The 57,671-nt window shown below is 35.2% G+C and carries 54 protein-coding genes and 1 tRNA gene (2 of these 55 only partly in view); 25 read left to right on the top strand and 30 right to left on the bottom strand.

Going from position 1 to position 57,671, the window contains the following annotated elements; all coding sequences use genetic code 11:
• Window positions 1–811 carry the 5' portion of a phosphoribosylamine--glycine ligase gene (gene purD / locus P7V56_RS02565; protein ID WP_171221234.1) on the bottom strand. It extends 464 nt beyond the left edge of the window, so only the first 811 of its 1,275 coding nucleotides appear in the window; the start codon lies at window positions 809–811; its stop codon lies off the left edge, out of view.
• Between the two features lie 126 nt (window positions 812–937).
• Here purD and P7V56_RS02560 point away from each other — a divergent pair, with 126 nt between their 5' ends.
• Genes P7V56_RS02560 through P7V56_RS02550 form a run of 3 tightly spaced genes read left to right on the top strand, consistent with a single transcriptional unit; the run spans window position 938 to window position 4,525 of the window.
• Window positions 938–2,251 carry a phenylacetate--CoA ligase family protein gene (locus P7V56_RS02560; RefSeq protein ID WP_171221235.1) on the top strand — a complete coding sequence of 438 codons (1,314 nt, stop codon included), beginning with the start codon at window positions 938–940 and terminating at the stop codon, window positions 2,249–2,251.
• Between the two features lie 4 nt (window positions 2,252–2,255).
• On the top strand, window positions 2,256–3,341 hold the full coding sequence (gene wecB / locus P7V56_RS02555; protein WP_171221236.1) for a non-hydrolyzing UDP-N-acetylglucosamine 2-epimerase: 1,086 nt from the start codon (window positions 2,256–2,258) through the stop codon (window positions 3,339–3,341).
• Window positions 3,341–4,525, top strand: a complete 1,185-nt coding sequence (locus P7V56_RS02550) for a glycosyltransferase family 4 protein (protein ID WP_171221237.1) — start codon at window positions 3,341–3,343, stop codon at window positions 4,523–4,525. Before wecB ends, P7V56_RS02550 begins: the two co-directional genes overlap by 1 nt.
• On the opposite strand, the gene P7V56_RS02545 is transcribed toward P7V56_RS02550, so the two are convergent.
• From P7V56_RS02545 to P7V56_RS02515, 7 genes are all read right to left on the bottom strand, one after another.
• Window positions 4,522–5,889: an undecaprenyl-phosphate glucose phosphotransferase gene (locus tag P7V56_RS02545; protein ID WP_171221238.1), complete on the bottom strand. Its 1,368-nt coding sequence runs from the start codon at window positions 5,887–5,889 to the stop codon at window positions 4,522–4,524. The two genes, P7V56_RS02550 and P7V56_RS02545, sit on opposite strands and share 4 nt — an antisense overlap.
• A gap of 5 nt (window positions 5,890–5,894) precedes the next feature.
• Window positions 5,895–6,878 (bottom strand): UDP-glucuronic acid decarboxylase family protein, encoded by a 984-nt coding sequence (locus tag P7V56_RS02540; RefSeq protein ID WP_171221239.1) that lies wholly within the window; start codon window positions 6,876–6,878, stop codon window positions 5,895–5,897.
• Window positions 6,879–6,883: 5 nt separating this feature from the next.
• Entirely contained in the window at window positions 6,884–8,209 is a 1,326-nt protein-coding gene (locus tag P7V56_RS02535; RefSeq protein WP_171221240.1) for an O-antigen ligase family protein, read from the bottom strand.
• Between the two features lie 161 nt (window positions 8,210–8,370).
• Complete coding sequence (locus P7V56_RS02530) at window positions 8,371–9,354, bottom strand: NAD-dependent epimerase/dehydratase family protein (RefSeq protein WP_171221241.1); 984 nt, start codon at window positions 9,352–9,354, stop codon at window positions 8,371–8,373.
• Between the two features lie 62 nt (window positions 9,355–9,416).
• A complete protein-coding gene (locus P7V56_RS02525) occupies window positions 9,417–10,166 on the bottom strand; it encodes a WecB/TagA/CpsF family glycosyltransferase (RefSeq protein WP_171221242.1) in 750 nt (249 codons plus the stop codon).
• A gap of 20 nt (window positions 10,167–10,186) precedes the next feature.
• Window positions 10,187–11,146, bottom strand: a complete 960-nt coding sequence (locus P7V56_RS02520) for an NAD-dependent epimerase/dehydratase family protein (RefSeq protein ID WP_171221243.1) — start codon at window positions 11,144–11,146, stop codon at window positions 10,187–10,189.
• A gap of 16 nt (window positions 11,147–11,162) precedes the next feature.
• The gene (locus tag P7V56_RS02515; RefSeq protein WP_171221244.1) at window positions 11,163–11,894 is read right to left on the bottom strand and encodes an FkbM family methyltransferase; all 732 of its coding nucleotides are present in this window, start codon (window positions 11,892–11,894) and stop codon (window positions 11,163–11,165) included.
• A 328-nt stretch (window positions 11,895–12,222) separates the two neighbouring features.
• Between P7V56_RS02515 and P7V56_RS02510 the strand changes: the two genes are divergently transcribed.
• The 4 genes from P7V56_RS02510 to P7V56_RS02495 all read left to right on the top strand — a co-directional run bounded on the left by P7V56_RS02510 (window position 12,223) and on the right by P7V56_RS02495 (window position 16,895).
• Entirely contained in the window at window positions 12,223–13,551 is a 1,329-nt protein-coding gene (locus tag P7V56_RS02510; RefSeq protein WP_171221245.1) for a lipopolysaccharide biosynthesis protein, read from the top strand.
• Between the two features lie 20 nt (window positions 13,552–13,571).
• Complete coding sequence (locus P7V56_RS02505; RefSeq protein WP_171221246.1) at window positions 13,572–14,291, top strand: glycosyltransferase family 2 protein; 720 nt, start codon at window positions 13,572–13,574, stop codon at window positions 14,289–14,291.
• A gap of 558 nt (window positions 14,292–14,849) precedes the next feature.
• On the top strand, window positions 14,850–15,785 hold the full coding sequence (locus P7V56_RS02500; RefSeq protein ID WP_304986234.1) for an O-antigen ligase family protein: 936 nt from the start codon (window positions 14,850–14,852) through the stop codon (window positions 15,783–15,785).
• Window positions 15,786–15,812: 27 nt separating this feature from the next.
• A complete protein-coding gene (locus P7V56_RS02495; protein ID WP_171221248.1) occupies window positions 15,813–16,895 on the top strand; it encodes a glycosyltransferase in 1,083 nt (360 codons plus the stop codon).
• Here the strand turns inward: P7V56_RS02495 and P7V56_RS02490 are convergent, their stop codons facing one another.
• The gene (locus tag P7V56_RS02490; RefSeq protein ID WP_171221249.1) at window positions 16,896–17,420 is read right to left on the bottom strand and encodes a hypothetical protein; all 525 of its coding nucleotides are present in this window, start codon (window positions 17,418–17,420) and stop codon (window positions 16,896–16,898) included. It lies immediately after the preceding gene.
• 69 nt (window positions 17,421–17,489) lie between these two features.
• Window positions 17,490–17,675 (bottom strand): hypothetical protein, encoded by a 186-nt coding sequence (locus P7V56_RS02485; protein ID WP_171221250.1) that lies wholly within the window; start codon window positions 17,673–17,675, stop codon window positions 17,490–17,492.
• Between the two features lie 61 nt (window positions 17,676–17,736).
• Here P7V56_RS02485 and P7V56_RS02480 point away from each other — a divergent pair, with 61 nt between their 5' ends.
• Entirely contained in the window at window positions 17,737–18,843 is a 1,107-nt protein-coding gene (locus tag P7V56_RS02480) for an O-antigen ligase family protein (RefSeq protein ID WP_171221251.1), read from the top strand.
• On the opposite strand, the gene rfbD is transcribed toward P7V56_RS02480, so the two are convergent.
• The 9 genes from rfbD to P7V56_RS02435 form a co-directional block, all read right to left on the bottom strand.
• Window positions 18,835–19,689, bottom strand: a complete 855-nt coding sequence (gene rfbD / locus P7V56_RS02475) for a dTDP-4-dehydrorhamnose reductase (protein ID WP_171221252.1) — start codon at window positions 19,687–19,689, stop codon at window positions 18,835–18,837. The genes P7V56_RS02480 and rfbD overlap by 9 nt on opposite strands.
• A complete protein-coding gene (rfbC, locus tag P7V56_RS02470; protein ID WP_171221253.1) occupies window positions 19,683–20,234 on the bottom strand; it encodes a dTDP-4-dehydrorhamnose 3,5-epimerase in 552 nt (183 codons plus the stop codon). Before rfbC ends, rfbD begins: the two co-directional genes overlap by 7 nt.
• A complete protein-coding gene (gene rfbA, locus P7V56_RS02465; RefSeq protein ID WP_171221254.1) occupies window positions 20,235–21,092 on the bottom strand; it encodes a glucose-1-phosphate thymidylyltransferase RfbA in 858 nt (285 codons plus the stop codon).
• A gap of 6 nt (window positions 21,093–21,098) precedes the next feature.
• Entirely contained in the window at window positions 21,099–22,106 is a 1,008-nt protein-coding gene (locus P7V56_RS02460) for a hypothetical protein (protein ID WP_171221255.1), read from the bottom strand.
• Window positions 22,107–22,112: 6 nt separating this feature from the next.
• Window positions 22,113–23,804, bottom strand: coding sequence for a DUF6909 family protein (locus P7V56_RS02455; RefSeq protein WP_171221256.1), 1,692 nt, complete (start codon window positions 23,802–23,804; stop codon window positions 22,113–22,115).
• 42 nt (window positions 23,805–23,846) lie between these two features.
• Window positions 23,847–24,722, bottom strand: coding sequence for a carboxypeptidase-like regulatory domain-containing protein (locus P7V56_RS02450; RefSeq protein ID WP_171221257.1), 876 nt, complete (start codon window positions 24,720–24,722; stop codon window positions 23,847–23,849).
• A 113-nt stretch (window positions 24,723–24,835) separates the two neighbouring features.
• On the bottom strand, window positions 24,836–26,332 hold the full coding sequence (locus P7V56_RS02445; RefSeq protein ID WP_171221258.1) for a GH3 family acyl-acid amido synthetase: 1,497 nt from the start codon (window positions 26,330–26,332) through the stop codon (window positions 24,836–24,838).
• A 2-nt stretch (window positions 26,333–26,334) separates the two neighbouring features.
• The gene (locus P7V56_RS02440; RefSeq protein WP_171221259.1) at window positions 26,335–26,700 is read right to left on the bottom strand and encodes an SdpI family protein; all 366 of its coding nucleotides are present in this window, start codon (window positions 26,698–26,700) and stop codon (window positions 26,335–26,337) included.
• A 1-nt stretch (window position 26,701) separates the two neighbouring features.
• Window positions 26,702–27,571 (bottom strand): M23 family metallopeptidase, encoded by an 870-nt coding sequence (locus P7V56_RS02435; protein WP_171221260.1) that lies wholly within the window; start codon window positions 27,569–27,571, stop codon window positions 26,702–26,704.
• A gap of 140 nt (window positions 27,572–27,711) precedes the next feature.
• Between P7V56_RS02435 and P7V56_RS02430 the strand changes: the two genes are divergently transcribed.
• Complete coding sequence (locus P7V56_RS02430; RefSeq protein ID WP_171221261.1) at window positions 27,712–27,915, top strand: Sec-independent protein translocase subunit TatA/TatB; 204 nt, start codon at window positions 27,712–27,714, stop codon at window positions 27,913–27,915.
• A gap of 74 nt (window positions 27,916–27,989) precedes the next feature.
• On the opposite strand, the gene P7V56_RS02425 is transcribed toward P7V56_RS02430, so the two are convergent.
• The 5 genes from P7V56_RS02425 to P7V56_RS02405 all read right to left on the bottom strand — a co-directional run bounded on the left by P7V56_RS02425 (window position 27,990) and on the right by P7V56_RS02405 (window position 33,781).
• Window positions 27,990–30,113: a Tex family protein gene (locus tag P7V56_RS02425; protein ID WP_171221262.1), complete on the bottom strand. Its 2,124-nt coding sequence runs from the start codon at window positions 30,111–30,113 to the stop codon at window positions 27,990–27,992.
• Window positions 30,114–30,431: 318 nt separating this feature from the next.
• On the bottom strand, window positions 30,432–31,247 hold the full coding sequence (locus tag P7V56_RS02420) for an NAD(P)H-hydrate dehydratase (protein ID WP_171221263.1): 816 nt from the start codon (window positions 31,245–31,247) through the stop codon (window positions 30,432–30,434).
• A 1-nt stretch (window position 31,248) separates the two neighbouring features.
• Window positions 31,249–32,151, bottom strand: a complete 903-nt coding sequence (locus P7V56_RS02415; RefSeq protein ID WP_171221264.1) for a cation diffusion facilitator family transporter — start codon at window positions 32,149–32,151, stop codon at window positions 31,249–31,251.
• A gap of 330 nt (window positions 32,152–32,481) precedes the next feature.
• A complete protein-coding gene (gene rpiB, locus P7V56_RS02410) occupies window positions 32,482–32,913 on the bottom strand; it encodes a ribose 5-phosphate isomerase B (protein WP_171221265.1) in 432 nt (143 codons plus the stop codon).
• A gap of 634 nt (window positions 32,914–33,547) precedes the next feature.
• Complete coding sequence (locus P7V56_RS02405) at window positions 33,548–33,781, bottom strand: DUF2007 domain-containing protein (protein ID WP_171221266.1); 234 nt, start codon at window positions 33,779–33,781, stop codon at window positions 33,548–33,550.
• Window positions 33,782–33,982: 201 nt separating this feature from the next.
• Between P7V56_RS02405 and rnr the strand changes: the two genes are divergently transcribed.
• The 4 genes from rnr to P7V56_RS02385 are packed head-to-tail and all read left to right on the top strand — an operon-like array spanning window position 33,983 to window position 38,062.
• Window positions 33,983–36,163, top strand: a complete 2,181-nt coding sequence (gene rnr / locus P7V56_RS02400) for a ribonuclease R (RefSeq protein WP_171221267.1) — start codon at window positions 33,983–33,985, stop codon at window positions 36,161–36,163.
• A 1-nt stretch (window position 36,164) separates the two neighbouring features.
• Window positions 36,165–36,830: a head GIN domain-containing protein gene (locus tag P7V56_RS02395; protein WP_171221268.1), complete on the top strand. Its 666-nt coding sequence runs from the start codon at window positions 36,165–36,167 to the stop codon at window positions 36,828–36,830.
• Between the two features lie 56 nt (window positions 36,831–36,886).
• Entirely contained in the window at window positions 36,887–37,579 is a 693-nt protein-coding gene (locus P7V56_RS02390; protein WP_171221269.1) for a LysE family translocator, read from the top strand.
• Window positions 37,580–37,612: 33 nt separating this feature from the next.
• On the top strand, window positions 37,613–38,062 hold the full coding sequence (locus P7V56_RS02385) for a peptidase associated/transthyretin-like domain-containing protein (RefSeq protein WP_171221270.1): 450 nt from the start codon (window positions 37,613–37,615) through the stop codon (window positions 38,060–38,062).
• A 290-nt stretch (window positions 38,063–38,352) separates the two neighbouring features.
• Here P7V56_RS02385 and P7V56_RS02380 read toward each other — a convergent pair.
• A tRNA-Cys gene (locus P7V56_RS02380) sits at window positions 38,353–38,423 on the bottom strand.
• Window positions 38,424–38,521: 98 nt separating this feature from the next.
• Window positions 38,522–38,881, bottom strand: a complete 360-nt coding sequence (gene folB / locus P7V56_RS02375) for a dihydroneopterin aldolase (RefSeq protein WP_171221271.1) — start codon at window positions 38,879–38,881, stop codon at window positions 38,522–38,524.
• 150 nt (window positions 38,882–39,031) lie between these two features.
• On the opposite strand from folB, the gene P7V56_RS02370 reads away from it, so the two are divergent.
• The 4 genes from P7V56_RS02370 (at window position 39,032) to P7V56_RS02355 (ending at window position 41,934) form a co-directional block, all read left to right on the top strand.
• Window positions 39,032–40,717, top strand: coding sequence for a glutamine--tRNA ligase/YqeY domain fusion protein (locus P7V56_RS02370; protein WP_171221272.1), 1,686 nt, complete (start codon window positions 39,032–39,034; stop codon window positions 40,715–40,717).
• Between the two features lie 280 nt (window positions 40,718–40,997).
• The gene (locus P7V56_RS02365; protein ID WP_171221273.1) at window positions 40,998–41,327 is read left to right on the top strand and encodes a YtxH domain-containing protein; all 330 of its coding nucleotides are present in this window, start codon (window positions 40,998–41,000) and stop codon (window positions 41,325–41,327) included.
• Window positions 41,327–41,677 carry a competence protein gene (locus P7V56_RS02360; RefSeq protein ID WP_171221274.1) on the top strand — a complete coding sequence of 117 codons (351 nt, stop codon included), beginning with the start codon at window positions 41,327–41,329 and terminating at the stop codon, window positions 41,675–41,677. Before P7V56_RS02365 ends, P7V56_RS02360 begins: the two co-directional genes overlap by 1 nt.
• A 2-nt stretch (window positions 41,678–41,679) precedes the next feature.
• Window positions 41,680–41,934 carry a DUF6327 family protein gene (locus P7V56_RS02355; protein ID WP_171221275.1) on the top strand — a complete coding sequence of 85 codons (255 nt, stop codon included), beginning with the start codon at window positions 41,680–41,682 and terminating at the stop codon, window positions 41,932–41,934.
• Between the two features lie 29 nt (window positions 41,935–41,963).
• Here P7V56_RS02355 and P7V56_RS02350 read toward each other — a convergent pair whose 3' ends face one another.
• Window positions 41,964–42,950, bottom strand: coding sequence for an SPFH domain-containing protein (locus P7V56_RS02350; protein ID WP_171221276.1), 987 nt, complete (start codon window positions 42,948–42,950; stop codon window positions 41,964–41,966).
• Between the two features lie 78 nt (window positions 42,951–43,028).
• On the opposite strand from P7V56_RS02350, the gene P7V56_RS02345 reads away from it, so the two are divergent.
• A complete protein-coding gene (locus tag P7V56_RS02345; protein WP_171221277.1) occupies window positions 43,029–43,673 on the top strand; it encodes a PorT family protein in 645 nt (214 codons plus the stop codon).
• Between the two features lie 35 nt (window positions 43,674–43,708).
• On the opposite strand, the gene gltX is transcribed toward P7V56_RS02345, so the two are convergent.
• Complete coding sequence (gltX, locus tag P7V56_RS02340; RefSeq protein WP_171221278.1) at window positions 43,709–45,214, bottom strand: glutamate--tRNA ligase; 1,506 nt, start codon at window positions 45,212–45,214, stop codon at window positions 43,709–43,711.
• A 132-nt stretch (window positions 45,215–45,346) separates the two neighbouring features.
• On the opposite strand from gltX, the gene P7V56_RS02335 reads away from it, so the two are divergent.
• From P7V56_RS02335 to P7V56_RS02315, 5 genes are all read left to right on the top strand, one after another.
• A complete protein-coding gene (locus P7V56_RS02335) occupies window positions 45,347–48,721 on the top strand; it encodes a DUF4175 family protein (protein ID WP_171221279.1) in 3,375 nt (1,124 codons plus the stop codon).
• The gene (gene ybeY / locus P7V56_RS02330; protein ID WP_171221280.1) at window positions 48,714–49,136 is read left to right on the top strand and encodes an rRNA maturation RNase YbeY; all 423 of its coding nucleotides are present in this window, start codon (window positions 48,714–48,716) and stop codon (window positions 49,134–49,136) included. The genes P7V56_RS02335 and ybeY overlap by 8 nt, the downstream gene beginning before the upstream one ends.
• A 3-nt stretch (window positions 49,137–49,139) precedes the next feature.
• Window positions 49,140–51,011: a tRNA uridine-5-carboxymethylaminomethyl(34) synthesis enzyme MnmG gene (gene mnmG / locus P7V56_RS02325; protein WP_171221281.1), complete on the top strand. Its 1,872-nt coding sequence runs from the start codon at window positions 49,140–49,142 to the stop codon at window positions 51,009–51,011.
• Between the two features lie 101 nt (window positions 51,012–51,112).
• Entirely contained in the window at window positions 51,113–51,958 is an 846-nt protein-coding gene (locus tag P7V56_RS02320; protein ID WP_171221282.1) for a class I SAM-dependent methyltransferase, read from the top strand.
• 253 nt (window positions 51,959–52,211) lie between these two features.
• On the top strand, window positions 52,212–52,787 hold the full coding sequence (locus tag P7V56_RS02315; RefSeq protein WP_171221283.1) for an OmpH/Skp family outer membrane protein: 576 nt from the start codon (window positions 52,212–52,214) through the stop codon (window positions 52,785–52,787).
• A 68-nt stretch (window positions 52,788–52,855) separates the two neighbouring features.
• Here P7V56_RS02315 and P7V56_RS02310 read toward each other — a convergent pair whose 3' ends face one another.
• Entirely contained in the window at window positions 52,856–53,239 is a 384-nt protein-coding gene (locus tag P7V56_RS02310) for a DoxX family protein (RefSeq protein WP_171221284.1), read from the bottom strand.
• Window positions 53,240–53,243: 4 nt separating this feature from the next.
• Entirely contained in the window at window positions 53,244–54,392 is a 1,149-nt protein-coding gene (locus P7V56_RS02305) for a DNA polymerase III subunit (protein ID WP_171221285.1), read from the bottom strand.
• Between the two features lie 233 nt (window positions 54,393–54,625).
• Between P7V56_RS02305 and P7V56_RS02300 the strand changes: the two genes are divergently transcribed.
• Window positions 54,626–55,813, top strand: coding sequence for a phosphoglycerate kinase (locus tag P7V56_RS02300; protein WP_171221286.1), 1,188 nt, complete (start codon window positions 54,626–54,628; stop codon window positions 55,811–55,813).
• Window positions 55,814–55,898: 85 nt separating this feature from the next.
• A protein-coding gene (locus P7V56_RS02295) for a LysM peptidoglycan-binding domain-containing protein (RefSeq protein WP_171221287.1) crosses the window boundary here: on the top strand, window positions 55,899–57,671 show its 5' portion. Its footprint extends 477 nt past the window's final position; only the first 1,773 of its 2,250 coding nucleotides appear in the window; it begins with the start codon at window positions 55,899–55,901; the stop codon falls past the right edge of the window.

Below are 57,671 nucleotides of genomic sequence, written 5' to 3'. Positions count from 1 at the left end.
TGTATTCTATGCCGTCTTTTTGCAAACCTTCAACAGTTGGTTTTACTATGCGGGTTTCTATTTTCTCTAATAAAATTTCGTCGGCAAATGGTACCGGAGAAACGGCTCCCATTCCACCGGTATTCAATCCGGTATCGCCTTCTCCGATTCTTTTATAATCTTTGGCTGTTGGTAACACTTTGTAATTTTTACCGTCAGTCAACACAAAACAACTTAACTCAATACCGTCCAGAAATTCTTCGATAACTACTTTTGAACTGGCGGTTCCGAATTTGGCGTGTACCAACATGTTTCGCAACTCGGTTTTAGCTTCTTCTAAATCATTCAGAATTAAAACGCCTTTTCCGGCAGCCAATCCATCTGCTTTCAGAACGTATGGCGGTTGTAATGTTTCTAAAAATTCACAGCCGTTTTCAACTGTTTCCGAAGTAAAACTGTCGTAAGCCGCGGTTGGTATTTTGTGTTTGATTAGAAATTCTTTGGCAAATTCTTTACTGCCTTCCAATTGGGCGCCCACTTTTGAAGGACCAATAACCGGAATATGATTAAGCGCTGAATCATTCTTGAAGAAATCATAAATGCCATGCACTAAAGGATCTTCCGGACCAACTACTACCATGTCAATATTTTCATTGATTGCAAAAGTTTTGATACTCTCAAAATCTGTCGGACTCATAGAAACATTAGCAGCAATCGCTGCGGTACCGGCATTCCCGGGTGCTACAAATAGCTTTTGACATTTTGAACTTTTCAAAATTTTGTAGGCTAAAGCGTGTTCTCTTCCGCCCGATCCGAGTAATAGGATAGTCATAGTGTTGTATTGTTAGTAGTTGCTGCGCAAAAGTAGTTTGTTTTTGATGGAATTTAAAGTCATTCTTTTAAAAAATTTAGGCACTTAACACTTTGCTTTTCTTATTTTTGAGGAAAATTGATTTTTGTGTTTCCACTATTCCATTTTTCGCTTTGGTTGAAAGGCTTTCCCTTAAAGAAAGCTGCAAATGAATTTGAAAAAATTCAAGCGATATCAGAAGACAACTATCAGAATTATGTTGAAGCAAAAAGAAATGAAATTGTGGCTTTTCATCTCCAATACAATGCTACTTACAAAGCATTAGTTGGAAATAAAAACCCCGACAATTGGGAAGAACTTCCGATAATGACCAAAAAGGATTTTCAAAAGCCATTAGTGGAAAGACTCTCGGAAGGCTATACACCAAAGAATATATATGTCAATAAAACTTCGGGGTCGAGCGGTGATCCTTTTATTTTTGCCAAAGATAAATTTTCGCACGCGCTGACTTGGGTCAATATTTTTGACCGATTCGGATGGTATAATATTAATTTTAATAGTTCTTTACAGGCTCGTTTTTATGGAATTCCATTAGATTTTGTTGGCAATACCAAAGAACGAATCAAAGATTTATTAAGCCATCGGTATCGGTTTCCCATTTTTGATTTATCAGACAAAGTTTTGGAAAGTGTACTGGTAAAATTCGAACAAAAACGATTCGATTATATCAATGGCTATACCAGCTCCATCGTGTTGTTCGCCAAATTTTTACAGCAAAAAAACATTATCTTAAAAACAGTTTGCCCAACGTTGAAATGTTGTGTAGTCACTTCGGAAATGTTATTTGAAGACGATAAAGAACTGCTTGAAAAACAGTTTGGCGTTCCGGTAGTCAATGAATACGGCGCTTCCGAATTGGATTTGATTGCCTTTCAAAATCCTCAAGGTGAATGGCAAGTGAATTCGGAAACCTTATTTGTGGAAATTTTAGACGAGGAAAACAAGGTTTTGCCGTATGGAAAAGAAGGTCGCGTCGTGATTACTTCTCTCTACAACAAAGCCCATCCATTTATTCGCTATGACATTGGCGATGTTGGGATTTTAGATGAAAAAAGCACTTTCAAGAAACCCATACTTAAAAAATTAATCGGAAGAACCAACGATATAGCTATCCTGCCCAGCGGAAAAAAATCACCCGGATTAACCTTTTATTACGTCACCAAAAGTATTATCGAAGACGATGGAAATGTGAAAGAATTTGTCATAAAACAAACCAAAATCGATACTTTTGATATTGAATATGTGAGTCAGCACGAATTGACATTGGGCCAAATTCAAAACATTGAAAAAGCCATTACAACCTATTTAGAAACCGGTTTGACTTTCACATTCACCCGAAAAGAAAAGTTAGAAAGAAGCAAAAGCGGCAAATTGAAGCAATTTGTTTCGTTAGTAAAATAGTCCTATGAAAATCACTATAATAGCGGGTGCCAGACCCAATTTTATCAAAATCGCACCCATCATCAAGGCGATTGAAAAAAAGCAAGCCGAAGGCGCAAACGTTTCTTATAGGTTGGTACATACCGGTCAGCATTATGACAAAAACCTCAGCGATACTTTCTTTGAAGAGTTAAACATTCCGCAACCTCATGCCAATTTAGAAGTCAAAAGTGGTTCACAAGCCGAGCAAACCGCAGCCATTATGATCGCCTTTGAAAAAGAATTAATCCAACATCCTTGTGATTTGGTTTTGGTGGTAGGCGATGTCAATTCGACTATGGCTTGTACGATTGTGGCCAAAAAATTAAATGTAAAAGTAGCGCATGTTGAAGCCGGAATTCGCTCGGGAGATATGACCATGCCTGAGGAAATCAACCGAATTGTTACCGACAGTATCACCGATTATTTCTTTACCACTTCAACAACAGCTTCCGAAAATTTGCTCAAATATGGTGCGGATGAAAAAAATATTCACTTTGTGGGCAATGTGATGATTGACACTTTATACCAAAATTTAGACCGGATTTCAGCTCCGGCTTTTTGGAGCGAATTTGGATTGGAAACCGGAAATTATATCATTCTGACCTTACATCGTCCGGCCAATGTGGATGAAGAAAAATCATTGGTAACATTGCTTCAGGGTATTGATAAAATGGTTGGAGACAAAAAGATAATTTTTCCTATTCATCCGCGAACCAAGGCTATTTTAGGCGAAACTAATTTGGCGTTAAAAAACATACTTTTCGTGGAACCGCAAGGCTATTTGAATTTTATGTTTTTAATTAAAAACAGCTTTGCCGTGATTACGGATTCTGGCGGTATTTCGGAGGAAACTACCGTTTTAAACATTCCGTGTTTTACGATGCGAAATAATACCGAAAGACCTGAAACGCAAACTATTGGAACGAATACTTTGGTTGGAACCTCCATTGAAAATCTGGAGAAAGTGTTTGCGCAATTTCTACAAAATGGTCGCAGAAAATCGGGAATTCCCGAACTTTGGGACGGAAAAGCTTCTGAGCGCATCATTGAGATACTTTTAAAAAAATAATGGAAGAAGTTCTCATCATATCCAATTATTATCCGCCGGAAAAAGGTGCTGCTGCCAATAGAATTGAGCAGTTGGCTTTGAAGTTGCACCAACACAATTACAATGTTAGTGTTGTTTGTCCGCTAGGAAATTACCCTAAAGGCGAATTGTTTCCTGAATACAAAGGTAAATTCTCAGTAACCGAAAACCGAGACAATATTACCGTAAAACGTTTGTGGATTTATCCGAGTGTGAGCAAAAACATTTTAGTTAGAATTGTCTCTATTTTGTCTTTTTCTTTGAGCCTTTTCTTCTATTTATTGTTCAAAAAAACACCCCAAAAAGTAGTGGTGCAATCGCCGCCGTTATTGCTTTCTTTTATCTCCGTTTTGGTGCTTTCGCTTAAAAATAAAAAAATAATTCTCAATGTGTCCGATTTGTGGCCATTAGCAGCAATAGAATTAGAGGCTTTGAAAGAAGGTTCGTTTTCGCATAAAATTTCTTTGTTTTTTGAGCGGTATATCTATCGCAAGGCGAACTTGGTTTTAGGACAATCTAATGAAATTGTTATGCATGTAAAAACCATCACGCCACAAAAAGAGTGTTATTTGTATAGAAATTATCCTGACCATCAAGTGGCTGAAATGGAATTAAAAACCATCGAAAACCAGCCTGTAAAAATCTTTTATGCCGGACTTTTGGGTGTTGCCCAAGGCGTCTTGGAACTCTGCGATAAAATCGATTTAAGCCATTTAAATATCGAATTGCATCTGTTTGGGGACGGTGCAGAGAAAAATCAAATAGAAGCTTTGATTTTAGCCCAAAAAGAGCCGAAAATCTTCTTTCATGGCATGATGGAGCGAAAAGCTTTGCATGATACTTTAAAAACCTTTGACATTGCTATTGTGCCGCTAAAAACGCGAATTTACGGTTCAGTTCCGTCTAAAATTTTTGAATATGGCGCATTGGGTTTTCCTATCCTATATTTTGGTGGTGGTGAAGGAGAAACCATTGTTTCGGAAAACAAATTGGGTTGGGTGGCCAAAGTGGAAGACTTTGCTGATTTGAATGAAAAGCTCAGCGAAATTTCAGAGCTTACCAGATCGGATTTAGCGGTGATGAAACAGCGTGTTTTTGACACAGCTCAAAAAGCATTTGATTTAGATAATCAGGTTAAAGATTTGATTGCCAAAAAAGTTTTTTAATAGGCTTTGTCTTCTCCTTTAAAAATATTGATGACGGTTTGAAAGATGATTTTTAAATCCATAATCATCGACCAATTTTCAATGTAAAAAACATCGAGTTTGATTCGGTTTACCATGTCTTCTTCGGTTTCTATTTCTCCTCTGAATCCTTTGACTTGTGCCAAACCGGTGATGCCGGGTTTTACATAATGACGCACCATGTATTTTTTGATTTTGCTGGCATACGCTTTATTTTGAGACCATAAATGCGGTCTTGGTCCCACAACCGACATATCACCTAACAACACATTGAAAAATTGTGGTAATTCATCAATACTGGTTTTTCTCATGAATTTACCCATTTTGGTAACCCTAGGATCGTTTTTAGAGGCCTCTTTTTCGGTAAAACCATTAACTTGCATGGAACGAAATTTGTAACAGAAGAATTCTTTTTCATCCAATCCGGGTCTGCCTTGTTTAAAAAACACCGGTCCTTTGGATTCAAGCTTTATCAATATAGCCAATAATGGAATGAGCCAGGAGAGCAAAAAAACAATGACAATAAGGGAAAACAAAACATCAAAAGCCCTTTTTATTCCTTTGATAAACGGATTGTGCAATAGGGTCTTTTCTAGGGAAAGTACCGGGAATAGTTCGTAGTAATTGATTTTTAGGCTTTTGGAAAAAATCTCTTTAGTGTCAGGAATAAATTTGATGACTTTTCGGTTATCATCGGCAAACTCAACCAGTTCCTTTAATTTTTCATTAGAGATTTCATTCAATGAACAATAAATCTCATCTATTTTGTTCTCTAAAACATAATTTTTGAGTTCCTCTATTTTTCCTAAAATCTCCGGATTTTGTTTTTTATCCGAAAAATAGCCATAGAAACGATACCCATAATCTTTTCTGTTTTCAAATACTTCTTTTAAACGGATTGCTTCCGGTGTGTATCCAATGATAATGGCGTTGCGATAATTACTTCCGGTGGTTATCCTATATTTTTTGAGATAAATGAAAAGAAAATTTTTAAAGGCAACTATAATGATAAAACTAAATAGTATAAAATAAGTGATCGCTTTTATGCTGAAAACCGCTGTTTTAGCAAACGGGAAAAAAGCGATTACAATCAGCAAAAAAATGCTGAATTGCTTGATGAGTTTTGACAATATTTCTACGGGAGTCGTAAACCGAAAAACTTCATAATACCCAACAATAGCCGCTATCAACAACCAAGTAATAGTTTGATAAATGATATAATAAGCCGCTGATATGTTTAAATCTCTAAAGAAATATAAGCTTAAAAACGTGAGCGTCACTATATCAAAAAATACACTAATTGGCCTGATGTATTTTGAATATCTTCCTGTTTGCTGTGCCACCATAAATACTAATGGATATATCCTTTAAAATCCTTATGCTCTTCTTTTAAAAGCTCTTCGTTGGAAAGCGATTTAAAGTATTCATAAGTTAATTTCATCCCTTCTTCACGCGATACTTTGGCTTCCCATCCCAAAATTTCCTTTGCTTTAGTGGTATCCGGTTGTCGCTGTAACGGATCGTTTACCGGTAACGGATGGTAAACTACTTTTTGATTGGTTCCTGTGAGTTTAATTATTTCGTCAGCAAAATCCTTGATGGTAATTTCGTCAGGGTTTCCGATATTAACCGGATAAACATAATCGGAATGCAATAATCTGAAAATACCTTCTACCTGATCAGTTACATAACAAAAAGAACGGGTTTGACTACCATCTCCAAAAATAGTCAAATCTTCGCCTCTCAAAGCCTGACCGATAAAAGCAGGAATAACGCGACCGTCATTTAGGCGCATTCTTGGTCCATAAGTATTGAAAATCCTAACTATCCTGGTTTCTACACCGTGAAAAGTATGGTAAGCCATAGTTATAGATTCCTGAAAACGTTTGGCTTCATCGTAAACACCTCTTGGCCCTATAGTATTCACATTGCCGAAGTATTCTTCTGTTTGCGGATGCACCAATGGATCGCCATAAACTTCTGATGTTGACGCAATAAGAATCCTGGCTTTTTTTACTCTGGCCAATCCTAAAAGATTGTGGGTTCCCAATGAGCCGACCTTTAAGGTCTGTATCGGGATTTTTAAATAATCTATCGGGCTGGCCGGTGAGGCAAAATGAAGTATGTAGTCTATCTTTCCCGGAACATGAACAAACTTGGTTACATCGTGGTGGTAAAACTCAAAGTTTTTTTCTTTAAATAAATGCTCAATATTTTTTAAATCTCCGGTAATCAGGTTGTCCATTCCTATCACAAAATAGCCTTCTGCTAAAAATCTGTCACATAGATGAGAACCCAAGAAACCGGCTGCTCCGGTAATTAATATTCTTTTCATAAATTTTATTCTGTTTTGGAACTCTGAAAAGCAATTCCTGAATTAAAAAGACAATACATCATTGTGAAATAAACCACTCCTCTTTGTCTCCATAAAAATGATTCGGTCAAAAATAAACTTATCATTAGAAATGCAAAAGCAAAATGAGTAAAATCTTTTGACTGAATTGCTTTTTTTAATGTTAGGGTAATGATGATGATTAAAAGTAGGAACCCAAAAACACCCAATTCGGCAAAATTTTGGATGTATTGATTGTGAAAATTCTTTTTTTGATAGCCTTCCAAAGAGGCATTTCCTTGATACACGTTATAGGTTAATCCTTTCGCTTCAATCTTAGGATAGGAAGCATTGAGTCCGTATCCTTTCCAAAAAATGGCATCATCACGAAGCATTTCCAAAAATATTCTGAACTGATATACCCTGAATGCCGTACCGGGAAAAAAGTCGTTTTCGTTAAAAACCTTTTTAGTCCAAGCCTGTTTGATACTGACATTGAAAAAGGTGCTGTTCTTTTCTTTTGAAATGACATCGTTAACCGTACTGTTAGTCATTATAGTTTCGTATTCTCGGCGCAACTGTTCTTTTATTTCTCCTATGAATCCCAAAGAAACCAACAATACCAACATTACGATTAAATTCTTCAGTCTCATTTGCTTTGAAACTTTGGCATAGAATAAAAAATAAATAATGATTAATCCGAAGAAAGTAATAATGATATTGCCGGAGGAAAGCAAAAGTACCATCAGCAGTAAAATGGTTAACGCAAGATAATCAAGAATTTTTTTAGTGTCTTTGGCTAAAAACCAGAAAAAAGACATTGCCATATAAACTGATACGTGAATGGCATTCACATCTTTAGTCACTAATTCATGATAGAAAAAAACAGCAACATTATCGGTTAAAAAATACCTTACTGTTCCCCTTGACAAATAATACAGCGCGAAAACCAAAATTCCATAACTGTAATATTTGAGCACCAAGGTTTTTCTCGCTTTAGAAATCCCGCCAAAAAGCCAAAAACATACCGGAATAACAAGTAAAGAGAGTTCTTTGGATAAGGCCGGTAATGATAAACTTTTATCTATGCTCCAAAAGAAAGAAAGTACCATTAAAAAATACAATAGAATAGGAAATAAAAGATAATTCCTAAAGCTGATTTGCTCCTTTTTCAGATACAACAGTGTATACAAGCCTAAAGCAGAAACAGCAATTGTACTGACTATGTAAGGAAAAGGAATGCTCAGCAATACCAAAAGCACAAAAAAGGCCTGCTTTTCTCCTTCAAAATCCTGTTTTATTCTTTCGGAAAAATTGATTAAAAATTTGTTCATGCCCTAGTTTCTCTTTTGTGATCTATTTTCAGAAAACATACGCCGTTTTAGTAACAAGGCAATTTAGGGTTTTTATTTTGCAAATTAAATTTTTAGGTAAAAATCTTTGCTTTTGAAGCTGACCTAAAGGTTTTTATTCTTTTAAACAAAAAACCTCAAAACTAATTAGTTTTGAGGTTTACTACTTCTTTTTCTTTGACCTGAGCGTCTATCCACTTGTAGGTCTTTTTCATTCCTTCAAGTAAAGGCATTGACGGAGCCCAGTTTAATTTTTCCAGCAACAACTTATTGTCGGAATTTCTTCCTCTTACCCCTGTTGGTCCTTTGATATTATTTATGGAAAGATTTTTACCTGAAATAGCAATTGCCATATTAGCAAAATCATTGATTGATATCATTTCTTCAGAACCAATATTAACCGGACCTGTAAAGTTTGAATTCATTAATCGGATTACTGCCTCGACACATTCCTCAATGTAAAGGAATGAGCGGGTTTGTTTTCCGTCACCCCAAACTTCAATGGAAGTTCCGTCTTCGGCTTCTGCTGCTTTTCTACACATCGCCGCCGGTGCTTTTTCTTTTCCGCCGGTCCAAGTGCCTTGAGGGCCAAAAATATTATGGAATCTGGCTATTCTAACTTCCATTCCGTAATTTCTGTGGTAGGACAAATAAAGTCTTTCACTGAACAGCTTTTCCCAACCATACTCACTGTCCGGAGCGGCAGGATAAGCAGAATCTTCGGAACATTTAGGGTTATCCGGATCCATTTGGTTGTATTCAGGATACATACAGGCTGAAGAAGAATAGAATATTTTTTTCACACCTTCTTTATGGGCTGCACCTAAAACATTTAGATTGCACAATGCTGAATTGCTCATTACCTCGGCATCGTGGTCTCCGGTAAAAATATATCCGGCTCCACCCATATCGGCTGCCAATTGATATACTTCATCCATTCCTTTAACCGCTTTCTCTGCCACTAAAGGATTCCTTAAGTCGCCCAAAATAAACTCGTCTGAATTAGCATTTCCAAATTCGTTTTCTTTTAAATCAACGCCTCTCACCCAATGCCCATCGGCTTTCAATCTGTTTACCAGATGACCTCCGATAAAACCACCGGCGCCACATACCAATATTTTTTTCATTTTAACGAACTTTGTATTTTTCCTTTATAAAATGCAATTTTATTTTTTTCTAAGGTGCGAATTTATGAATTATTTTCAATAGGAGCTACCTTATTGGATTTATTAACTAAAATCATTCTTAAAAGTTTGAAGCCACTTAGGTATCTTGGTACAAAGACTTTAGGGTTGGAAATACAACGAATTAACCAGCCCATATAAATATAATCAACCCATGTAGGCATGTTGACTTGTCTTCCTGTTTTGAATGCCAAAGCGGCACCGGTACATAAAATGGCCGGTTTGTATGTTAAATTGTTTTTTAAAAAGAGTCCTAATTTTTCCTGCGTTCCACCTCCAATATTGATAAAAATCCATTGGGGTTTTTGTTTTTCAATTAATTCCAACAGCACTTTGTCTTTCACATTTCCTTTATAAAAAGGAGCCGTATAAACATCCTCTTCACGGATATTCAAACCTTTTTCATTTAAAAAATTTCTGTTAATCTTACTGTCGAGCTCAGAAGGATTGACCAAAAAAAACCTGTCTTCTTTAAAAGAATCGATATTGCTAATAAAATAATTGATGAATTCAAGTCCGGATATTTTATTGATACTCGGCTTAGAAAAAATATTCCAAATTAAAATCATATAACCGCTATCGGGAATGACTAGGTCAGATTCTAACAGCGCATCGTAATACTCTTTGTCCTCTGAGATGGTAACCAATGCGGGTGCTGCCGGCACTGTGAGAAGCCCGCCTTTGTTTTTCAATTGCTCGAATACCTCGTTTACTTTACCTTTGAAAAACTGTATCCCTAAAATTTGAATTGTCATCTATCAAAATTTATTGCTAATTAATTTTCCTTCAGCCAAGATGCGGTTATTTTAACTCCCTCTTGCAAAGTATAGGGTAATTCACCGCAAACTTTTTCCAAACTTTTGGTATCATATACCATGTGAGTTATTAAATTATTCAATCTGAAAGTTGTTAAGGGTGGATTTTGCCATCCTGCTTTTTGAAGTAAATCACCAAGTTTTGAAACCATTCTCAAGACAACCATAGGTATCTCTGTCGTTGATTTTATTCCGAATTCTCTTGAAACCATATCTGACCATTCCTTTAAATCAAGTGGAGGATAATCCGTAAGGTAATAAGTCGATTCTAAGTTTTCTCTTGGTTCAAATAAAATTTTTTCCAGTTGAAATACTGTGTTTAAAACAAAACCAAAAGATTTTTTGGGATAATGATTCTTCGGTAAAAAAAACATTTTTTTTCTGACAGTATCAAAGAATGTTCGATATGGTATTTCAAAGTAAGGTCCCCAAATGGAAGTTGGACGAACCATAACATAATCATGTTTTGCGGATGCTTTGACCTTTTTTTCTCCTATCATTTTACTTTCCCCATATAAATTGGGTGGACAATAATCATCAAAGTCTTTAGGAATATAATCAATTCTACAAACCATCCTACTGGAGGCATAAATGGTTCTTTTTATTTTTGGAAATTCATTAATAATTTCAATCATATTTTGAACACCATCCGTATTGGCGGCATAGCCTTTAATGGATTTTTTTTCGTTCAAATCAGTTCTTGCGGCCAAATGAACTACATAATCAGGATCAAAATCACTAAAACAAGAAAAAAGTTGCTCCTTGTTTAAAATATCTCCTTGAACCCAATTTTTGACATACTTTTCATTTTTGGGTGTTTTTATGTCAAAATTGATTACCTCATGGTTTTTTGAACAAAAATATTCAACTAAGTTAGTGCCTATAAAACCTGATCCTCCTGTAATTATAATTCTTGCCATTCTAATTAAATCTTTCTTAAACCCTTTTGTAAAGCAAATCGATTTCAATATACTTGTTCTTGGAACCTAAATTGAAATCGAGCATGTCAGAAAGCTCAAACCCTTTACTGTTAAGATAGCTGTTAACCTCAGTAAATGAAGGTTGGTTAACGTATAACTGTTCCAAATTGGCTTCAAGTAAGATATAATCAATATGCTGAAGTGTATTTTCCCCACCTTTCAAAACTTCTAGTTCATACCCTTGTACATCCAATTTTAACAGCGCAATTCCTTTATTGGCTTTTTGGCTAAAAGAGAAAGAATCTAATGTTTTTATTTGAACATCAATTTGATCTAATCCGTTTCCTTTAGGGTAGTGTATGTTTTCGTCACTTATCTCTAATATAGAACTAATGTGTCCAAACTCATTCTGATTGAACTTTATCGTTCCTAATTCATTCCCTAAAGCAATATTGTGTGTGTTTATGTTGGGATTGTTATCAAACATTTTCTTTATTCTTGGAAAAAGATTGGGCAGAGGTTCAAATACATCCATTTTAGCTTTAGGAAAATGGTAACTCGCAACCTTTGAAAATTGACCTGAATTAGCGCCAACATCTATAATGTAATCCAAAACGGGAACTGTTCGCTTTAAATTAGAAACAATCTCAAATGATGAAAAGGAAAATACCTTTCCTCTAATGAAGTAAAAAAACCAATTTGACTTAGCAACAATAAAGATTTGTTTTAAGACTGTTGAATATTTCATTATGGTATTATTTGAAGCTGAATTGTATTTGTTTAAAATCGCTGCAAGATATAATAAAACACCAATATTCTCGCTTTTGTTTCTAATAATTTATCGTCATACAATGCTTTTTGTCATTTACATTTTAGCACCAAAATAAAAACACAGGGCATATTTTAATTTGAAAAAACCGAAAGATGTTTACCGCGTGATGTATAGTGCTGTTTGACATTAAACTCACTCTGTCATCACCTCTTTATAATATTTAAGATTATATTTGTCAATTATCCTCCTATAGAGGAACTGACTAAAACATTATTTAATCTTACCATTTACAAAGAAAAAATCGATGATTCGTAAAATATTTGAGAAGCTGAAGAACAACCATCTTTTAATGAGTGGTCTGTACAAAGGAGTTTCAGGGATTTCATTGTTTGTTTCAATACCCATTTTGATCTATTATCTAGGAGATACTGATTATGGTCTATGGGTTTTAGTGTTTGCTCTTTTTCAATGGATCTTGTTGATGGATTTTGGTTTAGCAAGTGTTTTAAAAACTAAAGTGCCCGTTTTAATTCATGAAAACAGATATGACTTACTTAAGAGTTATTTAAAATCAACCTACAAAATAACCGCTTACATTGCCCTTTTTTTGTTTTTATTTTTTCTGGTTTTGATTTACGGCATTAACCTAAAGCAAATTTTAAAAATTCCCAATCATTCAACAGAATTTATAAAAATCCTTTTTGTAATAAATATGTTCTTTTTTTGCTTGAATTTTTTATTCAATGTTCATAAATCGCTTTTTGTAGCATTTTTAAAAGGAAAGTATGCAGAACAGTCTATTGCTGTTAATCAAATTGTTTTTTTAGTTTCACTCATTATTCTAACAAAAGTAGCGCCTGATGTAAACAACCAAAACAAGCTGTTACTTATAACCTTTTTAAATGGTTTTACTTGTTTTTTAGTGAACTTTGTATACACCTTACTATTCTTTTACAAAGAAAAACTGAACTTAAAAACTACTGTTAAAACACCTACTGAATTTCTGAAAGAAATTATTGTTCTGGGAACAAAATACATGATTATTCAAATCGGTTTGTTGTTTGTTTTTTCTTCTGATAATTATATTCTTTCCAATGTTTTTGGTCCAAAAGATATAGTCCCTTATGAGGTAGTTAATAAGTATTTTCAATTTCCAATAATGATTTTGTTTGCCACACTTTCTCCTTTATGGTCAATGTTTGCCAAAAATTACATTCAGAATAAAAAGGATGTCTTGCTTGATTCTTTTCGAAAATTCAATCTTTTGTTCATCGCAATGTTTTTGTTCATCACTTTCATTTCTGTAGCCTGTCCTTTTGTTATTTCTATTTGGATAAAAGACATTATAACTTTACCCGACGGGTTAATTTTATTTTCAGCCATCGCCACAATATTGAGGGTTTTTGTTACTTTTTATACTTTCTTCTTAAACGGAATCGGTGAATTAAATAAATATATTGTACTCCTGCTTTTAAGCGTGGTTCTAAAAATTCCTTTATCCTATTGTTTCATAAATTTAGGTTGGGGTATTAATAGCGTTGTTATTTCTACAATTATAATTTTACTCATTTGGGTAATTTATATTCCTTCAGAGTGTTATAGAATTGTCAACAAAATAAAATTAAACGAATAATTCCACTTTAGATTAATTAAATGACACATCAACTATCAATCATCATTCCTACTTTTAACGAATGTAAAACCATTCATTTAATTTTAGACAAACTTCAAAAGGTAAAATTACTCGAGGACTTTCAAAAAGAAATTATCATAGTTAATGACTGCTCAGACGATAATACCGAAGAAGTAGTTTTGGCTTATATAAAAAAGAATCCTCTCCTTAACATTCAATATTTCAAACACCCCGTAAACATGGGCAAAGGAGCTGCGCTTCATACCGGAATTCAGAAAGCTACCGGTGAATATTTGATTGTGCAGGATGCTGATTTGGAGTATGATCCTGAGGAGTTTAATTTACTTTTAAAACCATTACTTTCCGGTCATGCTGATGTGGTTTTTGGTTCTCGTTTTATGGGTGGCAAACCTCATCGGGTAATGTTTTTTTGGCACACCGTTGGAAATAAATTCCTGACACTATTATCAAACTTGTTTACCGACTTGAATTTAACAGACATGGAAACCTGTTATAAGATGTTTAAGACTCAAATAATTAAAGGCCTTTCCCTGAGAGAAAAAAGGTTTGGATTTGAACCTGAAGTCACTGCAAAAATTTCTAGAATTCCCAATATAAGGATTTATGAAGTGGGCATATCGTATTATGGCAGAACTTATGATGAAGGCAAAAAAATTGGGTGGAAAGATGGCTTCAGAGCAATATATTGCATTTTAAAATATGGATTGCTTAAATTGTAATCAATCATCTTGACTTTAACAATTTGTGAAGACGGATTTAAGCAATTCTTCCTCTTTTTGGATTGTATTTGTTATTTTTGACCGGCAATTATGATAATAATTTGTTCTTGTGACTATCTCTAAATAAAAATAATTGTTGGCGAGATTATAATTTAATATCTGTCAACATTTAAAGATTAAAACCTAAAATGAAAGCAAAATTTAATTCGTAAGGAATTTAAAATTATGTCCTGATTACCCGACAAAGGTTCATGAAGCAGTTTTTGTCATTTGTTGGCTTAATCAGGAAAAATTAACTTAATACAATAGACGTTTATTTTGAAAATTAACATAAAAAATTACCTTCTCTATTCATCAGTATTTGCCATATTTACTGAAGCTTTTTATTTTAATTTTATAATTGACTGGAAACTACTTTACCTTATCATTTTAGTAAATTACTTTCTTTTGTTTAGGCTAAAACAAGTAGTAATTAACAAACATTTCGCTCTATTACTTTTATTCTTTTTTATCCACGGTTTAATCACTTACACCTTCATTTGGATTCCATATAATTTTATGCTTTCTCAAATAATAGGAATTGGCATAGTTGGAACTTATTATTATAGTTTCACAAAACTATATGAGCCTATTGAAATCATCAAAGTTTATGTAAAGATGAGCTTATATGTGGCCATAATAGGATATCTTTTTTATTTCCTAGGATTCAATTATGCAGATGGAAGGTTAAATAGTATTTTAAAAGAGCCGGCTCATTATGTTATTGTCGTAATTCCGGCCTGTTATTATTATTTTAAGGTCAAAAAATACTTTGAATTTCTAATAATTTTTGGAACCATAATTTTATCTAACTCTTCTCTTGGCTATGTAGGTTGTGGTCTATTGTTAATAATTCCCAATCTAACACTCAGAAGGGTTAAATATTTAGCCAGCTTAATTCCTATTGTCTGCATTGCCTTTTATTTTGCCTATAATGAATTGCCGTTTTTTAAAATGAGAGTTGATGACACCTACAACTCTTTGAATGTAATTAATACAGGAAAATTTAAGGAGGACACTAATTTGAGTTCTTATGTTTTGATTAGCAACCTTTTTATTGCCAAAAAAAATGTAACCGACCATCCTTTAGGCAGTGGTATTGGAAGCCATCACTATATGCATACCAAAAGGTATTTGAAAGAAATGAGACCTCCAAAATATTTAAGAACTCAAGGAAGGCATGTTGACAATTCCTTTGATGCAAATTCACTATTTACCAGATTAGTTTCTGAATTTGGTATTATTGGGTTCTTCCTTGTTTTATATGCCCTTTGGAAAGGAGTCAAATGCTACCAATCTGACAATCTGTTTCTGGCCCAAGGAATTTTTATTTATTTTCTGTTAAAATTATTTCGAGATGGCCATTATTTTCCGCCGGAATTATTCTTTTTTATTTGGTTATTTTACTTTTCCCTCAAAAGACTTAAAACTCAAAATCTAGAATTACATCAGTAATTACTAACTATATTTATAAAAAAAATTGTGAAAAAAATTTATCAAATTGCAGAAAGTGTTACCCTTGAAAGCGGCGGTGTCAGAACAGTATTGGAAAACTTAAATAATTATCTTAATGCCGGCGAAAATTTTTCTTCTTATATTTTGGCAAATCAAATAGAGGTTAATGATCTCCATTATCATTTGCCCTCCGATAAATTTAAGTTTTGGGGCTATTCCTCAGAATTAAAAAGATTTCTCACAGATAATATTAAAACGGACAATCTTGTCCATTTGCATGGAGTATTCATGCATGCACAATATGCGTCGAGTAAATTTGCCAAAAAAAACAATATGCCCTATATCATTACTCCTCATGGAATGTTAGAGCCTTGGCATCTAAAAGACAAGCAACTCAAAAAAAAGATTTATTTGACACTTCTCCTTAATTCTATTTTATCCAATGCCAAAATTATCCATACCATTACCCCTTTTGAAAAAGACAATCTGTACAAACTTACAGGGCATAAAAATATAATTGAAATTCCAAATTTTATAAAATATTCTGACTTACCTAAATTACCTGATTATAATCCAAGTGAAGAATACCTACTGTTTCTAAGTAGATTACATCCCAAAAAAGGATTAGATATTTTAATTGAATCAATGGGTAGAATTCAGAATAAAAAAATAAAACTCAAAATTGTTGGCACTGAAAATAGTTATTCTGACACTTTAAAAAAAGTAATTGCGAGGTCCGGATTAGAAAACCGAATTGAATTTTTAGGCGGTGTTTTTGGCGATAAAAAATTCGAACTTTTTGCTAATGCCAAAGCATTTGTAGCGCCTTCGTATTCAGAAGCTATTGGAATGGTAAATTTGGAAGCTGCCGCTTGTAAAACCCCTGTAATTACTACATTTGAAACGGGTATAAGCTCAAAGTGGAATTCTAATGGCGGTTTAATGATTAACCCCAAAGTAGAAGAATTAACACAAGCCATTAACGCTGTAACAAGTTGGTCTGATGCAGAGAGGTTTTCTCGTGGTGAGAATCTTTCAAATTTTGTATTAATGAATTACAGTTGGGAGAAAAGAGGTGTTTTGTGGGACGAACTCTATTCCTCTTTATAACTATTTTTTAATTAAAACAGCCTCAAGGCTTTCGCTACCCATAATTCTTGGCGGATACTGTTGATCGAACAATAAATTATATCTTAAATTCTTTTCGTCCCAAGTAAAAGCTGTTCCAAAATTAAAAAACTTTAAAAAAGCCATATTCCTACCGTCAACTTCTACTTTTCCATTATTTAAAATAGAGATATTTGTAAGGGTTAAAACCTTTTGTTCTTTGTTAGTGCTCACGTCAATCTGAACATTATCATATCGTTTTCCCATTGGGAATTGTAAATTTATAGTTTGAGAATTCGGTTGTCCTTTCACTAAAAACTTAGTTGGATTATCATAATCCCAATAACCATTTTTCTTAAAAACCAATACTAACTCATCGTCTTTTTCATAAATTGCACTCATAACAATAGAGAAGTTATCGGTTTTTACAACTTCTTCATTAGGTGCATTTACGTCATTCTTCTTCTCTCTTCCGCATGAAGATAAGACCAAAACGAGACCCGAAAACAAAAGAATTAGCTTTTTCATATGACAAAATTTTATTAAGCAAATATATCATATTTTATATTATGTCATATCTTTGATTTTTAAATTTTGTTATCCTTTTGCTGTCTTTTGACTATTCGGTAAGGCCATTGTTTTAATAGCTCTTCTTAACTTCCCTTTCATGATCAACTCCTCATTCTCCTTAAAAACGACTAACATAACATTAAAGCTGTTTCCGGTTTTACTCTCACTTTTATTTGTTTTTCCAATTCTCAAAGAGAATCTGTCCAGTCTCATTGTAATTCTAATTTGCCTTAATACAATTGTTTACAAAATTGCATCCAAAGACTTTGCTTTTGTGAACTTCAAAACATTGCTCCTTACTATTCCTTTTTGGATTATTTTTTGTAATATTTTTTTTTCCAGTGACTATAATATCAGCATTAAACATATACAGCATGCTCTTTTCTTTGTAATCATTCCCATTTTCTTTTCATTAATTCCACCCCAATTTTTTAATAAAAAGTATTTAGATCGATACCTGTTTATTTTAAAAATAACTTGTTTGGTAATTGCAATTACCTACTTATTTTCTTTTTTTTATAATAATTCCATCGAAGAATTTTTCATTGTCTTTCAGCATATTTCTAGCTTTAGAACTTATGTTTATTATCAATTTGACCTCTTTGTAATACATCCCACTTATTATACCACTCTTCTTGTTTTTGGAGCAGCTCATTCGTTTGATTTGGTTCTGAAGCAAAAAAAATACAATGAATTGGTATTCGTGATTAGCTTTATAATTATTTCTTTTCTCTTGTTGACGAGGCTTAATATACTATTACTCATGACAACCTTGATTTTGATGGTTTTTTTAAGAAGCAAACTGAAGTTGCAACAAAGAATTGTTTTATCCTTGAGTATTGTTGGTTTAATTGCTACACTTGCCCTGCTAACTCCGGGAATTAAACATCGTTTTTTTGAACTTGTGCAGAGTTTTAATGTGAAGCCTAAGGATGTTTCTTATGATTCTACCAATATTCGAAGAGCCATTTTTGACTGCTCTGTAGCCATTTCGAAAGAACATTTTTTGTTTGGTGTCGGTTTTGAAAATCTTCAAGCCGAACTAAATGCTTGTTACCACTCAAACTATGACTCCAGTTTTTATGAGAATCATAACTACATGACGCATAATTATTTCTTTTACATTTTGTTGTCTAGCGGTATATTTGGTCTTGCTTTATTTTTGCTTTATCTATTCAAGATTCTAAGAATTGCTTTAAAATCGGGCAATTTCTTATTCAAAGTGTTCCTTTTCAATGTGGTCATGATTTGGTTTATTGAAGACTATTTATACCGTCATTACGGTATTTTATACTTCAATTTACTCTTAATTTGTTTTATACGATATTCAGAAAATCAATCAATTGAAACCAAAACCGAACCTAAAAAAACTTTAGTTTAATGGTTTTAAACTCTCTTCCCAATTTTTTATTGACAACCCGAACACATTCTTGATTTTGCTTTTATCCAAAACACTGTATTGAGGTCTTTTGGCCGGTGTGGGAAAATCTGAAGAACAAATAGGTTGAAGATTAATTGAAATATGGTTAACTCTGAATATCTCTCCGGCAAAATCGTACCAACTACATTGTCCTTCACTACTGTAGTTATATATGCCAAAATTGTTGGTTGTCGGTTGTTGGTTGTTGGTTAAAATAATTTGAAGTAAAGCATCCGCCAAATCAACCGCATGGGTTGGTGAGCCAATTTGGTCATCAACTACCGATAAAGTATCTCTTTCCGATGCCAATCGCAACATCGTTTTCATAAAATTATGCCCAAACGGAGAATAAACCCAAGAAGTTCTCACGATAAAGTTTTTTTCCCAGACTTCTTGAATCGCTATTTCACCTTTTAATTTGGTTTGTCCGTAAACGTTTGTAGGATTGGGCACATCTTCTTCGGTATAGGGCGATTTTTTACTACCGTCAAAAACAAAATCGGTGGAAACATGAAGCAAAACAACGTTGAAAGCCTTACAAAGCTTCGCTAAATTTTGAGCCCCTGTAACATTAATCAAATGCGCCTTTTCAGGTTCACTTTCGGCTTTATCAACTGCTGTATAAGCCGCCGCGTTAATGCAATAATCCGGTTGGTGTTGAGCAAAAACTTGTTGGCACCGCTCAGAATTTGAAATATCTAATACCGCAGAAGAACAAAAAACAAACTGGATTTCAGGATAATTTGACGCAATAAATTGCAAACTAAGACCCAATTGACCGCCGGCTCCTGTAACTAAAACTACCATACTGCTTTGGCGTTTTCCAACGCGGGTTGGATTCTGTCTTTTTCAGAAATGATTAAATTTTCAACAGGAAAACCCCAATCTATATTGATGGTTTTATCATTATAAATCACTCCGGCTTCACTTTCTTTGTTGTAAAAATTATCACATTTATAAAAAAACACAGCCGTATTGCTGGTTACTAAAAATCCGTGAGCAAAACCTCTCGGCACAAAAAACTGTCTTTGGTTTTCTCCGCTTAAAATCACCGACTCATACTGACCGTAAGTAGGAGAATTAGACCTTAAATCGACTGCTACATCCAGTACTTCACCTTGCAAAACCCTTAAAAGTTTGGCTTGAGCATGAACTCCGGTCTGGTAATGTAAGCCGCGTAAAACCCCTTTGGAAGAATAAGATTGGTTGTCTTGCACAAAATGAACTTCCTGTCCGACACCATTTTGAAAGGTTTTTTCATTAAAACTTTCCATAAAATAACCTCTTTCATCGAGAATTATTTTAGGCTCAATAATGAAACATCCTTCAAGTTTTGTGGGAATAAAATTCATTTAAATCAAACTTAACAAATGATTGCCGTAACCACTTTTTAATAACGGTTGGGCTAATTTTTTTAACTGTTCTGCATTGATGAAGCCCATTCGATAAGCCGCTTCTTCAATGGCTCCGATTTTTAATCCTTGTCGTTCTTCTATAACTTGAACAAATTGACTGGCTTGCATCAAAGAATTGAACGTTCCTGTATCTAACCAAGCCGTTCCTCTGTCGAGTATGCTTACTTTGAGTTTTCCTCTGTTTAGGTACTCTTTATTGATATCGGTTATTTCTAATTCACCACGGTGACTAGGTTTGATATTGGAGGCAATTTCAATAACGTCATTATCGTAAAAATAAATGCCGGGAACGGCATAATTTGATTTGGGCTGCTCAGGTTTTTCTTCAATAGATAAAACGTTGCCATCTCCATCAAAATCAACTACACCATAGCGCTCCGGATCTTGCACGTGATAAGCATAAATAATTCCGCCATCGGGATTGTTATTGGCCAAAAGCAGTTCGGAAAGTCCGGTACCGTAAAATATATTGTCCCCTAAAACCAACGCTACTTTATCTTTTCCGATAAATTCTTTACCGATTATAAAGGCTTCTGCTAAACCATTGGGCGCTTCCTGAACCGCATACTCAAATCGACATCCCAAACTCGAACCATCTCCCAGTAATTGTTTAAAAAGCGGCAAATCATTAGGGGTTGAAATAATTAATATTTCTCGTATTCCCGACCATATTAAGGTTGACAAAGGATAATAAATCATCGGTTTGTCATAAATGGGCATTAGTTGCTTGCTGACAGCCAACGTTAGCGGATGAAGTCTGGTTCCGGAGCCGCCGGCTAGAATGATGCCTTTCATAATACTTTATTTTGCAGACAATTTTGCCGCTTGATTTTTGTAAAAACTTCTAAACAAAGTCAATCCAATAAAAACAAAAATAAAAAACATCGGAAGGATAAATTTCATTTTATTGTTAAGCCCTTTTTTGTTTACAACATTCAAGACACTACTGTTTTCCTTAATTACCGAATCAAAACTAACTAAATCCATTTTTTGAGCTCCTATTTCTGCCATCAAGTTATTCTTGGTTTGAATAATATCGTTTAATTGTGTGTTCTCATTGTAATAAACTAACTTATCACTCTTTTGACTGTTTGATGTTGCTGAAGAAAACTGCCCCAGCAAGGTATCTATCTGATTGATGACACCCATATTCTGCTTCATCTTAGATTTGATATTACTGATAAATGTTTTTTGGATATTTTGATAAAATTCATTTTGATTCAAATACTTAAGAATCGGATCTACTGTGCCTTTGTTGGAAATCAAATCCTTTGTTGTGATGCTGATAGTATGACGACCATAATTTTTACTGGTCACCTCGTCACTAATCACTTTGTTGACATCTCCATCTTCAGATAATAACTTAATCAATTCGAAATTCTGTGTGTTTTGAGCATTATTCAAATGGGTTGTGTTACTGGATACAAAATTATAGAGGTCAATTACAGGCTCAACTTCAATTTGTAAAATTGAACTTGGCTTTTTAACCCCTATAGATTTTAGAAACAGTGTATCCCGTTCACGTATTTTTGATTGCAGTAAATCAACTTTAGTGTACAGGTAATCAACACTGCCAAAATTAGGAGAAACTATGATTTTGTTTTCATAGATCTTTCCGGAAATGTCCATGAAATATCCTAAGCCTGCTCCAATCACAAACAATACTGTAAAAATGATTCGTCTTTTTTTAACAAATAAAATCCCTTTGAAAATGGTTGTCGAAATATTATCGAAAAAACTGCCTATTTTCTTAGAAATCTGTGATAAATCAATATCCTGCTTATCAAAATCCTGAGGTGTTGCGCTCATAAAAATTTATTTAACGTTAAAAATTTGTTCTAATATTTTAATGGTAATCAAATAGGTTGGCTTTACTCCTGTGGTACCCAAACCCCCTGAGGCCAATGTGCTTCCGGTTTCCAAAGGATTATCTGACGCATAATAAGCATATCGTACTTTTACATTCGGGTGAATGCTCTTTCTGATTTTAGAAGCCGATTGTATCGCTTTTTGATAATATGCGCCTTCCATCTCCAACCCTATAACTTCCCAAGTGGATTCATGAAAGAATTTTAATAAATCTTTGTTCTGAAGCGATGTTCCCAATACGGTTACCATTGGTCCCGAATAAACCGGAATATCATTTCCGTCAAACATCTTGGCGGTCAATTCATTTTCAAAAGGATAATTGTCTGCTGTGCCTTCATTGATGTGTGCTGACGGAATCATAATATCGCCTTTTCCGCCTTCCAAAATTCCGGCTTTACCCATAATAGATACTGATTCTACTTTTAGGAAGGTTTTATTTTTTCCTTCTTTATAAGGTTTTAATAACTCGTCTATGGTTTCAAAGGCTTGTTCGCCAAAAGCATAATCCATGACGATAAGTACCGGACTTTCTTTCCCGATTTTTGCTTTCGGAAAACTTGATTTAGCCCAGTCTATTTTGGCCGTATCAAAAATCTGGACATCGATGTTTGTTCCTGATTGGTCGGGCAACGAAATCATTCCGTGTTTCAGAGCGAATTCTTCTACTTTATTTCTAACCGAATCAGCGCCGGATTTGCTCAATTCTTCATAAATAAAGAAATCCGATTTGTCTTTGAACTTGGTTTTCAAAACCGTAGTAGCAAAAATAGAATTCATCACACTGTGCATGTTGGCACTGATGATATGAATCGGTCTTTCTAATAAATTATTGGCTTTTAAAGTTTCTTTGATGGTGGTGGCCCAAATTTCACCATGTATATGGTGACCTAATCTTTCTCTTAAAATCGGACTGAAAGTAATGGTTCTTTTATTGTTGTCAACAATTTCCTCGATGGCTAATTTGCCTAACCAATAAATGACGTGTAAAAATCTGTCCGGTTTTTCTTTGGTGCCAAAAGCATCATAAATGTCTAAGACTTCCGAAAAACTTCTGCCCAAAACATTAGCGGCATGTGATATCGCCACTTCCTTTTCTGACTGTGTGAATTTTTTATTTTGTAAAACCGCTTGCTCTAATTTTTGCCAATCTCGGGTCAATTCTACATTGGCTTCATCTAACAAAACGCGGTCTTTGATTTTGTGTGATTCGATAAAAATAAAGGTCAAATGCGTTAAAATATCATAAATGTCTGAGCGTCCACGGGTAATTTCCACGTTCATTTGTTCTTCATCTATGCGATAACAGTTTCTTCTTCTCTTGGGTGGAACTATCGCTTGAAAGTGTGATTTTGAATAGCCTTCATCTGAAGTTAGGTTGATAAAACGACATTCTTCAATGCCTACCGGAAGTCTTTCAATTACATAAAGCAAACCGTTGAGTTCTACTTTTTCTTCGGCGATGCTGCCATAAATTTCCGGTCTTAGAGACAATAAAGCTTCTCTTAAAGTTTCTCCTGAAACACCCATGGGTTTGTAAAAACCTCTGTTGAATAAATGTCTCATGGTAATGTACAATCGTTCGATAGCTGCCGACGATTCTTGCGCTCTGGAGCGCGAAATGTTTTTAATTTCTTTCATTAAATTATTTTTACTAACCTGCAAATATAGGTTTTTTGTCGTTTAGTTGGTCAGTATTAGGTTGATTGCGGGTTCGTAGCCCTTGACTTTCTCGGTTTTTCCGTTAGAAACTGACTCTTGTTTGTGCCATTTTCCGCCCGAAAAAGTGAATAAAGCCTCTCTTTCAACATAGTTGTATAGGATTAAAGGGTAATAAATTTTTTGAACTTGCGCGGTTTGGGTATTCTGATTTATAACGGTTTTTTCCTTCTTGTTTTTTTCTATCATTAATTTTTCAAAACCCACAAATAAACCATTTTTAGGCATGCTTAAATTAAACTCTGACAAGTCAATTTTGTTGAGTTTTGTTCCGGTTTTGACCGAAACGATTAAATCTTTTTGGAGCATTTCTTCCCCGGGAAAGCCATTGGCCTCTGCTTTAAAAAATCGAAGTTTTACGGTTGCGTCTTCTATCCGGCTGTCGGTGTAAAGTATGACCTTTTTAAGGTATTTTGTTTTCTTATAATCCGGTTTGTTGGGGAAATATTTAACGTCCATTCTCGGTCCGTTATCAAACGCTTGGGCAACAGTGTTTTCGGTTAAACCAATAGTAATTTGCTTGGTTCCGATACTGTTGGAAATTATCACTTCCTCTAAATCAAAAGCCTTTGAGCTCAAAAAAACCTCAGCGGTTTGATTGGCTTTGAGTATTTTTTTTTCGTAACCCAAAGCCGAAAAAATAAGATTTTTATCATGTCCGACCGCTATAGAAAAAGTCCCGTCTTCTTCAGAAGTCGTGGCGCTATTTTCATTTTCGACCCAAATATTGACATAGGAAATCGGTTGGCCTGTAAGACTGTCTTTGACTACGCCTTTGACTTGTCCTGAAACCAGTACTATTTTTAGAAAAAAGAAGGTTATAATGAATGTTACTTTCATGCCGTTAGTTTACTGTTTAGCCCTGATGCCGAAATTGTTTGAGCTCGTAACACTGTTGCAGCGAGTTTCGGCAGCAGGAATTACGATTACAAAAATGCCCAAGCGATTCGCTCCTAATCTTTAAAAAAATCTGCAATCTTTCGGTCGTTTGACAATCTTGGCAACTTGTTTTGTCCACCGAGTTTGCCGATGGATTTCATATAGTCTTGGAAACCGTTTTTGGCGACTTTAGTGATGACTACAGTTCGCAACACCTTGCCCACAATTAAATCGTCGTAATAAGTGTTTTGTTGGCGCATGGCTTGGTCGATTTTGAGCGCGAACGCTTCCAAATTTTCCGGTTCTCCCGAGGAATCGGAATCAAATTCAATCAGCCATTCGTGATAAGGCAATCCTTCGTTTGGCGTGATTTGCGGCGCTACGGTAAACTCATTCACCCGAACATTGGTTCCTTGCATGGCTTGTTGTAAAGCGCTTTCAACTTCTTTCCCGATTACATGTTCACCAAAGGCCGAAATGTAATGTTTAATCCTTCCGGAAACAATAACGCGATATGGTTTCAAACTGGTGAACTGAACGGTATCGCCAATGTTGTATGCCCAAAGGCCGGCGTTGGTGGAGATGATTAAAACGTAATTGGTTTCCAATTCCACTTCGCCAATAGTATATCGTTTTGGTTTCTCGGTAAAAAACTCATCGGCTTTGACAAATTCGTAGAAAATTCCTGAGTTCAAAAGCAATAACATTCCTTTTTCAGTTTGCGAATCTTGGTATGCAAAAAAGCCTTCGGAAGCCGGAAACAACTCTATTGAATCTACTTTTCGACCGATAAGATTTTCAAATTTGGCGCGATAAGGTTCATAATTGACACCGCCGTAAATAAATAAATTGAAGTTTTTGAATATCTCGCCTACCGGTTTTCCTCCTTTTTGCTGCAGTTTTTCAAAATACATTTGCACCCAAGACGGAATACCGGAAATGACAGTCATATTTTCGTTGAATGTTTCTTCGACTATGGCATCTACTTTGGTTTCCCAATCTTCGATACAATTGGTTTCCCAACTCGGCATGCGGTTTTTTTGCAAATATTTCGGAACAAAATGTGCTACTATCCCTGAAAGTCGGCCTAGTTTGATACCGTTTTTTTCTTCTAAAATCGGACTGCCTTGGAGGAAAATCATTTTGCCGTCGACAAAATCGGCTTTCCCGGTTTCGTGGATATAACTTAAAATGGCGTTTCTCGCGGCTTCGATATGAAACGGCATCGATTCCTTAGTCAACGGAATATATTTCGCCCCCGAAGTAGTTCCTGAAGTTTTGGCAAAATAAATCGGTTTGCCTTTCCATAAAATATCTTCTTCCCCTTTGACTACGAGGTCAACGTAATTTTTGAGTTGCTCGTAATCTCTAATTGGCACTTTAGCGGCAAAGTCTTCAAAGGTTTTGATGCCGGCAAAATCGTGGTCTTTGCCAAACTGAGTGTGTTTAGCTTGTTCCATCAAGTCACGGAAAACTTTTTCTTGGGTTTCCACGGGTTTTGAGGCCCAAGATTGGACTTTTTGATGAATGCTTTTGGCAAATAATTTGGCGGCGAAAGATTTAATAGACATTGTTAATTGTTTGGGAAATTTTTTCTAATTGCTCTTTCTGTGGTAAAGAATAAATAGGCACAAGCAATAATCAGCAATGACGAACCCAAGCTGACTTGCAAACCATCACTTAGATTTAAAAACACGTTTACAAAGGAAGCTGCCACTAAAACCAAACCGATCTGCAACATTTTAAGGCTCGAATAACGTTGGGAAAAATCCCAAACTTGTTGGTTTTTCATTGATGCTCTGGTTCTGTAACCATATAAATAATTAATTTTCTTGGGTGGAAATCCCAAAGTTATTAATGCCATTACTACAAAAATGACTCCTGTTAAAAAAGGAATACTTAATGTTCTCTCCAAAAGGTAATTTAAAATTGCTTCCATTTTATTCGAAGGCTATAAAAATAGTGGGATCAATGGGGTAGCCGTCTTTCCACAATTCAAAATGCAAATGCACACCGGTTGATTCTTGTCCGGTTGAACCTGCGAGCGCAATTACTTCACCTGTTCTCACCGTGTCACCTTGTTCTTTGGTTAAAGAAGCCGCATGTTTGTAGGCAGAAATGAATCCGTTGTTGTGTCTTATGATGACTACATTTCCGGTGTTTGGCGTCCAATCGGCAAAGATAACTGTCCCGGCCAAAACTGCTTTTATCGGAGTGTCTTTTGCCAAGGCAACATCAACCGCATAATGTTTGTCCTTAGGGTTGAATTTTTCGGTGATCATTCCTTTTGCCGGCGGAAAAAACACTACACTTACTTTAGATTTTGCCTTTTCAAAAAGGTTGTATTTGTCTTCTCGGGCTACTTGTTCTCTCAGCAATAAATCGGCTTCGGTAGGTTGCAAATCTTCTTCCGAAACAGGTTCCAAATTGGTAGCTGTAATCGAATCTTTACTGAACTTGGCATAATCTAAATCACCGGTTAAAATTCGTTTGATAGATGCAATGTAGGCTTCATTTTTCTTTAAGGCATTGCTCAACGAATCGGATTTTAGGGCCAATTCTGTCGCGTCTCTTTTTAATTGGGTTGAAGCATAACCGGGAATATATTCCCGCAAAGGCGTAAAAGCAATGATATAAGTGGTAACAAAAATGATGAGCAACGCACCGATAGTGGCTACCACAAATACGTTCATCAAGGTTAAGCGCAAGGAAAATACTTCTTCAAAGGTTTCTTCATTCAGGATAACCAAACGGTTTTTCGTGAATAGTTTTTTCTTGATGATTTTGCGCTTGAGCCGTTTTTCGGACATTGTATTTTGATTATACTACAAATATAGAAATTATATCTGCTTAAGATTTTATAAAGTTTAACGTTCTTTAAGGGTAAATCAATAGCTGTTATTGATTTATTTTCTACATTTGTCAAATATTTAATCTAATTCATATTATCATGAACTTTTTAACCATATTTCTTGGCACAATTGAATTCCCACAAATGATGTTGATCTTGGCCGTTATTTTATTACTTTTCGGAGGTAAAAAAATTCCGGAATTGATGAAAGGTTTGGGTAGCGGCGTGAAAGAATTCAAAAAAGCGGCTAAAGACGATACAACAGAACCTAAAAAAGAAGAAGAAACTACTACTAAAGAGTAAACTCTTTCAAGTTCCAATATTAAAATCCCAAATTCCAATTAAGTTATTGGAATTTGGGATTTTTTATTTGCTTTCTAAAAAACCATCGTCAACTGAATGCGTTTTCTTTCTTCATCAACCTCAACAACTTTTACCTGAACGTGTTGGTGCAATTTGACTACTTCGTTCACATCGGAAACAAAACCTTCTTTGAGTTGGGAAATGTGAACCAAACCACTTTCTTTGATTCCGATATCGACAAAGCAACCGAACGCTGTAATGTTATTGACAATGCCCGGTAAAATCATTCCGGAGCGAACATCTTTTATGGATTTTACATTAGGGTCAAATTCGAAAACTTTCGCGGCTTTTCTTGGATCGAGTCCGGGTTTTTCGAGTTCTTTTAAAATGTCTTTGATACCTAAAATTCCGATATCAGAAGTGATGTAACTTTCTGGTTTTATCAAACTGATTTTGTCTTTTTTACCGATTAATTCTGCGGTTTTTAACCCTAAATCTTTCGCCATTTTTTCCACTATAGAATAAGCTTCAGGATGTACGGCCGAATTGTCTAACGGATTTTTCCCATCTTTGATTCTAATAAAAGCGGCGGCTTGCTGATACGCTTTATCACCCAAACGCGGTACTTTCTTGAGTTGCTTTCTGTCTTCAAACGGTCCGTTTTCGGAGCGGAAAGCCACAATATTTTCGGCCATTTTTTCACCAATTCCAGAGACATAACTCAGCAATGATTTACTGGCTGTGTTAATATTAATTCCAACCGAATTCACACAGCGAACAACAACCGTATCCAATTCTTCTTTAAGTTTGGTTTGGTCAACATCGTGTTGGTATTGTCCGACGCCTATGGATTTAGCATCAATTTTAACCAATTCCGCCAAAGGATCGGAAAGTCTTCTACCTATCGACACCGACCCGCGAACGGTTACGTCATAATTCGGAAATTCATCACGGGCAATTTTACTGGCGGAGTACACTGAAGCGCCGGCTTCTGAAACCACAAAAACCTGAACCGGCTTATCGAAGGCAATTTTTTTTATAAAGAATTCGGTTTCGCGACTTGCTGTTCCGTTACCTATGGAAATCGCTTCAATATTGTAGGCGTTGACCATCGATTTGATTTTTTTCATCGCCATAGCCGTTTCGTTTTGCGGCTGGTGCGGATAGATGGTTTCGTTGTATAACAAATCGCCTTTTTCATCCAAACAAACCACTTTACAACCACTTCTAAAACCCGGATCAATGGCTAAAATTCGTTTTTCTCCTAATGGTGGCGCTAATAAAAGTTGTCCCAAATTACCGGCAAACACTTCAATCGCTTTGGCATCCGCTTTGGCTTTCGCTTCTTGCAGTGTTTCGTTGGAAATCGCCGGTTCTAATAATCTTTTGTAACTGTCTTTGATGGCTAAGCGCAATTGGTCGGCGGTTTCCCTATTGTTTTTTATGGTATTGTTTTCGATAAATTCGATGGCTTCTTCTTTCTCGATTTCGACGTTTAATTTGACAAAACCTTCGGCTTCGGCACGCAACATGGCCAATAATCTATGAGATGGCGCTTTGGAAATGGGTTCTGCCCAGTCGAAATATTGGGAGAATTTTTGAGCCGCTTCGTCATCTTTTTTGGTTTTCACGACCTTGGTTTCCACAACTGCTTTTCTTTGGAACAAGCGTCGGAGATTTTTTCGAATAAAGATATTTTCGTTGATCCATTCGGCGATAATGTCGCGTGCGCCTTGTAATGCGTCGTCTTCATTTGGTACTTTAGCATTCAAATATTGGGACGCGATAAATTCTATATCATCACTATTTTGCGCCATGATGATTTTGGCCAAAGGTTCTAAACCGTTTTCACGCGCTACATCGGCTCGGGTTTTTTTCTTCTTTTTATAGGGCAAATACAAATCTTCAATCTCTTGTAAATCGAAGCTGTTTTCTATTTTATTTTTTAGTTCTGAGGTCAGTTGGCCTTGTTCCTCGATGGCTTTTAAAACACTGTCTTTTCGTTTTACGATTTCGTCGAACTGTTTGGAGAGTTTAGCGATATTTTCAATAACGACTTCGTCCAAGTTTCCGGTTTGGTCTTTTCGGTAACGGGAAATAAAAGGAATTGTGCAATCTTCGGATAATAATTTTAAAGTGGCTTCGATACTTTTTGGCGAAGCCGTGACTTGGTTTTGAATGAATTGTATGCTGGTCATTTTTGTATATTTGGGCTAAATAAATGCAATGATAAAATATTTTTTCCTGCGGATTCTATTGTTGGTGCTACTTTGTTTGGGAAGTATTATTTTCTTCCTTGATTTTGAAGAGTTTTATCTTGCCTATGCGTTGAGTATTTACACAGGTTTATTTTTTTGGTCAGTTTTTTTATTGGTGGAAAGCTATTTTTTTCACAAAAAGTCTTTAAAACTTAAACGAAATTTTAACCTCTTAGCCGGTATACCGATTTTCCTGTTTATTGTCGTCAGCTTTATCCTATTCTGGAAAGCGCTTCATAGCTAATACATTGTTTTATACTAAATTTTTTGAAAAGCCTTGCCTAAATTATCGATTACATCAGTAATCAACATACTTTCTTCGCTTTGGGTTTCCAGGGTAATATCAGCAGCCAATCCGTGAAAGTAAACCCCGAGAATTGCGGCATTTATAGGTTCGTAATCTTGAGCTAAAAAAGCGGTAATGATTCCGGTCAATGCATCGCCTGAACCTCCTTTGGCTAAACCGGAATTTCCGGTGGTATTTTGAAAGCTTTGTTTGCCATTAGTGATAAAAGTTTTGTGGCTTTTTAAGACTATTATGCAATTCAGTTCGGTGGCTTTCTCAATGGCTTTTTGTTGTCTTTTTTCTGCCGAAAAATGAATACCGAACAATCGGTCAAACTCTTTTTCGTGTGGTGTCAAGATTGATTTTTGGGGAAGTTTTGTAAGCCAATCTTGTTTCATGGCCAATACATTCAAAGCATCGGCATCAAAAACAATAGGGTGTTTTATATTTTGTACAACAAATGCAACTTTTCTTTCCGCTTGTTTATCGGTTCCCAAACCCGGACCAATGGCAAAAGCATTGTATTTGTCCCAATTGTTGTTTTCTTCTCTGAATTCAATCATGGCTTCAGGCAAAGCACTAAAAACGGCTAAGCGTTCTTTTTTGGGGATATTAACCGTAACCAAACCGGCTCCGGCGCGAAGCGCCGATTTTGAAGTGATGATTGCCGCGCCCATTTTTGATTTACATCCGGCTATTATCAAAGCGTGTCCATGATTTCCCTTATGAGAATTGGTTGGTCTTTTTTTGAAAATAGTCTTTATGGTATTTAAATTAAGAATGGTCATGCTAATCTTGAACTATAAAATCTTTTGGATCTTCTTTTTTGAATTCAGGTTGGATATTGATGTGATTGATGTTAAATTTATGAAATAAAACCTGTTCTACTTTATGCAACAATTCATTGAATTCACTCATTTTGATATCTTCCGAACAGTCTAAATGGGCTTCAAGATGCAATTCTTCGTCGTTGAGATGCCAAACATGGATGTGGTGTAATTTATTAACTCCCGGGATTTTGTGTACTTCGCGAACCAATTCTTTGATATCGATAAAATCGGGTGTGAATAACATCAACATTTTGGTAGAAGTAATCAATAATTTGACTCCAACCACGATTAAATAAATAGCAATGGCAATGGTCATAACACTATCGACCCAAAACCAACCATAAAACTTCATCAACAAACCACCTACTAAAACTGCTACAGAAGCCATCATATCTGTTAATAAATGGAGATAAGCCGATTTCATATTGAGATTATGCTCGGCATCTTTTCGGAGAAAAATCACAGAAAGACCATTAACCACAATGCCTAACAACGCCAACCAAATGACTAAACCTGATTCAATAGGATGTGGATTTACAAATCTTTCTACAGCACCATAAATCAAAATAAAAGCAACAATGACTAAGGTAGAAGCATTGATAAAAGCCGCAATTAATTCGGCTCTTTTATAGCCAAAAGTATTATTGATAGACGCTTTTCTTCGGGATAATTTATGAGCAACATAACTAAAAACCAACGATAGCACATCGGAAAAATTATGCAACGCATCAGAAATTAGGGCTAAACTTCCGGAAATGATACCACCCACAACCTGAGCAATCGTAATTAAAAGGTTTAAAAGTATAGACAAGACTAAGTTTTTTCCTTTTACTTCATGTTTATGGATATGTACTTCAGTCATTGACAACTTCTATATGGTTGTAAATCTCAAAACCTAAATCGAGATAAAAAAATCCAATCGGTATGTTTAAGAAGATTAATAAAATAGAAAATAAAATCATTTTTCTATGCTTTCTTTCTTTAATATAAAAATAGAGTAATAGTACTGTAAAAAAGCTATTTAAAATGAAAGCCGTAGTAATGAAAAATAAACCTAAATAAATCACGCCGTGATAATGCGTTAAAAAATAGAGCGCAAGAATTAATGTGCCAATTAAAAAAGAAAGTAAAGCAACTTTTCTACTTGCAACATTAACTTCATTAAAATTATTTAGGTCGGATATCATTAGGATTAATTACAACTTATTTTATCCACTCTCGTGGCGTGTCTTCCGCCTTCGAAAGCAGTATTTAAAAAAGTGTCTACCATATCTACAGCTTGCTGGATAGAAGTGTATCTTGCCGGAATACTAATCACATTAGCATCATTATGTTGACGTGCTAAAGCGGCAATTTCTTTGGTCCAACAAAGTGCGGCGCGGATGCCTTGGTGTTTGTTAGCTGACATGGCTATTCCGTTTCCGGAACCGCAAATTACGATACCAAAATCAGCTTTTTTAGTTTCCACATCAATAGCAACCGGGTGACCAAAATCAGGATAATCCACACTGTCAAAAGTATCAGTTCCGTGGTTAAAAATTTGATAACCTTTTTGTTCTAAAAATGTGACAATGGCTTTTTTGTAATCCGGTCCGGCGTGATCGTTTCCGATAGAAATTTTCATTTTTTTTTATTTGTGTTGTGAGTACAAATTTAAGGAAACAATCGGTTAGATTTTTACTTTATTGTAACTAGTTGATTTTTAAAATCTAAGATTTTTTATTGACTAAACTATTTCTATAACTATTTGAAAATCATTGCGTAAATTTCAATATAAATGTTAAAATTATACCATGTTAATAGCATTTTGCAAATACTTGATAATCAGTTAACTTTAAATTAACATGAATTGTTAACAACTTTGGATAGAAAATCAGAAGTTTTTTGAGAAGGTAAACTTTTTTTTCTAAACAAAAATTGAAACGAGAAAATCAAATTTAGTTTGCGTTTTTTTTGGTAAAATTATCAGCATAAAAAAGTGAGTTTTCAACAAAAATCTATTCTTAAACTTATCAAAAAAAAGGATGTTTTTTTACCTGTTAACAACTGTTGACAACTATCAAAAATTTGCTCATTTTAAGAACTTTATTGAGTTATATGATTGTTAATTTCTCTGTATAAGTTTCGATAACTTTTAAAATACAGTGATTCTAAAAAAGTTATTACAACTATTAACACCCTATAATAACCATCATAAAATTTAAATTTTTAAAAATTCTTTTTTGTTGTTTTTAATAAATGTTGACAACTTTGAAATTTTAAACGATTTTTAAATTATTATTTAGGTCATCTAAAATAGTTTGAACAGTTTCAATATCGTTAGGATGAATTTTTAATTGGATGCCGCCATAAGCCAAACTTGCGAAAGGATCTATCGAAACCAGGTTTTCATTTTGAAACAAATACGGAATACCTTCTCGGTCTAAAATGGTTTTTAAAACCATCACTTCATGAGCGAAATTAAAAGTAGCAATCGTTATAAATTCGGTCATCTTTTATAGTTTTTATAAAGATACAAATTGTTATTTTTTAATTAAAACTAATCACTAATTACTATTTACTAATTACTATTTCGTAATTTTCAGCATTAATTGAAATATAGCTTAACTATTTTAGAAAAGAAATCAATATTTGTATAAGCTATATTCTATGTGTTCCTATGAAAAATATTAACACACACATAAAAAGATACAATGAGTAAGAAACCAAAAAAATTCGGAAAGAATACTAAAACATTTTCTGAAAAGATTTTTAAAATATTATCCAAGAATGCTAATAAACCATTCAACTACAAACAAATAGCTGCAATCCTGGAACTGGATGATACCAAAAGCAGAAATGAAATTATCAAAGATTTAAAGATTTTAGCCGCACAAAAACTGATTATAGAATCCGAACCCGGAAAGTACTTAGTCAAAGCCAGCAGTCAAAAATACTACGAAGGAACGATTGATATGACCTCGCGCAAAACGGCTTATTTTGTTTGTGACGAATTAGAACACGATGTTTTTGTACCATTTGTAAATTTGAATCATGCTTTAGACGGAGATACCGTAAAAGCTTATGTTTACGACAGAAGAAGTTCAAGAAAGCCTGAAGCTGAAGTCTTAGAAATTTTAGAAAGACACAAAGAAGAATTTGTAGGTGTAATTGATATTCAAAAGAATTTTGGTTTTGTAACTACAGCAAATGCTAAAATGTACACGGATATTTTTATCCCAAAAAATAAATTAGGCGAAGCCGAACATGGTGATGTAGTTTTAGTCAAATTAGAAGATTGGCCAACGAAAGCTGATTCGCCTTTTGGTTCTGTGATTAAAGTTTTAGGAAAACCCGGCGAACACAATACTGAAATTCATGCCATTTTAGCCGAATATGGTTTACCGTATGATTTCCCGATTGAAGTAGAAGCTTTTGCTAACAAAATTGATACTTCTATCACTCAGGAAGAAATTGCAAAACGTCGTGACATGCGAAAGGTTTTAACCTTCACCATAGATCCGAAAGACGCTAAAGATTTTGATGATGCTTTGTCGTTTCAGGTTTTAGAAAACGGAAACTATGAAATTGGTGTACATATAGCCGATGTTTCACACTATTTAAAAGAAGGAACTATACTCGATGATGAAGCTTATAAACGAGCTACGTCAGTGTATTTGGTAGATAGAGTAGTTCCTATGTTACCTGAAGTATTGTCAAATTTTGCCTGTTCACTTCGACCTCAAGAAGAAAAGTATACTTTTTCAGCGGTATTCGAATTAACCCCGAAAGCAGAAGTAATAAATCAATGGTTTGGAAGAACCGTAATTTTTTCTGACCAACGCTTTGCTTATGAGGAAGCGCAGCACATTATTGAAACTAAAAGCGATATTATTCCGGCTGAAATTTCTTTAACCGGAAAAGAATACAAAGTACCGGCCGAAATTGTAGCAGCCACTCTAAAACAAGACGAATTAGCTAAAATTTTACGCCGAAAAAGAATGGCCGCCGGAGCTATTTCATTTGACAAAGTAGAAGTTAAATTCAATTTGAATGCCGAGGCAGAACCGGTTGGTGTGTTCTTTAAAATCTCTAAAGATGCTAATCATTTGATTGAAGAATTCATGTTGTTGGCCAACCGAAAAGTAGCGGAATTTATAGGCAAACAAAAGAAAACTTTTGTTTATCGTATTCACGACGAACCCAATGAAGACAAGTTAATTAACCTTCAAACGGTGATTTCAAAATTTGGGTATTCGATTAATATGAAATCCAAACAGGATATTTCTAAATCGTTGAATAATTTATTGAATGAAGTCAATGGAAAAAAAGAACAAAATTTAGTTGATACATTGACGATTCGAAGTATGAGTAAGGCGAAATATTCTACCGAAAATATTGGTCATTATGGATTGGCTTTTGATTTTTACAGTCATTTTACGTCGCCTATTCGTCGTTACCCGGATGTGATGGCACATCGTTTGTTGCAATTTTATCTCGATGGTGGAAAAAGTGTCAGCCAAGAAGAATACGAAGAAAAATGCGCGCATTCCAGCGATATGGAAGGTTTGGCCGCACAAGCCGAAAGAGATTCTGTCAAATATATGCAAGTCAAATACATGCAAGACCATAAAGACCAAGAGTTTTTAGGGGTAATTTCAGGGGTAACCGAATGGGGAATTTACGTAGAAATCATCGAAAATAAATGCGAAGGCATGGTCAGAATTCGTGAAATCAAAGAAGATTATTATGTATTTGATGAAAAGCAATATGCTTTAGTAGGTCAGGTTTCTAAAGCCTTGCTACAGTTAGGCGATGAAGTGTATGTCAAAGTTAAAAATGCCGATTTAGTCAAAAAACAATTGGATTTCCATTTTATCAGAAGAAATGAATAGTATGAAAAGTTTAGTTTACAGTTTTTTAATTTTCAGTTCGATAGCTTTCGGACAAGTAGAAAAAAAAGTAGGTGATTTTACCAAAGTAACTTCTTTTGATCAGATTGATGTTTTGTTAGTAAAAAGCAATGAAAACAAAGTAGTTGTCGATGGGAAAGAAAGTAATGAAGTAGAATTGGTCAATAAAAACGGCGAATTAAAAATCAGAATGCCGTTAAATAAATTATTAGGTGGTGATCATATTTCGGTGACAGTTTATTTCGATAATCTTACTGCTGTTGAAGCCAATGAAGGTTCTCGAATAGCATGTGGTGATCAATTAGAAGCTATTAGTTTTGATATCAATGCTAAAGAAGGTTCACAAGTAAAATTGATTTTAGAAACAAAAAAATTGAACGTTCGCGTAGCCAATGGTTCCAAAATTACTTTAGAAGGAACAGCTGAAAATCAAGATGTTTTAGTGAATTCGGGCGGAATTTATGAAGCGGAAAAATTGAAGACAGAACAAACAACAATTACCGCTAATGCAGGCGGACAAGCAGATATATTTGCTACTGAATTAGTAGAAGCAAAAGTTAGAGCCGGTGGTGATATTACTATTTATGGGAAACCCAAACAAATTAATCAAAAAGTTATTGCCGGCGGAAGTATAGAAGAAGCAAAATAGAAATAGTTTTAAATTGTTAAAATTTAATTCTAACTTGCATTGTCAAAACTCAAACCATGATTTTCCTAAACGATATTTTATCTGCCATTCCGCTTGGATTTTTCTTAAGTTTTATGATTGGACCTGTTTTTTTTGTACTCCTGGAAACCAGTGTAGTCAAAGGATTCAGAGCTGCTGTAGTGTTTGATTTAGGGGTAGTTTTAGCTGATATTATATTTATTCTGATAGCTTTTTTTAGTAGTTATCGTTTGATTCAAAGTATCAAAGATGATCCGGCATTGTTTATTTTTGGTGGTTTAGTTATGTTAACTTATGGTATTATTTCATTCATCAAAAACAAAAAAGAATCTCGTAAAACTATCGATGAAATTGACCCTAAAGAATTAGCAAAAACCAATTACTTTTCGCTATTCATCAAAGGCTTTTTCTTAAACTTCATCAACATTGGTGTCCTCGGATTTTGGTTGGCTATTTTAATTACCATTGGTCCGCAATTGGAATTAAAAGCCTCGAGAATGATTACCTTTTTTGCGACTTTAATCATTGTTTATTTTATTACTGATTTGTTTAAAATAATACTGGCCAAACAATTACGAAGCAAGCTTAATCCAAAGAATATCCTTTTAATTAAGAAAGTAATCAGTATCGCATTAATCATTTGTGGTGTTGTTTTACTATCTCAAGCCTGGTTTCCTAAAGAGCAAAAAATTGTCAATTCTGCTTTTGAAAAGTTGGAAGGAGAGAATTAATGCTTAGTTGTGAGCATGGCTAAACTCCCTGCAATGAAAAAAATTGTATTTATAGTACTTTGTATTTGTTTAATCCAAGTTTGCTTTGGACAAAAGTCTACATCAATTACTGGAAAAGTGATTGACCAAGATTTGAATACTTTGCCTGGTGTAGAGTTGAGAGTTAGTGATTCACTTATTGCAACTACAAATTTAAATGGAGAATTTAAAATTGAACTTGATAGAGAAGTCAAAAAAGTAACTTTTATGTTTGCTGGACTCGAACAAACTCCAATAGTATTTGATTCTGAATGTAAAAAACTGGAAATTGTGATGCTCTATTCGGGAGGTGATTGCTTTGCAACACTCAAAAAAAATGATAAGATGAGAAAGAAGAGATTTGATAAAATCCCATCTATTTACAAACAAGCTTATGAGAAGGGCATTTTTGAATATGATAAGCCTTGTGGAGAAATTCAATTTATTTCTTGGCTAAAATTATAAATAAGCCCAGCCCATAACAGCCGTTTGTAACAAATACTTGGCTAGGGTTTATCCGGAATTTTCCATAATAATTACTTATAAAACCTTCCTTTTTTTTAGAGCTTTATCGCAACCAACGTCCGGATTCGAACATAATCTTTAATTAATCTTTTCTAAAAATTAACCCATAAAAAAACCTCCAAGTTTCCTTAAAGGTTTTAGAGGCACAGTCCGGATTCGAACATAACTTTAATTAATTTTTTCTAAAAATTAAACATAAAAAAGAGCTACTATTTCTAGTAACTCTTTAGAGGCATCGTCCGGATTCGAACCGGAGTATACGGTTTTGCAGACCGGTGCCTAGCCGCTCGGCCACGATGCCAGTTGGACGGCAAATATACTAAAAAAGTTAAAAGGCAAAAGGCAAAAGGCAAAAAGTTTTCTTTTACTACTTTGTACTTCCAACTTTGCAAATCACACTTAACTACGATATTCTTCCATTTCAATGGTAATCGCTTCAACATCACCGCCAATTGGTGGATTAAGCTTGGAAACGGCTAATAGAATTCTTGAAACCGCAGGGATTTCTTTGAAGATTCGTGTTACGATTCTATGCGCAACATGTTCCAATAACTTGGAGCGAATGGCCATTTCTTCTTCTACAATTTTGTTCAAAAGTACATAATCAACCGTGTCTTTGAGGTCATCAGTAATCGAAGATTTTCTCAAATCGGTCTTGATTTCCAAATCAACTCGGTAATCCGAACCAATTCTGCCTTCTTCTTCCAAACAACCGTGAAAGGAAAAAGTTCTGATATTTTGCAATTTAATAGTTCCCATTTTTGAAGTTAATTTCTGGATTTGGTAATTTGTTTATTCGATAAATGTACTAAATATTTACATTTCTCTTTTCAAAATGTCAAATAACCAAATGAACGCATAACCAAATAACCAACAAATTTGATAACTTTGCGACTCAAAATTTTGAATATGTCAACAGAAGAGAAGTCACTTAATTTCCTCGAACAAATTATCGAAGAAGATATGAAAAACGGTTTGTCTAAAGACAAGTTGCGTTTTCGTTTTCCACCGGAACCTAACGGGTATTTACACGTGGGTCATGCCAGTGCGATTTGTTTAAACTTTGGTTTAGGAATTGATTATCAGGCGCCTGTGAATTTGCGTTTTGATGATACCAATCCGGCTAAAGAAGAGCAGGAATACGTTGATGCAATTAAAAAAGACATCGAATGGTTGGGATATCAATGGGATACGGAATGTTATGCTTCGGATTATTTCCAACAATTATATGATTGGGCTGTTGAGTTTATCAAAAAAGGAAAAGCTTATGTGGATAGCCAATCTTCGGAAGAAATGGCCAAGCAAAAAGGAACACCCACACAAGCCGGAACCAATTCACCTTACAGAAACCGTTCTGTAGAGGAGAATTTAGACTTGTTTGAAAGAATGAAAAATGGTGAATTTCCAAATGGAACTCACATTCTTCGCGCCAAAATTGATATGTCACACAACAATATGTTGATGCGTGATCCGATTATGTACCGTATTCTACATTCACATCATCATCGTACCGGAAATGATTGGTGTATTTATCCAATGTACGATTGGGCTCATGGGGAAAGCGATTATTTGGAACAAATATCACACTCGTTTTGTACACTTGAGTTCTTGCCGCACCGTGAATTATACGACTGGTTTTTAGACCAAGTGTATGATTCAACCAAAGTGCGTCCAAAGCAAAGAGAATTTGCTCGCAGAAACTTGTCTCATACCGTAGTTTCTAAACGCAAACTATTACAATTGGTTGAAGAAAAACACGTTACCGGTTGGGATGACCCAAGAATGAGCACGATTTCGGGAATGCGTCGTCGCGGTTATCCGCCAATGGCGATCCGAAATTTTGCCAAGACTATCGGAATTGCTAAGCGTACAAACTTGATTGATGTTTCGCTTTTAGAGTTTTGCGTTCGCGAAGAATTGAATAAAACCACACCTCGTGTAATGGCAGTTTTGAATCCGGTGAAGTTGGTCATTACCAATTATCCTGAAGGTCAGGAAGAATGGTTAGAAGCCGAAAACAACCCGGAAGAGGAAGTAATGACCTATAGAAAAGTGCCTTTTTCTAAAGAATTATACATCGAAAGAGAAGATTTTCAGGAAGAACCAAATAAGAAATTTTTCCGCTTAACTTTAGGAACCGAAGTTCGTTTGAAAAATGCTTACATCATTAAAGGGGAAAGTGTTGTCAAAGATGCCGACGGAAATATCACCGAAATTCATTGTACTTATGACACCGATTCCCGCAGCGGAAGTGGTACTGAAGCTTCTCAACGCAAAGTAAAAGGAACGATTCATTGGGTTTCTATAAATCATGCAATTCCGGCGGAAGTGAGGATATACGACCGTTTATTTTCACATGAAAGTCCGGATGGCAACAAAGAAATCGACTTTAAAGAATTCATCAACCCGAATTCTTTGGAAGTAATTACCGGTTATGTGGAACCAAGTTTGCAATCGGCAAAAAATTTAGACCAATTCCAATTCCAACGGTTAGGATATTTTTGTGTAGACAAAGATTCTTCTCCCGAAAAATTGGTTTTTAATAAAACGGTTGGCTTAAGAGATACTTGGGCCAAAGTAGAAAGCAAAGAATAATTTTCGAATAGATTTTATAAATGGAAAGCCTGTGTAATAGCAGGCTTTTTCTATTATTATTAAAAACTATCATAAGAATAAAATATATAATTTCAACTAATTAAAATCAGCTTTCATAAATTGATTTTGTTGGATTTTTAAAATTTCGGAAGGTCATTTTATGCCGTCTAAAGCGAACCGCTTTTATATCGCTTTAAAATCATTTTTCGTCATTTAACGGCTTATTAACGGCCTTTGGTTAAAATTTTCGTAACTTTAGTAAAATTAAAAACACAAAATTATGTCTGGTAAAAGTAGTGATAGCATTTTGGCTCTTTTAGCCGGTGCTGCGATAGGAGTTGGAATCGGAATTTTATTTGCTCCTGATAAAGGTTCCAAAACAAGAGAAAAAATCAAAGGCAGTTTTGATGATTTGAAAGAGGATGTCAAATCGAAGTTTGGTTCATTTGAAGAAGAAGCCAAAGAAAAATTTTCGCAGTCCAAAGACGAACTGAAAGAAACGGTTGAAAACCTCCTTTCAAAATCGAGTTACAAAGCTGAAGAAGCCATTTCCTTTTTGGAAGAAAAATTGGCCGAGCTAAAAAAACAAAATGCCAAATTGCAGAAATAATGGCTTTTGAAGAAATCAAAGAAAATGTAGAAGACATTCAGGAAAATGCCAAAGCGTATATGGAAAGCAGTATAGCTTACTACAAACTTTGGGGTTTTAAAGTGGCTATGAAGTCAACGACTTTGATGGTCAAGTTTATGCTGATTGCCCTTTGCCTGACGATTGTTTTACTTTTTGTTTCGATAGCCGGAGCATTGGCTTTGGGAAAAATGTTCGATAGTTATCCTTTAGGATTTTTGGCAGTGGCCGGCATTTATTTGGTTTTAGCGATGCTTTTATTTTTAGTCAAAGATAAAATTGTCGAAGGGCCAATTTTAGAGAAATTCTCCGAAATATTTTTTAACGACTAATTATGGAGCCAAAAAAATATTCCTCCTACGCCGAAATCGAGCACGATTTAGAAATTCTGAAACTGGAAAAGGAAATCTATTATCAGAAGATGAAGCTTAGCTTTGATAAAACCAAAGAAAGCATAATTCCTTCTGAACCTTTAGAAGGGTTTTATTCGGTTTACAAAAAAGTTTTTTCCGGGACTTTCGGCATGATTTTAAAGATTTTGATTCCTTATGCCATCAGTTGGTTTATAAACAGAAAAAGAGGCGATTAAGCCTCTTTTATTTTGGTTTTAAATTCTCTTTATACTTCCTCAGTAGGATTAGAAGTATCCGAAGGATTATAATCGGTTGACGTGTGGTCATTTTTCTTTTTAATGCGTTTCGGAGTATTTTTCATGACTTCACCTACTTGATTACTGGCTGTAAAACTTGCCACCATGTTATTCAACATATCGCTTCCGGCTTGAGGTGAATTTGGTAACAAGATTAAATTCGAGTTGGTATCAGCGCCAATAGCTTGTAAAGTATCATAATGTTGCGTAACCACGATTAAAGCGGAAGCTTCCTGTGAATTGATGCCCACATTGTTCAATACTTCCACACTTTCTACCAATCCACGCGCAATTTCTCTTCTTTGGTCGGCGATACCTTGCCCTTGTAAACGTTTGCTTTCGGCTTCGGCTTTGGCTTTGGCCACAATACGGATTCTTTGGGCTTCTGATTCGAATTCGGCGGCAGTTTTTTCTCTATCGGCCGCATTGATTCTGTTCATCGCATTTTTTACTTGAATATCCGGATCAATATCGGTCACCAAAGTGTTGATGATGTCATATCCATAAGCCATCATAGCTTCGTTCAATTCGCGTTTAACGGCAATCGCAATATCGTCTTTTCTTTCAAAAACATCGTCTAATTTAAGTTTAGGCACTTCGGCACGAACTACATCAAACACATAAGCAGTGATTTGATCGTGCGGATATTCTAATTTATAAAATGCTTCGTATACTTTTTCTTGTATCACTTTGAACTGAACTGATACTTTCATTTTTACGAATACGTTGTCTTTAGTTTTGGTTTCGATGATAACATCCAATTGTTGAATTCTTAAATTCACTCGACCGGCAATTCGGTCAATGATAGGAATTTTAAGTTGTAAACCCGAGTTTCGGATGCTTAAAAACTTACCAAAACGTTCAATCACCACAGCGGTTTGTTGCTTTACAGTAAAAAAGCAAGAGAACAATACTAAAAGACCAAAGACTAAAAAGGCAATTAAAAAAACATCCATTGTTTATTATTTAAATTGTTAATACGGTGTTTATACGAAATATATGTATGTTTGTTACAAATTAACTGTCATCATTTCATGAACAAAAATCTTATCATCCTTTTGTTGTTGGCCACAACATTGGGTTATGCACAATACGGCAATAGAGACGGAAATCGTATAGGTATTTCAGCCGGAATTTCACAAACTACTTTATTTACCGATAATTTTAAAGCCAGCCCCGGAATGGGTTTTGCCGGTGGACTTTCTGTTCGAGGGAATTATTATAACAATTGGAGTATGATTTACGGCATGCAGTTTTTCACCAGTAATTTTTCCTTAAAATCCTCTTTTGATCAAGATATCAAATACAATGTTCAAGGTGTTCAAGTGCGTTTATTATTCAGTTATAATGTAGTAGAAGACCATGTTTCGTTAGATTTTGGTCCGGTGTTGCAAATCAACGGTAAGCTCAAAGTAGATCCAACCGATGAAAACCGACTCTTAAAAGGAACTTTGTTGACCGCCAATCAGATTGTAGATATTTCACCCGTAAGCGGTAATTTTTATTTAGGATGTTCTGCCGGAAGCAGAACCATCAGAGCGGTAATTTTTTATGAATACGGCTTTACCAATATTCTAAACAAGCTCAACAAAGACGATGCTTTACAAGCTTTAAATAATGGAGATAAGTTTAAAGGAAACTTGGGAAGTATTAATGGACAAGTGATTATTAATTTATAAAAAGAAAAGTCCCGAGTTAATCGGGACTTTTCTTTTTATAACGTTGCAATCGCTTTCTCCAGTCGCTTGATGGTTTCTTCTTTGCCAATGAGTTCCACTATATCAAACAAATGCGGTCCTTTTAATGCTCCAACCAAACTCAAACGGAAGGGCTGCATCACTTTTCCCATACCGATTTCGTTATTGGTCATCCAATCTTTTACGATAGTTTCAATGTTTGCCGAAGAGAATTCGCCCACATTTTCCAAAACAGAAATCAATTGTTGCATCAAATTCGGCGTGTCTTCTTTCCAATTCTTAGCGGCTTTTTCATCATACGAAGTTGGTGCCACAAAGAAATAATCGGCTAAATCCCAAAATTCTGAAACAAAATTAGCACGTTCTTTTATCGAAGAAACGATTCTAACCAGTTTATTGTTTTCAATTGTGATTCCTTTTTCAAACAAAGTAGGCGCAAAGGCTTTTGCCAAACTTTCATCACTTTGTTTTTGCAAGTATTGGTGGTTGAACCATTTGTTTTTCTCCGGATCAAATTTGGCTCCGGCTTTGTGCACTCGGTTTAAATCGAACTTTTGAGTCAGTTCTTCCAAAGAAAACAGTTCCTGTTCGGTTCCGTCATTCCAGCCTAATAGTGCCAAAAAGTTAACCACAGCTTCCGGGAAAAATCCTTTTTCTCGGTAACCCGAGGAAACGCCTTCTTCACTTTTCCATTCTAATGGAAATACCGGAAAGCCCATTTTATCGCCATCGCGTTTCGATAATTTTCCGTTACCAATTGGTTTTAAAATCAATGGTAAATGTGCAAATTCAGGTGCTTCCCAACCAAAGGCTTTGTATAATAAACTATGCAAAGGCATCGATGGTAACCATTCTTCGCCACGAATTACATGCGAGGTTTCCATCAAATGGTCATCGACAATATTCGCTAAATGATATGTTGGCATTCCGTCTGATTTGAACAAAACTTTGTCGTCTAGCAAATTGGTTTCAAATTTCAAATCACCTCGAATGCTGTCATGCAAATGCAAAGTTTCATTCACAGGCGTTTTAAAACGAATCACATAAGTTTCGCCAGCCGCAATTCTTTTTTCGGTTTCTTCATTTGAAATTACTAAAGAAGTATCCAATTTTTCACGATTATGCCAATTGTAAATAAAGGTTTTACCTTCGGCTTCGTGTTGTTTTCTGTGCGCATCCAAAGCTTCAGCCGAGTCAAAAGCATAGTAAGCCCAACCCGAATTTACTAATTGATCAGCGTATTGTTTGTACAACGGTTTTCTTTCGCTTTGACGGTATGGTCCGAATTTTTCATTCTTTCCAACAGTTTCGCTTGGCGCAATGCCTAACCATTCTAAGGCTTCAAAAATATATTGTTCCGCCCCGGGAACGAAGCGATTTTGGTCGGTATCTTCAATTCTCAAATAGAAAACACCGTTATGTTTTTTGGCAAATAAATAATTGAATAAAGCGGTTCTCACGCCACCAATGTGCAAAGGTCCGGTCGGACTTGGGGCAAAACGAACTCTAACAGGTCTTGACATTTTAGTAAAATTTTGGTGCAAAGATAAAATTTAATTAGCCAAGAAATCACGAATTTTCATTGGCAAATTTTTAACGTTGGTTATTCGCCAAAAATTGTACATTTATCGGTTATAAAAAAGATTGGCTGAAAAGTGGAAAAATCAAACCTTATTTATCAAAAGTTAGAAGACTTTATTCGGAAGTTTTATACCAATGAATTGCTGCGCGGAACCATATTTTTCGTTGGCTTAGGTTTGTTGTATTTTATTTTCACGCTTTTTGTGGAATATTTTCTCTGGTTGAAACCAACGGCGAGAACTATTTTGTTTGCCTTATTCGTTGTTGTGGAATTGTTTCTGCTTTTGCGATTTATTCTTTTCCCGATATTCAAGCTTTTCAAATTGCAAAAAGGAATTGATTACAACCAAGCTTCCAACATTATCGGAAACCATTTTAGTGAAGTAGGCGATAAGTTGACCAACTTTTTACAATTGTCTCAAGACCAAAATAAATCAGAGTTGCTTTTGGCGTCGATTGAACAAAAGGCAAGTACGTTGCAACCCATTCCTTTTGGCAATGCTATTAATTTAAGGAAGAATAAGAAGTACTTACCGTTGGCGGTGATTCCGATTTTATTCTTTTTGTTTTTCCTGATTTCAGGGAAAGGTGATATTTTGTCCCAAAGTTTGAATCGTGTGGTGAATTTTAAACAACAGTTTTTACCGCCGGCGCCCTTCGAATTTGTCTTGGTAAATGACAATTTGCAAACTGAACAAAACAAAGATTTTTTGGTAAAAGTCAAAACCGTTGGTAAAGTTTTTCCGGAGAATGCGATGATTTACATTGGTGAGGAAAGCTATTTTATGGAAAGCAACAAAGCCGGTGAATTTCAATTTGTAATTCCTAAACCATCCGAAGATTTAGAATTTCATATAGAAGCCAATGAGGTTTCTTCCCGTGATTATGAATTGAAAGTGGTAACCGTTCCTTCAATAGCCAATTTCGAAATGGTTTTAAATTTTCCGAGTTATTTGAACAAAAAATCAGAAGTCATTAAAGGAACCGGAAACGCCATAATTCCCGAAGGAACAAAGGTTACTTGGCGAATGAATACGTTGGCGACGCAAAAAGTGGATTGGGTGAATGCCAACAATCGTTTTGCTTTTGCCAAACAAGACAATCTATTTACGTTGTCAAAGAGCATACTTCAAAATGTAGATTATCAAATTTTAACGTCTAACAATAAGGTTCAGAATTACGAGAAACTAAATTATCAGATTTCAGTTATCAAAGACCAGTTCCCAACAATTACCGTAAACAATGCGCCCGATAGTTTAAAGGTGAATAAGAATTATGTTCTGGGTCAAGTTTCAGACGATTACGGACTTTCTAAGCTGCAAATTGTCTATTATCCGAAAGACACGCCAAACAGCCCTAAAAAAGCATTCATAAGCGTTAAGAAAGATGTTTACGATCAGTTTGTGTTTTCGTTCCCGAGTAATCTTCCGGTAGAAGAAGGTGTTTCTTATGAGTACTATTTTGAGATTTTTGACAATGATGCGATTCACGGTTTGAAAAGCACCAAGTCTGCTGTATTCAGCAACCGAATTACCACAGAAACAGAGAAACAAGACGAAATGTTGCAACAGCAAAACGACAACATTAATTCATTGGCTAAATCTTTAAAGGCGCAAGACAAGCAATTATCCGAAATGGAAAAACTGCAAAAAATGGGTAAAGAGAAAGACAACTTGGATTACAAAGAACAACAAAAAGTCAACGATTTTATCCAGCGCCAAAAGCAACAAGACGAATTGATGAAAGAGTTTTCGGAGAAGATGAAAGACAATCTGGAGCAATTCAAAACCGAGAAGAAAGACGAGAAGAAAGAATTGTTGCAAGAACGCTTAGAGAAAACCAAAGAAGAATTAGAGAAAAACCAAAAGCTTTTGGATGAACTTCAAAAACTGAATGATAAAATCAGTAAAGAAGAGCTGTTTGAAAAGATGGAAAAATTCCAACAAGCCAGTAAAAATCAAACCAAGAGTTTAGAGCAATTAGTGGAATTAACCAAGCGTTATTACGTGGAAAAAAAGGCTGAGCAGATTGCAGATAAACTGGACAAACTAGCAGAAAAGCAAGATAAATTGGCCGATAAGAATGAGGAGAACAATGCTGAAAAACAAGAAGACATCAACAAAGAGTTTGACAAACTTCAAGAAGAGTTGAATGAGTTAGACAAAGACAATAAGGAATTGAAATCTCCTATGGATTTACAAAATACGGATGAAAAGGAGAAAAGTATAGACGAAGATTTAAAGAACGCTAAAGATCAATTGCAAAAGCAACAAAAAGACAAAGCAAAGCCAAAGCAAAAAAGCGCTTCCAAAAAGATGAAGCAAATGAGCCAGCAAATGATGGAACAGATGCAATCCGGTGACATGGAGCAAATGGAAGAAGATGTGGCTATGTTACGTCAGATTTTAGATAATCTATTGGCTTATTCATTCTCTCAAGAAGATGTAATGAAACAGTTTAAAAATTTGAAACGCGGTGCGCCATCGTTCAATAAAAACTTAAAAATCCAACAAGATTTAAAACAACAATTCAAACATGTTGACGACAGTTTGTTTGCCATGTCATTACGGAATCCTAAAATAGCGGAAGAAGTCACAAAGGAAATTGGGAACGTTCAGTACAACGTAGATAAAGCCTTAGAGAATTTGGCGGAAGCTAATGTGTCAAAGGGAAATTCACACCAACAATACGCTGTTTCTTCTGCTAATAAATTAGCCGATATGTTAAGTGATATTCTAAATGGCATGCAAATGCAGATGCAAATGCAAGGACAAGGACAAGGCAAACCCAAACCTGGTCAAGGACAAGGTGCCGGCATGCAATTGCCGGATATTATCAAAAAGCAAGATGGTTTAGGGGAGAAGATGAAAAAGGGCATGAAGAAAGGTGAAAAACCGGGCGAAGGTCAAGATGGAAAAGAAGGTGAGAAACCCGGTCAGGGTCAGCAAGGAAGTAAAGAAGGTAAAGGCCAACAAGGAGGAAAATCAGGACAAGGCCAAGGGAATGAAAAAGGCGGTGAAGAAGGTCAAGACGGCGAAGGTGATGCTAAAGCCATCATGGAAATTTACAAAGAGCAACAACAATTGCGTGAAGCTTTAGAAAAGGAATTAAAGAAGCAAGGTCTTGGTGGTAACGGTCAAAACACCTTAAATCAAATGAAGCAAATCGAGAAGCAATTACTTAACAAAGGTTTTAATAACGAAACGCTTCAAAAGATTCTTAATGTGAAATACGAGTTGTTAAAATTAGAAAAGGCTTTGCAACAACAAGGCGAAGATAAAAAGCGACAATCGGAAACGAATAAGAAAGAATTTAATAATCAAGCCAATGCTTTGCCAAGCAAGCTTCAAGAATATTTGAATAGTATTGAAATTTTAAATAGACAAAGCTTACCTTTGCGCTCCAATTTTAACCAGAAGGTTCAAGAATATTTTATCAAGAATGATTAGTTTTAATTACGAGTCAAATTTCAATTTAGACAATGAATCGCTTTATGTCGATTGGCTTTCCAAAGTCATTACCTCCGAATTAAAGAACGAAGGCGAGATTAATTACATCTTCTGTGACGATGATTATTTGTTGGAGATAAACCAGCAATACCTGGACCATGATACGTTAACAGACATCATTAGCTTTGATTATTCTGTCGGAAACGAACTACACGGTGATATTTTTATTTCCATAGAAAGAGTTCGAGATAACGCAAAAGATTTCAATGTTTCTTTTGAGGATGAATTAAAGCGCGTAATGGTTCACGGCGTTTTACATTATTGCGGTTACAAAGACAAGTCTGAACAAGACGAACAACTAATGCGTGAAAAGGAAGAGGAGAAAATGAAAATGTTCCACGTGAAACAAAAATAAAAAATGTTTTTAGAAAAATACGATACCATAGTAGTAGGAGCTGGACATGCGGGTTGTGAAGCAGCGGCGGCATCGGCTAATTTAGGTTGTAAAACTTTGTTGGTCACGATGAGTTTGCAGAATATAGCTCAGATGTCGTGTAATCCTGCTATGGGCGGAATAGCCAAAGGACAAATTGTTCGTGAAATAGATGCGCTTGGTGGTTACTCGGGAATTGTTTCTGATAAAACCGCGGTGCAATTTAAAATGTTGAATAAATCAAAAGGTCCGGCCATGTGGTCGCCAAGAGTGCAAAGTGACCGAATGCGTTTTGCAGAAGAGTGGCGATTAATGTTGGAGCGAACAGAAAATCTCGATTTTTACCAGGAGATGGTCAAAGGTCTTTTGATAAAGAATAACAAGATTGAAGGGATTGTCACTTCGTTGGGAATTGAAATTAAAGCTAAAACGGTTGTCTTAACCAATGGTACTTTCTTAAATGGATTGATTCACATTGGAGACAAACAATTTGGTGGAGGAAGAGCGGGCGAAAGTGCTGCTTTTGGCATAACCGAAGATTTAATTAAAGTTGGTTTCGAATCAGGAAGAATGAAAACCGGAACGCCGCCACGAGTTGACGGTCGTTCTTTAGACTATTCAAAAATGCGTGAAGAACCCGGAGATTTGATTCCGGATAAGTTTTCTTATTCTGATGAAACCAAACCTTTGTCGCATCAAATGTTGTGTCACATGACTTATACTTCGAATGAAGTGCATAATATTTTGCGCGAAGGATTTGATCGTTCGCCTATGTTTAACGGCAGAATTAAAAGTATAGGGCCAAGATATTGTCCATCTATTGAAGATAAGATTAACCGTTTTGCCGATAAAGAACGTCACCAGCTTTTTGTTGAACCTGAAGGGTGGAATACCGTTGAAGTTTATGTAAACGGCTTTTCAACTTCATTACCTCAAGATATTCAATTTAAAGCATTGCGCTCAGTAGAAGGTTTTGAGAAAGTTAAGTTTTTCCGTCCCGGTTACGCGATTGAATACGATTATTTTCCGCCAACACAATTAAAACATACTTTAGAAACCAAGTTGGTTGAAGGCTTGTATTTTGCTGGACAAATCAACGGAACAACCGGTTACGAGGAAGCCGCCTCTCAAGGGATGATGGCCGGAATCAATGCGGCATTAAAAGTGAAAGAACAAGAGCCTATGATTCTTCGTCGTGACGAAGCCTATATTGGCGTTCTAATAGATGATTTAATTACCAAAGGCACAGAAGAACCTTACCGCATGTTTACTTCACGAGCGGAATACAGAACACTGTTGCGCCAGGACAATGCAGATTTTAGATTAACACCAAAATCTTTCGAAATTGGTTTGGCGTCTGAAAAGCGAATGCGAAGAATGGAGCACAAGTTCAATGAAAGCGAAAAAATGGTCAACTTCTTCAAAGAAACTAGTATTACACAAGAAGAAGCCAATCCGATTTTAGCCGAAAAAGAAAGTGCGCCAATGACACAATCAGATAAAATGTTTAAAGTATTTTCACGTCCTCAAATTGAATTGGATGATATTTTGAAATTTGATAAAGTTCAAAAATACATACAAGAAAATGATTTGGATAAAGAGATTATTGAGCAAGCTGAAATTCAAGTGAAGTATTCCGGTTATATAGAAAAGGAAAGAAATAATGCCGAAAAGCTTATCCGCTTAGAAGATATTAAGATCCCGGAAAATTTCGATTATCACAAAATCAAATCCATGTCAATAGAAGCCAAACAAAAACTAAGCGCCATTCGCCCGGTAACTATTTCACAAGCTTCGCGAATTAGTGGTGTTTCACCGGCCGACATTTCAGTTTTATTAATTTACATGGGAAGATAAATTTTAAAGTTCAGCCATCAAAAATCAAATATCTAAAATTTAACATCAATTGCGTTCCACGTGAAACGAAGTTGGCCAAGCCTTATCAATAAAGCGTTTATATGAGTTTTCAAAATAATATTTTTTTTCAGAAAGTTAGAGATTATTCGGTTTCTAAAGAAATTTTCGAATTGCATCACAATCCTGAATATGATATCTTAATTACATTTCCAAAACCGAGTTTGGAGAAATTACCGTCTTATTATGAAAGCGACGACTACATTTCACACACCGATGGAAAGCGATCTTTGTTTGAAAGAGCCTATCATTTTGTAAAAGGTATTGCTCTTAAAAACAAACTCAAATTAATCAATGCACAAACTCAAAAAGGAAAACTTTTAGATATTGGCGCCGGAACAGGCGACTTTTTAGTGGTAGCTAAAAATGATGGTTGGCAAATTACGGGTATTGAACCTAGTGCTAAAGCAAAGGGAATAGCTATTCAAAAAGGCGTAACTTTTGCACAGGGTTTAACAGAATTAGAAAGCAATTCGTTTGATGTAATTACCATGTGGCATGTTTTAGAACATGTGCCCAATCTTGAAGAGTATATCTCAGAATTGAAAAGATTAATAAAACCAACCGGGACTATTATTATCGCTGTGCCGAATTTTAAATCGTTTGATGCCAATTTTTACGGAAAATATTGGGCAGCGTTTGATGTGCCAAGACACATATGGCATTTCTCTAAAACGGCTATTGAGAAATTATTTGCTGAGAAGGAAATTAAATTGGTTGAAGTTTTACCTATGAAGTTTGATAGTTTTTATGTCAGCTTGCTTTCAGAAAAATACAGATCAGGTAAAATGAATTTTGTTAGGGCTTTTTTTGTAGGATGGAAGTCAAATTTGAGCGGCAAGAAGACCAATGAATATTCGTCGCACATTTACATTCTAAAAAACAAGTAAAAACCAAATTAAAGACCCAATTTTAACTAAAAAAGCCCCAACCAAGCAAAGCGTTGTCTAAATCACAAATCGCCCTTAAAACGCTTTATTTAAAGCCAAAAATAATAAAAGGTAATTATTGTTTTTGTTTTAATCATAACTAAATTCTATAACAATAAAATTGTTCTACAAGGTCATTTTTTACCGTTAGATTATTGCCTTTTATTTTTATACTTTTGAAACCGAAAATAAATTTATCAAATCACAATAAATAATGAAGAAAACAGTTCTACTTTTTGCATTAGCAATTTCAATTATTTCATGCAATAAAACAACAGAAGCAAAAGAATTTAAAACCGCTTATATTGATACCTCAAAATTAATGGACGAATCTATAGAAGCTAAAGATATTGGAGCAAAATACAAAGACCAATCTAAAGTGATGGAAAGCCAATTAGAAGTTGAATACAATAGTTTGAAATCAGAAGCTGCTAATTTTCAAAAAAATGCTCAAGCTAATGGACAGGTTTGGGCACAACAGAAAGGTGCTGAATTACAAAGACGAGAGCAAGAATTAAGTTATGCGCAACAAGGAATGTTTCAGAAATTGCAACAAGAAAGTGGTGTTGAAATGGATTCGTTGGTTAGCAAATACAGAAAGGTAATTAAAGAATTCGGCAAGGAAAAAGGATATGACTATATTTATGGTACTGGAGATGTTGCCTCAGTTTTGTATGCTAAAGACAGTTATGATATCACCAAAGAAATAATCAAATTGGTAAACGATAATTACAAATCTTCAGATAAGAAAGAAGAAAAAACGGAAACTAAAAAAGAAGAGAAGAAATAAGTTTTTAATTGTAAAAAAAAGCCTGAATCAATTTTGATTCAGGCTTTTTTTGTTTTTTATCAATCGCCTTAACTCAACCACCAAACGGCCAAAACAGAAGGAACAAAGTAGATTGCAATAGTTCTGGCGCCATCGTAATCTTTGGCTAATCTTTGTCCTAACAACAACAATATCAGTGTTATAGAAGAAAAAATTGCCGCATATTTGCCATATGTTTTTCCGCCGTTAACCATTAATTCTACACAACCTACAAGGCTAAAAACACCAGTGATTAGTTCTAATATTAATATTATAAAAAGCGCCATCGGTACATAATTTTTTAGAATGGTTTGGGCAAAATGACCTTTAAGCCATTCTACATTGCCTTTCCATTCAAAGACTTTATCATAGGCGGATTGTATAAAAGTAACCGCTAAAAAAAGCAAAACTAAGATTGAAGCTGTATTGTTCATAGGTTTATTTATTATGGATTAATCGTGTTAATTTTATAGATAAATCAGTCAATATTATTTTGGCATTGCCATTTCGTTCAATGTGGTAAGAAGCGTCTGATAGTTCCTTGAAAATTTCATTGATGTTGTTTCCGGTTACAAAAGGAGCAAATTTTTCTAATTTAAAGCCATCAACCTCTGGATCTAAATATACTAGTTTTTCAGCCTGGTAGTTTAATAAAAGTGCCTGACGGAACATATCAATACAGTAAGCCAAAAACTGTTTCTGTCCTTCTCTGCCAATGCTGGCCACTTCTTCACTCCAAGAAATCAAGTCGTGAATGGCCGCAGCATTTCCTTTGGCTCTGAAGGCCGCTCTGACCCAACCCACAAACCATTCTTCAAAAGGGAAATCTTTGTTATCATTGTTTAAAATATGAATCGCTTTGTTGTAATTTCCTTGTGACAAATGCGCCACTTTTAAAGCAGAAGATTCATCTAAAAAATACCGCTCTCTCATCGCTTTGACTATTACCGTTTCAGGCAATGCGCCAAAATGTAAAGCTTGACAGCGAGAACGAATAGTTTGAATAATATCTTCTTCATTCTCGGCAATTAGTATAAAAAGGGTTTTCTCCGGAGGTTCTTCTAAAAGTTTTAAAAGCTTATTGGATGCTTCAAGATTCATCTTTTCCACCATCCAAACGATCATCACTTTATAACCGCCTTCATAAGATTTTAAAGCTAATGATTTCAGGATATCTTGCGCATCTTCTACACGTATCATGCCTTGCTTTTTTTCAACGCCTAAATGTTTGTACCAATCAAACAAACTCCCGTAAGGGTTTTTTAAGACAAACTCGCGCCAATCACTGATAAAATCTGCGCTTTTAGGCTTTGATTTTACCTCTTCGTTGGCCACATTAGGGTAAATAAAATGCAAATCAGGGTGAGAAAGGGTTTGAAACTTCAAATTACAGCTTTCATTTCCGCCGTTATTTTCAGTGCCGATATTATTACATAAAACAAATTGGGCATAAGCAATCGCCATGGCCAAAGTACCGCTGCCTTCCGGACCAACAAATAACTGCGCATGCGGAATTCTTCCCGACAAAGCGCTCGTTACAAGATGTTTCTTTAGGTAGTCCTGACCCAATATTTCTGAAAACTGCATAGAGCAAATATAGCGCAAATATTTGGCTAAAAGAAAAGCAATCAATAAGGAACCAGTTGAAATTTTAAACGATTGCCATTAGATAAAATTGGAGACAATCATTCACTATTCATTTGAAAACAAATAAATTACACCTTAATTTTTTCTTAAAAATCATCGATAAAAACACAAAATTTACCGATGAAATTAAATTTTATTATATTTGCAAGGAATCATAATCCCTTAAATTTTAGATGAAAACACTTCATGATTTTAATTTCCAAGCCAAAAAAGCGATAATCAGAGTTGATTTTAATGTGCCGTTAGACGAGAATTTTAAGGTTACCGATGCTAACCGAATTGAAGCCGCTAAGCCAACTATAGATAAGATTTTAGCCGATGGAGGAAGTGTAATTTTGATGTCACACTTGGGAAGACCCAAAGGAAAACAAGACCAATATTCATTAAGACATATTGTAGCAAAAACATCAGAAGTTTTAGGCGTTAAGGTTCTTTTTGCGGAAGATTGCAGAGGTGAAATGGCTCAAAATGCAGCGAAAAATTTAAAAACGGGTGAAGTTTTACTGTTAGAAAACCTTCGTTTTTATGCTGAAGAAGAAGCCGGAGATGAAAATTTCGCCAAAGAATTAGCTTCGTTAGGTGATATTTATGTGAATGACGCTTTCGGAACAGCACACAGAGCACACGCTTCAACAACGATAATAGCACAATTTTTTCCAACGCAAAAATGTTTCGGCATGCTTTTGGCCAAAGAAATTGACAGTTTAAATCGCGTGTTGAATAATTCAGTAAAACCGGTAACCGCAGTACTTGGAGGTTCGAAAGTGTCTTCAAAAATTACGGTGATTGAAAATATTTTAGACAAAGTAGACCATATGATAATCGGCGGAGGAATGACGTTTACTTTCGTAAAAGCCTTGGGCGGAAAAATCGGAGATTCGATTTGTGAAGACGATAAACAAGATTTGGCTCTAGAAATTTTGCGTTTGGCCAAAGAAAAAAATGTTCAGATACATATTCCGGTTGATGTAATTGCAGCCGATGCTTTTTCAAATGACGCCAATACTCAAGTAGTTGACGTTCGTGAAATTCCTGACGGATGGCAAGGTTTAGACGCCGGACCAAAATCGTTAGAAAATTTCAAACAAGTAATCATGGAATCAAAAACGATACTTTGGAACGGACCATTAGGCGTTTTTGAAATGGAAAATTTTGCCAAAGGAACCATTACATTAGGAAATTATATTGCTGAGTCAACAGCAAACGGTGCTTTTTCACTCGTTGGTGGTGGAGATTCAGTAGCGGCCGTAAAACAATTCGGCTTAGAAGAAAAAATGAGTTATGTTTCTACCGGCGGAGGTGCGATGTTAGAAATGTTAGAAGGGAGAGTTTTACCCGGAATTGCGGCAATTTTAAATTAACATTTGCAACACAATAAAAGACAATTAATTACGTTGTTAACTTGTTAACAACGCTGAAATAAAATACCACTTATAATATTACAGTATGAATATTAGAAAAATAACAACATTGGCACTCGTCCTGGCATCTTCGGCAATTTTTGCCCAAGATACCATCAAATCATTGCCGACTCAAATTAAGCTACCCAAGAAAGAACTAACCAAAAGAGAAGTCCTTGATTCTATCAAAGCAACTTTTGTACATGATAATATGGCCAAATGTATCGATAGTATGTGGATGAAAGAATTGGCCAGTTTGGATTTGTACAACGAGTTGACATTCGACATTAAAAATATTGATGTTGATCAAAAAGTAGATTACGAATTGCCAACAGCGCTTTTGAAAGAAAGACTAAAAGCTCTAGACGAGAAATCCCCTTTTAACATTGAATACAATCAAGGATTAGAGAATGTAATCAAATCATTTTTAAAGAATAGAAAACGTTCTTTTGAGAGATTGATAGGTATTTCTCAATATTACTTCCCAATGTTTGAAGAGTCTTTGGCGGCGCAAAATATTCCTCTAGAAATTAAGTATTTGTCCGTAGTTGAATCGGCTTTGAACCCAAGAGCGGTTTCCAGAGTTGGTGCCACAGGTTTATGGCAGTTTATGTACCAAACCGGAAAACAATACGGCTTAAAAGTTGATACTTATGTAGACGAAAGAAGTGATCCTTTGAAAGCCAGTAATGCGGCAACACAATACATGAAAAATATGTATGCCATTTTTGGGGATTGGGACTTAGTTTTAGCGTCTTATAATACCGGTCCGGGAAATGTGGCTAAAGCGATTCGTCGTTCAGGCGGAAAACAAAACTATTGGAACATCAGACCTTATTTGCACAAAGAAACGCAAGGTTATGTGCCGGCATTTTTGGCCACCATGTATATTTTTGAATACCATAAAGAACACGGCATTAAACCGGATAGAGCAATTGCCAACCATTTTGCCACCGATACGGTTATGGTAAAAAGAGCATTAACATTCAAACAAATAGCCGATTTATTAGATGTTTCTGTAGCCGAATTGCAATTTTTAAATCCGTCATACAAAAGAGAAGAAGTACCATATATCTCCGGACAAAGTCACTTTTTGAGATTGCCGGTTGACAAAATTGCTGTTTTCACTTCCAACGAAGATAAGATTTACGCTTATGCGGATTACGAATTCAGTAAAAGAGAAAAACCTTTTGAAAGGACTGCTGTAGCCTCAACAGATTACGGAAACGTAAAGTATCATAAAGTAAGAAAAGGCGAAAGCTTGAGTAAAATTTCAGACCGATACGGTGTTACGGTTTCGGAGTTGAAAAAATGGAATCGCTTGAGAAGCAGCAAAGCACCATTGGGCAGAAACCTAAAAATTTACGTAGCCGAAGATAACAATACCGCTATCGCTTCCAACGAAAGCAAACCAACAAAGTCAGCCGATACTACCGTTGTAGCTTCAAACACTAACAAAATTTTTAAAGAAGAAAAAGTGGTTACCTATAAAGACGTTGTGAAATACCACAAAGTTAGAAAAGGTGATAATCTGGGAGAGATTTCAGGAAAATATGGTGTTTCGGTTGCTGAAGTAAAAAAATGGAACAAACTGAAAAGCAATAATATTGCTTTGGGCGCCAATTTAAAAATCATCAAAAACGAAAGAGTAGTTACCACAGTTAGAAAAGAAGTTAAAGCTATCGTTGAAAATAAAGCAGAAACTGCAGTAGCTTCTAATGATAACAATGTTGACACAAACGAAAATTCCAGCGATTATTATGAAGTACAAAGAGGCGATAACTTATTCAGCATTGCCAAAAAATTCAATGTTAGCTTA

The organism is Flavobacterium sp. IMCC34852 (assembly GCF_030643905.1).
Classification (GTDB): Bacteria; Bacteroidota; Bacteroidia; order Flavobacteriales; family Flavobacteriaceae; genus Flavobacterium; species Flavobacterium rivulicola.
The sequence above is the reverse complement of the archived record's forward strand: the minus strand, read 5'-3'. Positions and strand labels throughout refer to the sequence as shown.

Coding starts and splice junctions, on each gene's coding strand:
- P7V56_RS02390 (WP_171221269.1), top strand. CDS start 36,887: ATGATTTTCCTAAACGATATTTTATCTGCCATTCCGCTTGGATTTTTC.
- P7V56_RS02530 (WP_171221241.1), bottom strand. CDS start 9,354: ATGAAAAAAATATTGGTATGTGGCGCCGGTGGTTTTATCGGAGGTCAT.
- P7V56_RS02315 (WP_171221283.1), top strand. CDS start 52,212: ATGAAGAAAACAGTTCTACTTTTTGCATTAGCAATTTCAATTATTTCA.
- P7V56_RS02345 (WP_171221277.1), top strand. CDS start 43,029: ATGAACAAAAATCTTATCATCCTTTTGTTGTTGGCCACAACATTGGGT.
- gltX (WP_171221278.1), bottom strand. CDS start 45,214: ATGTCAAGACCTGTTAGAGTTCGTTTTGCCCCAAGTCCGACCGGACCT.
- P7V56_RS02320 (WP_171221282.1), top strand. CDS start 51,113: ATGAGTTTTCAAAATAATATTTTTTTTCAGAAAGTTAGAGATTATTCG.
- folB (WP_171221271.1), bottom strand. CDS start 38,881: ATGGGAACTATTAAATTGCAAAATATCAGAACTTTTTCCTTTCACGGT.
- P7V56_RS02535 (WP_171221240.1), bottom strand. CDS start 8,209: ATGAACAAATTTTTAATCAATTTTTCCGAAAGAATAAAACAGGATTTT.
- P7V56_RS02520 (WP_171221243.1), bottom strand. CDS start 11,146: ATGGCAAGAATTATAATTACAGGAGGATCAGGTTTTATAGGCACTAAC.
- P7V56_RS02365 (WP_171221273.1), top strand. CDS start 40,998: ATGTCTGGTAAAAGTAGTGATAGCATTTTGGCTCTTTTAGCCGGTGCT.
- P7V56_RS02485 (WP_171221250.1), bottom strand. CDS start 17,675: ATGAGACTGGACAGATTCTCTTTGAGAATTGGAAAAACAAATAAAAGT.
- P7V56_RS02500 (WP_304986234.1), top strand. CDS start 14,850: ATGCTTTCTCAAATAATAGGAATTGGCATAGTTGGAACTTATTATTAT.
- P7V56_RS02405 (WP_171221266.1), bottom strand. CDS start 33,781: ATGACCGAATTTATAACGATTGCTACTTTTAATTTCGCTCATGAAGTG.
- P7V56_RS02425 (WP_171221262.1), bottom strand. CDS start 30,113: ATGACCAGCATACAATTCATTCAAAACCAAGTCACGGCTTCGCCAAAA.
- ybeY (WP_171221280.1), top strand. CDS start 48,714: ATGATTAGTTTTAATTACGAGTCAAATTTCAATTTAGACAATGAATCG.
- rpiB (WP_171221265.1), bottom strand. CDS start 32,913: ATGAAAATTTCTATCGGAAACGATCACGCCGGACCGGATTACAAAAAA.
- P7V56_RS02545 (WP_171221238.1), bottom strand. CDS start 5,889: ATGGTGGCACAGCAAACAGGAAGATATTCAAAATACATCAGGCCAATT.
- P7V56_RS02460 (WP_171221255.1), bottom strand. CDS start 22,106: ATGAGCGCAACACCTCAGGATTTTGATAAGCAGGATATTGATTTATCA.
- P7V56_RS02540 (WP_171221239.1), bottom strand. CDS start 6,878: ATGAAAAGAATATTAATTACCGGAGCAGCCGGTTTCTTGGGTTCTCAT.
- P7V56_RS02385 (WP_171221270.1), top strand. CDS start 37,613: ATGAAAAAAATTGTATTTATAGTACTTTGTATTTGTTTAATCCAAGTT.
- rfbD (WP_171221252.1), bottom strand. CDS start 19,689: ATGGTAGTTTTAGTTACAGGAGCCGGCGGTCAATTGGGTCTTAGTTTG.
- rfbA (WP_171221254.1), bottom strand. CDS start 21,092: ATGAAAGGCATCATTCTAGCCGGCGGCTCCGGAACCAGACTTCATCCG.
- P7V56_RS02440 (WP_171221259.1), bottom strand. CDS start 26,700: ATGGAAGCAATTTTAAATTACCTTTTGGAGAGAACATTAAGTATTCCT.
- P7V56_RS02360 (WP_171221274.1), top strand. CDS start 41,327: ATGGCTTTTGAAGAAATCAAAGAAAATGTAGAAGACATTCAGGAAAAT.
- P7V56_RS02450 (WP_171221257.1), bottom strand. CDS start 24,722: ATGAAAGTAACATTCATTATAACCTTCTTTTTTCTAAAAATAGTACTG.
- P7V56_RS02395 (WP_171221268.1), top strand. CDS start 36,165: ATGAAAAGTTTAGTTTACAGTTTTTTAATTTTCAGTTCGATAGCTTTC.
- P7V56_RS02550 (WP_171221237.1), top strand. CDS start 3,341: ATGGAAGAAGTTCTCATCATATCCAATTATTATCCGCCGGAAAAAGGT.
- P7V56_RS02350 (WP_171221276.1), bottom strand. CDS start 42,950: ATGGATGTTTTTTTAATTGCCTTTTTAGTCTTTGGTCTTTTAGTATTG.
- P7V56_RS02310 (WP_171221284.1), bottom strand. CDS start 53,239: ATGAACAATACAGCTTCAATCTTAGTTTTGCTTTTTTTAGCGGTTACT.
- P7V56_RS02455 (WP_171221256.1), bottom strand. CDS start 23,804: ATGAAAGAAATTAAAAACATTTCGCGCTCCAGAGCGCAAGAATCGTCG.
- mnmG (WP_171221281.1), top strand. CDS start 49,140: ATGTTTTTAGAAAAATACGATACCATAGTAGTAGGAGCTGGACATGCG.
- P7V56_RS02420 (WP_171221263.1), bottom strand. CDS start 31,247: ATGACCATTCTTAATTTAAATACCATAAAGACTATTTTCAAAAAAAGA.
- P7V56_RS02415 (WP_171221264.1), bottom strand. CDS start 32,151: ATGACTGAAGTACATATCCATAAACATGAAGTAAAAGGAAAAAACTTA.
- P7V56_RS02525 (WP_171221242.1), bottom strand. CDS start 10,166: ATGACAATTCAAATTTTAGGGATACAGTTTTTCAAAGGTAAAGTAAAC.
- P7V56_RS02510 (WP_171221245.1), top strand. CDS start 12,223: ATGATTCGTAAAATATTTGAGAAGCTGAAGAACAACCATCTTTTAATG.
- P7V56_RS02445 (WP_171221258.1), bottom strand. CDS start 26,332: ATGTCTATTAAATCTTTCGCCGCCAAATTATTTGCCAAAAGCATTCAT.
- P7V56_RS02370 (WP_171221272.1), top strand. CDS start 39,032: ATGTCAACAGAAGAGAAGTCACTTAATTTCCTCGAACAAATTATCGAA.
- P7V56_RS02355 (WP_171221275.1), top strand. CDS start 41,680: ATGGAGCCAAAAAAATATTCCTCCTACGCCGAAATCGAGCACGATTTA.
- P7V56_RS02490 (WP_171221249.1), bottom strand. CDS start 17,420: ATGAAAAAGCTAATTCTTTTGTTTTCGGGTCTCGTTTTGGTCTTATCT.
- P7V56_RS02300 (WP_171221286.1), top strand. CDS start 54,626: ATGAAAACACTTCATGATTTTAATTTCCAAGCCAAAAAAGCGATAATC.
- P7V56_RS02305 (WP_171221285.1), bottom strand. CDS start 54,392: ATGCAGTTTTCAGAAATATTGGGTCAGGACTACCTAAAGAAACATCTT.
- P7V56_RS02505 (WP_171221246.1), top strand. CDS start 13,572: ATGACACATCAACTATCAATCATCATTCCTACTTTTAACGAATGTAAA.
- P7V56_RS02430 (WP_171221261.1), top strand. CDS start 27,712: ATGAACTTTTTAACCATATTTCTTGGCACAATTGAATTCCCACAAATG.
- P7V56_RS02435 (WP_171221260.1), bottom strand. CDS start 27,571: ATGTCCGAAAAACGGCTCAAGCGCAAAATCATCAAGAAAAAACTATTC.
- wecB (WP_171221236.1), top strand. CDS start 2,256: ATGAAAATCACTATAATAGCGGGTGCCAGACCCAATTTTATCAAAATC.
- rfbC (WP_171221253.1), bottom strand. CDS start 20,234: ATGAATTTTATTCCCACAAAACTTGAAGGATGTTTCATTATTGAGCCT.
- P7V56_RS02515 (WP_171221244.1), bottom strand. CDS start 11,894: ATGAAATATTCAACAGTCTTAAAACAAATCTTTATTGTTGCTAAGTCA.
- rnr (WP_171221267.1), top strand. CDS start 33,983: ATGAGTAAGAAACCAAAAAAATTCGGAAAGAATACTAAAACATTTTCT.